General features: G+C 57.4%; 57 protein-coding genes (2 of these 57 running past the window's edge). 26 read left to right on the forward strand and 31 right to left on the reverse strand.

What is annotated here, in order from left to right; translation table 11 throughout:
- The 4 genes from H598_RS0116795 to H598_RS0116810 all read left to right on the forward strand — a co-directional run.
- Positions 1 to 13: the 3' portion of a hypothetical protein gene (locus tag H598_RS0116795; protein WP_156897078.1), read on the forward strand. It extends 1712 nt beyond the left edge of the window; the window shows 13 of its 1725 coding nt (coding positions 1713-1725); the start codon falls outside the window, past its left edge; its stop codon occupies positions 11 to 13.
- Positions 14 to 15: 2 nt separating this feature from the next.
- The gene (locus H598_RS0116800) at positions 16 to 1848 is read left to right on the forward strand and encodes a hypothetical protein (protein ID WP_028114035.1); all 1833 of its coding nucleotides are present in this window, start codon (positions 16 to 18) and stop codon (positions 1846 to 1848) included.
- Positions 1849 to 1908: 60 nt separating this feature from the next.
- Entirely contained in the window at positions 1909 to 2844 is a 936-nt protein-coding gene (locus H598_RS0116805; RefSeq protein ID WP_028114036.1) for a hypothetical protein, read from the forward strand.
- An 84-nt stretch (positions 2845 to 2928) separates the two neighbouring features.
- On the forward strand, positions 2929 to 3735 hold the full coding sequence (locus H598_RS0116810) for a lipid-binding SYLF domain-containing protein (RefSeq protein ID WP_028114037.1): 807 nt from the start codon (positions 2929 to 2931) through the stop codon (positions 3733 to 3735).
- A 38-nt stretch (positions 3736 to 3773) separates the two neighbouring features.
- Here the strand turns inward: H598_RS0116810 and H598_RS0116815 are convergent, their stop codons facing one another.
- From H598_RS0116815 to H598_RS0116830, 4 genes are all read right to left on the reverse strand, one after another.
- The gene (locus tag H598_RS0116815; protein WP_028114038.1) at positions 3774 to 4544 is read right to left on the reverse strand and encodes a nucleotidyltransferase family protein; all 771 of its coding nucleotides are present in this window, start codon (positions 4542 to 4544) and stop codon (positions 3774 to 3776) included.
- Between the two features lie 220 nt (positions 4545 to 4764).
- Positions 4765 to 5451: a ChrR family anti-sigma-E factor gene (locus tag H598_RS24770; protein ID WP_051252808.1), complete on the reverse strand. Its 687-nt coding sequence runs from the start codon at positions 5449 to 5451 to the stop codon at positions 4765 to 4767.
- Entirely contained in the window at positions 5444 to 6139 is a 696-nt protein-coding gene (locus H598_RS0116825; protein ID WP_211227316.1) for a sigma-70 family RNA polymerase sigma factor, read from the reverse strand. Before H598_RS0116825 ends, H598_RS24770 begins: the two co-directional genes overlap by 8 nt.
- A 58-nt stretch (positions 6140 to 6197) precedes the next feature.
- Entirely contained in the window at positions 6198 to 6764 is a 567-nt protein-coding gene (locus H598_RS0116830; RefSeq protein WP_028114040.1) for an LON peptidase substrate-binding domain-containing protein, read from the reverse strand.
- Between the two features lie 128 nt (positions 6765 to 6892).
- Between H598_RS0116830 and H598_RS0116835 the strand changes: the two genes are divergently transcribed.
- From H598_RS0116835 to H598_RS0116865, 7 genes are all read left to right on the forward strand, one after another.
- Positions 6893 to 7417, forward strand: a complete 525-nt coding sequence (locus tag H598_RS0116835) for a DUF2878 family protein (RefSeq protein WP_028114041.1) — start codon at positions 6893 to 6895, stop codon at positions 7415 to 7417.
- Positions 7414 to 7911, forward strand: a complete 498-nt coding sequence (locus tag H598_RS0116840; RefSeq protein ID WP_028114042.1) for a chalcone isomerase family protein — start codon at positions 7414 to 7416, stop codon at positions 7909 to 7911. The genes H598_RS0116835 and H598_RS0116840 overlap by 4 nt, the downstream gene beginning before the upstream one ends.
- The gene (locus H598_RS0116845) at positions 7908 to 8444 is read left to right on the forward strand and encodes a DUF3833 domain-containing protein (RefSeq protein ID WP_035416064.1); all 537 of its coding nucleotides are present in this window, start codon (positions 7908 to 7910) and stop codon (positions 8442 to 8444) included. Before H598_RS0116840 ends, H598_RS0116845 begins: the two co-directional genes overlap by 4 nt.
- Before the next feature lie 57 nt (positions 8445 to 8501).
- On the forward strand, positions 8502 to 9950 hold the full coding sequence (locus H598_RS0116850; protein ID WP_028114044.1) for a DUF4397 domain-containing protein: 1449 nt from the start codon (positions 8502 to 8504) through the stop codon (positions 9948 to 9950).
- A gap of 145 nt (positions 9951 to 10095) precedes the next feature.
- Complete coding sequence (locus tag H598_RS0116855) at positions 10096 to 11685, forward strand: M28 family metallopeptidase (protein WP_028114045.1); 1590 nt, start codon at positions 10096 to 10098, stop codon at positions 11683 to 11685.
- Positions 11686 to 11694: 9 nt separating this feature from the next.
- Positions 11695 to 12522 carry an ABC transporter permease gene (locus H598_RS0116860; RefSeq protein WP_028114046.1) on the forward strand — a complete coding sequence of 276 codons (828 nt, stop codon included), beginning with the start codon at positions 11695 to 11697 and terminating at the stop codon, positions 12520 to 12522.
- Positions 12522 to 13418, forward strand: coding sequence for an ABC transporter ATP-binding protein (locus H598_RS0116865; RefSeq protein ID WP_028114047.1), 897 nt, complete (start codon positions 12522 to 12524; stop codon positions 13416 to 13418). Before H598_RS0116860 ends, H598_RS0116865 begins: the two co-directional genes overlap by 1 nt.
- A 138-nt stretch (positions 13419 to 13556) precedes the next feature.
- Here the strand turns inward: H598_RS0116865 and H598_RS24775 are convergent, their stop codons facing one another.
- On the reverse strand, positions 13557 to 15719 hold the full coding sequence (locus tag H598_RS24775; RefSeq protein ID WP_051252811.1) for a TonB-dependent receptor: 2163 nt from the start codon (positions 15717 to 15719) through the stop codon (positions 13557 to 13559).
- Positions 15720 to 16433: 714 nt separating this feature from the next.
- Between H598_RS24775 and H598_RS25740 the strand changes: the two genes are divergently transcribed.
- Genes H598_RS25740 through H598_RS0116900 form a run of 6 tightly spaced genes read left to right on the forward strand, consistent with a single transcriptional unit; the run spans position 16434 to position 21658 of the window.
- The gene (locus H598_RS25740) at positions 16434 to 17237 is read left to right on the forward strand and encodes a DUF3450 domain-containing protein (protein WP_084144514.1); all 804 of its coding nucleotides are present in this window, start codon (positions 16434 to 16436) and stop codon (positions 17235 to 17237) included.
- Positions 17234 to 18658: a MotA/TolQ/ExbB proton channel family protein gene (locus H598_RS24785; RefSeq protein WP_051252813.1), complete on the forward strand. Its 1425-nt coding sequence runs from the start codon at positions 17234 to 17236 to the stop codon at positions 18656 to 18658. Before H598_RS25740 ends, H598_RS24785 begins: the two co-directional genes overlap by 4 nt.
- A complete protein-coding gene (locus tag H598_RS26800) occupies positions 18652 to 19251 on the forward strand; it encodes a MotA/TolQ/ExbB proton channel family protein (RefSeq protein ID WP_028114048.1) in 600 nt (199 codons plus the stop codon). Before H598_RS24785 ends, H598_RS26800 begins: the two co-directional genes overlap by 7 nt.
- Positions 19248 to 19667, forward strand: coding sequence for an ExbD/TolR family protein (locus tag H598_RS0116890; protein WP_028114049.1), 420 nt, complete (start codon positions 19248 to 19250; stop codon positions 19665 to 19667). The genes H598_RS26800 and H598_RS0116890 overlap by 4 nt, the downstream gene beginning before the upstream one ends.
- A complete protein-coding gene (locus tag H598_RS25745; RefSeq protein WP_051252815.1) occupies positions 19664 to 20299 on the forward strand; it encodes an energy transducer TonB in 636 nt (211 codons plus the stop codon). The genes H598_RS0116890 and H598_RS25745 overlap by 4 nt, the downstream gene beginning before the upstream one ends.
- A 42-nt stretch (positions 20300 to 20341) precedes the next feature.
- Positions 20342 to 21658, forward strand: coding sequence for a tetratricopeptide repeat protein (locus tag H598_RS0116900; protein WP_028114050.1), 1317 nt, complete (start codon positions 20342 to 20344; stop codon positions 21656 to 21658).
- Here the strand turns inward: H598_RS0116900 and H598_RS26150 are convergent.
- From H598_RS26150 to H598_RS0116920, 3 genes are read right to left on the reverse strand one after another with little or no spacing between them, the layout of a single operon-like run.
- The gene (locus H598_RS26150) at positions 21542 to 22240 is read right to left on the reverse strand and encodes a PepSY domain-containing protein (protein WP_084144516.1); all 699 of its coding nucleotides are present in this window, start codon (positions 22238 to 22240) and stop codon (positions 21542 to 21544) included. The genes H598_RS0116900 and H598_RS26150 overlap by 117 nt on opposite strands.
- Positions 22237 to 22767 carry an FMN-binding protein gene (locus H598_RS0116915; protein ID WP_028114052.1) on the reverse strand — a complete coding sequence of 177 codons (531 nt, stop codon included), beginning with the start codon at positions 22765 to 22767 and terminating at the stop codon, positions 22237 to 22239. Before H598_RS0116915 ends, H598_RS26150 begins: the two co-directional genes overlap by 4 nt.
- Before the next feature lie 7 nt (positions 22768 to 22774).
- Positions 22775 to 23971: a porin gene (locus H598_RS0116920; protein ID WP_028114053.1), complete on the reverse strand. Its 1197-nt coding sequence runs from the start codon at positions 23969 to 23971 to the stop codon at positions 22775 to 22777.
- Positions 23972 to 24455: 484 nt separating this feature from the next.
- On the opposite strand from H598_RS0116920, the gene H598_RS0116930 reads away from it, so the two are divergent.
- Positions 24456 to 24917 (forward strand): glycine zipper family protein, encoded by a 462-nt coding sequence (locus H598_RS0116930; RefSeq protein ID WP_028114054.1) that lies wholly within the window; start codon positions 24456 to 24458, stop codon positions 24915 to 24917.
- A gap of 10 nt (positions 24918 to 24927) precedes the next feature.
- Here the strand turns inward: H598_RS0116930 and H598_RS0116935 are convergent, their stop codons facing one another.
- Together H598_RS0116935 and H598_RS0116940 are read right to left on the reverse strand one after the other, a co-directional pair.
- Positions 24928 to 25323: an MAPEG family protein gene (locus tag H598_RS0116935; protein ID WP_028114055.1), complete on the reverse strand. Its 396-nt coding sequence runs from the start codon at positions 25321 to 25323 to the stop codon at positions 24928 to 24930.
- Positions 25324 to 25362: 39 nt separating this feature from the next.
- The gene (locus H598_RS0116940; protein WP_028114056.1) at positions 25363 to 26151 is read right to left on the reverse strand and encodes a ParA family protein; all 789 of its coding nucleotides are present in this window, start codon (positions 26149 to 26151) and stop codon (positions 25363 to 25365) included.
- Between the two features lie 193 nt (positions 26152 to 26344).
- Between H598_RS0116940 and H598_RS0116945 the strand changes: the two genes are divergently transcribed.
- Complete coding sequence (locus tag H598_RS0116945) at positions 26345 to 26791, forward strand: hypothetical protein (protein ID WP_028114057.1); 447 nt, start codon at positions 26345 to 26347, stop codon at positions 26789 to 26791.
- Between the two features lie 47 nt (positions 26792 to 26838).
- Here the strand turns inward: H598_RS0116945 and H598_RS0116950 are convergent, their stop codons facing one another.
- Positions 26839 to 27636 (reverse strand): SDR family NAD(P)-dependent oxidoreductase, encoded by a 798-nt coding sequence (locus tag H598_RS0116950; protein ID WP_028114058.1) that lies wholly within the window; start codon positions 27634 to 27636, stop codon positions 26839 to 26841.
- A gap of 108 nt (positions 27637 to 27744) precedes the next feature.
- Between H598_RS0116950 and H598_RS0116955 the strand changes: the two genes are divergently transcribed.
- Entirely contained in the window at positions 27745 to 28497 is a 753-nt protein-coding gene (locus H598_RS0116955) for a class I SAM-dependent methyltransferase (protein ID WP_035416070.1), read from the forward strand.
- Between the two features lie 87 nt (positions 28498 to 28584).
- Here H598_RS0116955 and H598_RS0116960 read toward each other — a convergent pair whose 3' ends face one another.
- Complete coding sequence (locus tag H598_RS0116960) at positions 28585 to 29124, reverse strand: thioredoxin family protein (protein ID WP_028114060.1); 540 nt, start codon at positions 29122 to 29124, stop codon at positions 28585 to 28587.
- Positions 29125 to 29393: 269 nt separating this feature from the next.
- On the opposite strand from H598_RS0116960, the gene H598_RS0116965 reads away from it, so the two are divergent.
- The 3 genes from H598_RS0116965 (at position 29394) to H598_RS0116975 (ending at position 30716) form a co-directional block, all read left to right on the forward strand.
- Positions 29394 to 29807 (forward strand): hypothetical protein, encoded by a 414-nt coding sequence (locus H598_RS0116965; RefSeq protein ID WP_028114061.1) that lies wholly within the window; start codon positions 29394 to 29396, stop codon positions 29805 to 29807.
- A 66-nt stretch (positions 29808 to 29873) separates the two neighbouring features.
- Entirely contained in the window at positions 29874 to 30413 is a 540-nt protein-coding gene (locus tag H598_RS0116970) for a class I SAM-dependent methyltransferase (protein WP_028114062.1), read from the forward strand.
- Positions 30414 to 30422: 9 nt separating this feature from the next.
- Positions 30423 to 30716, forward strand: coding sequence for a hypothetical protein (locus tag H598_RS0116975; protein ID WP_028114063.1), 294 nt, complete (start codon positions 30423 to 30425; stop codon positions 30714 to 30716).
- A gap of 38 nt (positions 30717 to 30754) precedes the next feature.
- Here H598_RS0116975 and H598_RS24795 read toward each other — a convergent pair whose 3' ends face one another.
- The 8 genes from H598_RS24795 to queA form a co-directional block, all read right to left on the reverse strand.
- Positions 30755 to 31639, reverse strand: coding sequence for a precorrin-2 dehydrogenase/sirohydrochlorin ferrochelatase family protein (locus H598_RS24795; protein ID WP_051252818.1), 885 nt, complete (start codon positions 31637 to 31639; stop codon positions 30755 to 30757).
- Positions 31639 to 32007 (reverse strand): rhodanese-like domain-containing protein, encoded by a 369-nt coding sequence (locus H598_RS0116985; protein WP_028114064.1) that lies wholly within the window; start codon positions 32005 to 32007, stop codon positions 31639 to 31641. Before H598_RS0116985 ends, H598_RS24795 begins: the two co-directional genes overlap by 1 nt.
- A 6-nt stretch (positions 32008 to 32013) precedes the next feature.
- Complete coding sequence (locus tag H598_RS0116990; RefSeq protein ID WP_028114065.1) at positions 32014 to 32322, reverse strand: putative signal transducing protein; 309 nt, start codon at positions 32320 to 32322, stop codon at positions 32014 to 32016.
- A gap of 241 nt (positions 32323 to 32563) precedes the next feature.
- The gene (gene secF / locus H598_RS0116995) at positions 32564 to 33508 is read right to left on the reverse strand and encodes a protein translocase subunit SecF (protein ID WP_028114066.1); all 945 of its coding nucleotides are present in this window, start codon (positions 33506 to 33508) and stop codon (positions 32564 to 32566) included.
- Positions 33509 to 33521: 13 nt separating this feature from the next.
- Complete coding sequence (secD, locus tag H598_RS0117000) at positions 33522 to 35363, reverse strand: protein translocase subunit SecD (protein ID WP_028114067.1); 1842 nt, start codon at positions 35361 to 35363, stop codon at positions 33522 to 33524.
- Positions 35364 to 35386: 23 nt separating this feature from the next.
- The gene (gene yajC / locus H598_RS0117005) at positions 35387 to 35716 is read right to left on the reverse strand and encodes a preprotein translocase subunit YajC (RefSeq protein WP_028114068.1); all 330 of its coding nucleotides are present in this window, start codon (positions 35714 to 35716) and stop codon (positions 35387 to 35389) included.
- A 27-nt stretch (positions 35717 to 35743) separates the two neighbouring features.
- Entirely contained in the window at positions 35744 to 36868 is a 1125-nt protein-coding gene (gene tgt, locus H598_RS0117010) for a tRNA guanosine(34) transglycosylase Tgt (RefSeq protein WP_028114069.1), read from the reverse strand.
- Positions 36869 to 37185: 317 nt separating this feature from the next.
- Positions 37186 to 38259 (reverse strand): tRNA preQ1(34) S-adenosylmethionine ribosyltransferase-isomerase QueA, encoded by a 1074-nt coding sequence (queA, locus tag H598_RS0117015; protein ID WP_028114070.1) that lies wholly within the window; start codon positions 38257 to 38259, stop codon positions 37186 to 37188.
- A gap of 356 nt (positions 38260 to 38615) precedes the next feature.
- Between queA and H598_RS0117020 the strand changes: the two genes are divergently transcribed.
- A complete protein-coding gene (locus H598_RS0117020) occupies positions 38616 to 39203 on the forward strand; it encodes an acyl carrier protein phosphodiesterase (RefSeq protein WP_028114071.1) in 588 nt (195 codons plus the stop codon).
- Here the strand turns inward: H598_RS0117020 and H598_RS0117025 are convergent.
- Entirely contained in the window at positions 39188 to 39724 is a 537-nt protein-coding gene (locus tag H598_RS0117025; protein ID WP_211227317.1) for a M48 metallopeptidase family protein, read from the reverse strand. The two genes, H598_RS0117020 and H598_RS0117025, sit on opposite strands and share 16 nt — an antisense overlap.
- Entirely contained in the window at positions 39715 to 40131 is a 417-nt protein-coding gene (locus H598_RS0117030) for an Lrp/AsnC family transcriptional regulator (protein WP_028114073.1), read from the reverse strand. Before H598_RS0117030 ends, H598_RS0117025 begins: the two co-directional genes overlap by 10 nt.
- Positions 40132 to 40273: 142 nt before the next feature.
- Here H598_RS0117030 and yjeH point away from each other — a divergent pair, with 142 nt between their 5' ends.
- Positions 40274 to 41509, forward strand: coding sequence for an L-methionine/branched-chain amino acid transporter (gene yjeH / locus H598_RS0117035; protein ID WP_028114074.1), 1236 nt, complete (start codon positions 40274 to 40276; stop codon positions 41507 to 41509).
- A 249-nt stretch (positions 41510 to 41758) separates the two neighbouring features.
- Here the strand turns inward: yjeH and H598_RS0117040 are convergent, their stop codons facing one another.
- The 5 genes from H598_RS0117040 to H598_RS0117060 form a co-directional block, all read right to left on the reverse strand.
- Positions 41759 to 43357 carry an isocitrate lyase gene (locus H598_RS0117040; RefSeq protein ID WP_028114075.1) on the reverse strand — a complete coding sequence of 533 codons (1599 nt, stop codon included), beginning with the start codon at positions 43355 to 43357 and terminating at the stop codon, positions 41759 to 41761.
- A gap of 28 nt (positions 43358 to 43385) precedes the next feature.
- The gene (aceB, locus tag H598_RS0117045; protein WP_028114076.1) at positions 43386 to 45008 is read right to left on the reverse strand and encodes a malate synthase A; all 1623 of its coding nucleotides are present in this window, start codon (positions 45006 to 45008) and stop codon (positions 43386 to 43388) included.
- Between the two features lie 634 nt (positions 45009 to 45642).
- Positions 45643 to 48765, reverse strand: coding sequence for an efflux RND transporter permease subunit (locus H598_RS0117050; RefSeq protein WP_028114077.1), 3123 nt, complete (start codon positions 48763 to 48765; stop codon positions 45643 to 45645).
- On the reverse strand, positions 48762 to 49910 hold the full coding sequence (locus tag H598_RS0117055; protein ID WP_028114078.1) for an efflux RND transporter periplasmic adaptor subunit: 1149 nt from the start codon (positions 49908 to 49910) through the stop codon (positions 48762 to 48764). Before H598_RS0117055 ends, H598_RS0117050 begins: the two co-directional genes overlap by 4 nt.
- Positions 49911 to 50027: 117 nt before the next feature.
- Positions 50028 to 51008: a calcium/sodium antiporter gene (locus H598_RS0117060; RefSeq protein ID WP_028114079.1), complete on the reverse strand. Its 981-nt coding sequence runs from the start codon at positions 51006 to 51008 to the stop codon at positions 50028 to 50030.
- A gap of 345 nt (positions 51009 to 51353) precedes the next feature.
- On the opposite strand from H598_RS0117060, the gene H598_RS24800 reads away from it, so the two are divergent.
- Positions 51354 to 53048, forward strand: coding sequence for a bifunctional metallophosphatase/5'-nucleotidase (locus H598_RS24800; protein ID WP_051252821.1), 1695 nt, complete (start codon positions 51354 to 51356; stop codon positions 53046 to 53048).
- A gap of 143 nt (positions 53049 to 53191) precedes the next feature.
- Here H598_RS24800 and phoU read toward each other — a convergent pair whose 3' ends face one another.
- The 4 genes in view from phoU to H598_RS0117085 are tightly spaced (at most 17 nt apart) and all read right to left on the reverse strand, a layout consistent with a single transcriptional unit that may run on beyond the window.
- Entirely contained in the window at positions 53192 to 53899 is a 708-nt protein-coding gene (phoU, locus tag H598_RS0117070; protein WP_028114080.1) for a phosphate signaling complex protein PhoU, read from the reverse strand.
- A gap of 12 nt (positions 53900 to 53911) precedes the next feature.
- Positions 53912 to 54730 carry a phosphate ABC transporter ATP-binding protein PstB gene (gene pstB / locus H598_RS0117075; RefSeq protein WP_028114081.1) on the reverse strand — a complete coding sequence of 273 codons (819 nt, stop codon included), beginning with the start codon at positions 54728 to 54730 and terminating at the stop codon, positions 53912 to 53914.
- A 15-nt stretch (positions 54731 to 54745) separates the two neighbouring features.
- Positions 54746 to 56395, reverse strand: coding sequence for a phosphate ABC transporter permease PstA (pstA, locus tag H598_RS0117080; protein WP_028114082.1), 1650 nt, complete (start codon positions 56393 to 56395; stop codon positions 54746 to 54748).
- 17 nt (positions 56396 to 56412) lie between these two features.
- A protein-coding gene (locus H598_RS0117085) for an ABC transporter permease subunit (RefSeq protein WP_028114083.1) crosses the window boundary here: on the reverse strand, positions 56413 to 57157 show its end. 1484 nt of this gene lie beyond the right edge of the window; 745 of the gene's 2229 nt are visible here — the last part of the coding sequence; its start codon lies beyond the right edge, outside the window; it ends in the stop codon at positions 56413 to 56415.

The following is a 57157-nucleotide window of genomic DNA, read 5'->3' on the forward strand; positions in this document are numbered from 1 at the left end:
TAAGGAATACTGATCATGACCTTCCCCTATCGCCTGAAATCCCTCTCCCTGGACTACGTAGGCGCGATTCAGATACAGGTTATCGAGTCGACCGAACCGCCGCAGGTGCGTTGGCAGGGTGAGCTACCGGGCAGCGAAGACTCCGACATAAAACTGTTGCAACCGCTGGATCAGCACCGATTCGTGGCCGTCACCGATCGGGGCAAGGTGTTTCTCGGGGATGATCGCCAGCGCACTGTCACTCCACTGGCGGATCTCAGCTGCCGCTACGACTCCGGCGCCTGGCTGGACACCGACACGGGGCGACTGTGGCTGGCGGCGGACTTTCGTCATAAACAGCTCAATGGTTACCGCCTGCTGGCGCTGGATTTGAACCAGGGCACTGTGGTGGCCAACTGGCCCATCGACGACAGCGAGCATGATCTCACCACCTTGACCCGTCGCCACGACGGCCAGTTTGCCTTTTATGGCCGCAACAGCAAGCCGGGTTACAAATTCCGCCAGCACTGGATCCACTGCCTCAATCCCGGCAATGGCGATCAGCAACGAGCCGTACTAGCCAGCAAACCCACCCCGGTGGACGTCACCGTTCGCCCCTGGCTCTATCTGGACCGGACTCGAGGGCTGGCGCTGATGCCCGGGGCCGATCGACTGATTCAAGTGGATGAAGACCGGTTCGCGTTTGAGCTGCAGTTGCTGGATTTGAACCAGGGCGAAGTGCTGTGGACCCGGGAAGTCCGTCATCTGCACCTGGATCAGGTGGAGAGTGACCATTACCATCCGGAGTTGCGACAGTCCTTATCTCGCATCGCCTCTGGCCAATATGCCCATACCGACAACGACGCCTGGCAGACACTGCTCAGTTGCCTGACCGGTGCCTGGTTTGACCCGACTCAGCCGGAGATCTGGCTGGGCTGGCAGGACGGGACGGTACAGAAAATCGGTCTCGACGGTGAACGCCGCTCCCCCCTTTACCGGGTGGGAATTGAGGATTCGCAGGGCAACTGCCACTCGCCGATGCCGTTCGATCATGAACCACTCGCCCCCAGCGGCCGCCAACAAGACCGGTTAACCCTGAGCTACGGTTTCGAGTGCGATGAACACCTAGAAGCCCGCCTTCCAAAAACCATGGAGGCCGCACCTCTCGACCAACGAGACCCACAATGGCTGCCCTGCCAACGCCGCGCCGGCTTACCACTGAGGATTCCAGCATCACTGCAGGCCCAACCGGGCCCCAGTGGCTGCGTTCATATTACCAGTGGCGATCTCCATTGCGCCGAAGGGCGCCAACAGGCCCTGGAGCAATTGCTGGCGCTGCTGCCCGCGTTGCAACAGCAGCTAGGTGGCCACCAGGAGAGCCAGTCAGGATGGCTGGGGCGACTGGTGGGCAGGCTAAACCCCAAACCCGACGCCACCGTACGCCCCCTTTACCTGGCCTTCAGCGATGGCCTGGGCCGCACCGAGAGTGAAAAACAGTTTTTCCATGAGGCAGTGCACCACCAGGCTTGTGCGCCCCTGATCGCCCAGCTGATTGACAGCGTCAGCCGCTGGCCCTGTGCCGCAACCCTGGAAGGCCATGGCGGTGAGCCGCTGCTTGCCCATGCCGCCTACAGCCTGTGCCTGAACAAGGCGTACCTGCCGCAATTGGCCGCCTATTTTTGTGCCATGGGTGGAGGTGAAGCGGTGTCCCCGTTTCACATCAATCACACCCTGGCGGCAATTCGCGAACACCATGCCGACACGCCGGAGCTGGCCACCTTCCTGGCCGCGGTACCCTGGCCCTACAACGACAACACCTTTACCAAACCCGAACGCGACCCCTATGACGACTGGGGTGAGGACGACTGAGTCCCCTTAGCACAACGGGGCGCCGGTGGCGGCGCCCTCGTAACCACACCAGAGAACCCCATGATTACCCTGATAAAAGACCTGTTCTATAAAAACCAGTTCTCCCGCGACGATGCGCCCCTGGATCGGGATCGCTACCTGTTGGGAGTGATGCTGCTGGTCACCGTACCGCTGCTGCTGACCCTGAACGCCCCCCTGCATAGCCAGCAACTTTGGAGTGGCCTTGGCGGCGGCGCCATTGAGGCGGTGGTGGTCTCCTGGGCCGGCCTGTTTGGCGGCATCTGGCTGGATCCCTTGTTTATGATCGCCAGCCTCATGCTGGCCAATCGTGCCTTCGGCAAATGGTGGGCGCTGCCCATGGGGCTGCTGACCTTCCAAGCCACCATCGGCCTGAGCCTGATGCTGCGAATGTTCTCCTTTCCCAGCCAGCCACCCAGCTTCCTGATCACCGGCCAGGGGGTATTGATGGCGGTTTGGGCCCTGCTGCAACTGCCCATCCTGTGGCGCAAGCCCGCGCTCAGCCGCCAAAACCCCGGACACCCGCTGCTCAAGCACAACCCGGATTGCCACAAGGAACAACTCTCCCCCATCCACTACTTGTGGCGCTGCCTGCAGTTGGGACTGGCCAGCAGCCTGATCATCGCCCTACTGATGGCGGTGGCAATGACCGCTGACTATGAGTTGGCCGACACCGCCCAGATGCTCGCTCGAGGGGCGACCGTTATCGCCTATGTGCTGTCGTTTGTGCTGTTGATGCAACGGCTGCGCAATCTCGGCTGGCAACCCAAGTTCTGGCTGCTGAAGGCATTGCCGCTGTTTGTCGCCTTCAGCGCACTGCAGGGGCTGTGCTATGCCTACGAGTACTTTGGCAATCCTTGGTTGTTCTTGGTCGTTCAGTGGTTGACGCCGTTGGCGATGGTGGCGGTCGCCGTCTTCAGCCTGCACCTGATGCTGCAGCCTGCCGCCAAGGCGTTGCCAAAATCGGCCCGCAGCTGAGCACTGCAACCGCAAGCGGCACCCTGCACCTCTTTTTCACCGGGCGCTGGTATACTGGCGCCAGCAATGTTTGAGGAGAGCACCATGAAACACCCGCAGATGCTGGCTCTGGCTGGCATATTGGCCCTCAGCGCACCGGCCCAGGCAGGCTGGGACGAACTGAAAGCCAAAGCCAAAGAGTTGGGCGAGCAAGCCGCCGACGTTAGCAAGGAAGCCTGGGAGACCACCGCCGATGCCAGCAAAGAGGCCTGGGATGCCACCTCGGAGTGGAGCAGCGACACCTGGGATGCCTCCTCAGAGTGGGCCGATGGCGCCCTGGATCACGCCGGCGAGTGGAGTGACGACGCCCTCGAAAAAGGCAAGGTCTGGGCCAAGCAGGGAGAGGCGAAACTGGAGCAGATGCTGGAACCGGACAGCCCGCAACAAGCCAGGGATGCATTGAACACCATGTCAGAAGTCACCCTGGTTCGGCTGTTCAGTGAACATCCCGAGGTCAAACCGCTGTTTGATGAAGCCTACGGCTATGCGGTGTTCGATTCGAGGAAGTTTTCGCTGATGCTGCACACCAACGGTGGCTCCGGGGTTGCGGTCAACCGCCACAGCCATAAGCGTACCTACATGAATATGTTTGGGGCTGGCCTGGCTCTGGGGCTGGGGGGCAAATTCTATCAACAGGTGATGCTGTTCGAAGACCAGACCCACTTCGATAAATTTGTTCACGATGGCTGGGAAGCCAGCAGTGAGGCCGGCCTGGTGGCCTGGGATGAATCCGCCGAAGTCAGTGCCAAGTACAACGGCGGCATGGCCATCTTCGTGCTGAATGACAAGGGCATCCTGCTCGATGCCAATGTCACCGGTAGCCGCTACTGGCAGGATTCAGACCTGAATTAAAGACAAAAAAAGGGCGGAGAAGACTCCGCCCTGATTCCCTATCCGTAATTGACCCTGGCCGGGGTGTCGTGTGCCTCCCAGGCCCGCTGATACAACTCGCTGGATTGCTGTTTAAGCCTGCTGATTCGCGCCAGCTCAATCTCTGCCAAGTCCCGCTGCTGCTGGGCAGCATTTCGCTCAATCTCCTGAATCTGAGTATAAATATCGTGCTCGGCACCGCTTTTAATGGCGGCAATGTCCGCCAGGTGAATCTGAACCTCGGCCACCAGCTTAGATTGCGGCAGGCGCACCAGGACGTTCATGTCGCGATAGCCGTTGGCCTTGGGGGTCTGAAACCGGTTTTTAACCTTCACCACCTGTCCGTGTTGATTCAGGTGGTGATAGGCTCGCACCACCCCTTCCACATTTGACGCCACTAAGGTGGTGCGCGCCAGATCCGTGAGTAAACGAACGTCACCATCCAGTTTCCCCTCCAGCTTTGCCAGCGCGCGCTCTCGACTCTTCACATCGGGGACACTGGCTTGGGTGGAGGATAGGTAGGCTACGCGATGAGTCAGCATGGCCAGTTCGTTTTGGGCCATCTGCGCGTGTTGATACAGGTTTTCGAAATCTGTGGTCGGCTGAATTACCGAAGCATACTCCTGGCTATTGATGGCCATCAGTTCCGGCAGGCCTTTCTGGGCCTTACTTGCGCGCTCCAGTCCGGGGAGCTCGGTCAGAGATTGATTGAGAGACAGCGGCGTTGCGGCCTGAACCGGGGCTTGCCCGACCATCAGCATCATTAACGCCGTTTTTAAAAACTTACCCATTCTGACTCCTATTCCAGAGAAACGAGTCCACCGACAGGTGGGTGGACACTACTAGCATCTGGGCCAGCTGGGGCTTTTTCAACCTCGACGAGGTCACAAAAAAACCGCCAGCCTTAAAAACTCAGAGTCTTCAACGGCTGGCGGAGTTCCTACACCTTACTGAAATCCTTCGATTAGTCAGCTTAGATTCAGTATTGCGTCAGAGTGTGACCCGATAACACTAGCCTCCGGGCTTAAAGAACAGCTGACTGAACGGATTCAGCGCTCGGGCCAATCCCGAAGTAAAATGCAGCGGCGCATCAATGGCCGCCAGACACAAGCAGCCATTCTCCGAATAGGGCGCATGCTCCACTTGATCATCACACTGAATCAGATCGCCGGGATGAAAATCGCCCCGGTCATCCGAGAAAGTCCCGTCGAGCACCAGGGTCCACTCCAGCCCTTTGTGGGCATGAGTGGCAATGCTGCCGCCGGGTTCCATGTAGATAAAGTTCAGTTGATAAGGCAACTGATGTCCCTGGATGGTGGCGCTCCAAAGTCGGCTCACCACTCGACTCCAAGGTCCGGCCCGCGCCACCAGCGTCGACAATGCCGGCGGAACCGAGACCGTGCGCCCCTGAAACTCCAGCTGGGTCGGCGAGCGGGTCTCGACATCAGGCTGCGCCGACGCCGGCTCTTCACTGTCCAGCTGTGCCAGTATCTGGTCCAGATCGGCGTCGTCAAACGCCTCGACATCGGATGCCGGCATCAACGAGTGGCTCGCCTGGCGCTGTTGGCACTGCTGCGCCAGCTGGCTGCATTGCGAACAGGCCCCCAGATGGACCGACACCATAATGGCCTGTATATCATCCAGGTCGCCCTGAATGAATTGCTCAATCTGAGCCAAGGTTGGATGACGTTCAGTCATAGCCCAAAGCTCCTTTGTTAAGGCGTAACGCCAATTTTTCCATCGCCAGCCGCAGCCGGCTCTTCACCGTGCCTACTGGCAGTTGCAGATGCTGGGCCGCCGCCTGGTGACTCATCTCTTTCAAGTACACCAGCGACACCACCTGACGCTGATTTTCCGGAAGGTTGGCCAGTAACTGATGCAAGCGCTTTTTCTCCGTCGCCAACTGCAGCAGACGATCACTGTCATGGGACTGGGGCGCCGGCTCGCTGTACAGGTCGTCGGAGCTCACCAGCACCGGCCTGGACAGCTTCTGTCTGCCGAGGTCGAAACAGCGATTGCGAGCGATGGTGTAGATCCAGGTGGACACATTGCCCTTGTCCACGTCGAACCGGTGCGCCTTTTGCCACACCGCCAGCATGGTGTCCTGAGCCACCTCCCTCGCCAGCTGATCGTCACCGACCTTCTTGAAACAAAACGCGTGCACTCGATTTGCGAAATGCTTAAACAGCATCGCATAAGCGCGTTTGTCTCTGTCGTTGGCAACCTGAATCATCGCCTTGGACAGGGCTTGGGGGGAGGGATCATTATTCGGCGATTTCACCATACCAGTCTCAGGTTGGTTGGTTGAAGCCGAGGGCGCGACGCCTTGCATTGAGCGCTCCTTGTGGTTGCGCACTCGCCTCACAAACGGTTGATTATGAATCATACCAGCTTCCTTTCTCACCATAGGTCAACGAGCAGATACACGCAATACGAGTGGCGCCTTAAGATGGATCACTGCGATCGATAATGGAGTGAATCAGCGCCACCGCCATCTCCGACGACGGCCGAGTCAGAATGTGAGCTTTGGCCTCGGCATCAATGGGCAATAACTCCAACCACCTCAACAGGCACCATTGCAACGGCCGCCGTTCGGCAGCGGGATACAATGCACCAATCTCCGGGTATTCAGAAAGCAATCGAAGCAGGGCTGACTTGATGCCGTCATCCTCGTTCGCGCCCCCGTCAACCCAGATGGGTACCGGTTCACACTGGGCCCAGCGCAACCCGTCGGCATCGGTTCGCATCTGACTCAGCCGTACCAATTCGATCCCCTCCACGGTGATCCCCAGCAACCCGTCCTGCAGCTGGTCAAAATCGACGATGTTGACCAGAGTCGCCAGATTAAGCACGTTACCGCCGGCTTCCCCCTCCACCAGCATGCCCATGGCAAAGCCATCGGGTCGGCCAGCCCGCTCACGCACCATGCGCAAGTATCGGGCCTCAAAAATTCGCAGGCTCAACCGTCCCTCGGGGAACACGTGAGCATTAAGGGGGAAGACTGGAATCATTTTCTCGTGGTCGCGGCAACATAGGATAGCGTTCACTACGTCTGGCGCCGGCAAGTGGTTCACCGAATTCCCTGATCCTGAGGCCAAAAGCTTCGTATAACCCAGTATCTTTGGCCCCAGGAGTCACCATGCAGCCCTTAACACTCCCCAATGGCTGGCGCAGCCAGACCCGCCGCTTGTTGGTCGACAGCGTGATTTTTCAGTTGTTTTGGTTGGCAAGCATGTGGGCACCAGCCGCGAGCTGGCAACTGCCCGCCTTGCTGATCTGGGCCTGGCTGTCCCCCTTGGGGCGACACCAATGGCTCTCGGTTCTACTGCTGGCCAGCCTGGGTATTGTCGTCGATGGGCTGTGGCTGAGCAGCGGCTGGTTAGTTCTGTTCGAGCCTGGCCCCTTGCTGGCTGGCGTGCCTCTGTGGTTGGCGCTGCTGTGGCTGGCCTGTTGCCGTTACCTGTTGATATTGGTATCGAGCGTTCACTGGCCTCTGTGGGCTCTGAGCCTGCTCGGCGCCCTGGGAGGGCCAGCCAGTTACGCCGCAGCCACCAGCTTTGGCCATGCCAGCATTCACTGGTCGCAACTGGCCGTCAGCCTGCCGTTTATTCTGTGGTGGGCGCTGCTACCACTGTTGATTCACCGCCTGGGAGAAACGCCATGACCCGTTATGCCCTCATCCCCCTGACACTGTGGCTGGGGTTGCAATCCGCCTCAGCCCTGGACCGCATCGGCCAAAGCACGTTCTCGGTGCTGTTTTGGGACATCTACACCGCCCAACTGTTTAACCAGGAGGGGCGCTACCTGGGCCTCACTGGCCCGCTGCGGCTGTCGCTGACCTACCACAGGCAGATCGATGCCATTGAACTGCTCGAGGCCACCGAATCCCAGTGGCAACGCATGGGCTATCAGGATGCCGCCAGCCAACGCTGGCTGCAGCAGATGGGCCCCTGCTTTCCCGACGTCGATGTTGGTCATACCCTCAGCTTCTATCTGGCCGAGGACAGCAGTGCCAGCCTGGACTGGAACGGACAACGACGTTGTAACTTTGACAGCAGCGAAGGCAACCGCCAGTTTCTGGCGATCTGGTTGTCTCGGGACAGCGCCGACCCGGGCTTTACCCGGCAACTAACCGGGGCGCAAGGAGGCCGGCCATGATTCGCGTGCTACTGATTACGCTACTGCTGGTGGGCTGCAGTCATGACCTCGAAACCTACCGGGATTGGCAACCGCCAATGAGCCTGGAAACGTTCTTTGACGGCGAAGTGATGGCGTACGGCATGGTCACCGACCGTTCCGGCGAGGTGGTGCGCCGCTTTCGTGTTCGCATTGACGGCCGCTGGAGCGGCACACAAGGCACCCTGGATGAGTATTTCTTTTATGCCGACGGCGAGACTCAATTCCGGCAATGGCGTATCGAACGTCTCGACGATGGCAGTTATCGAGGCCAGGCCGACGACATCATCGGCGTCGCTCACGGGCGAGTCAGCGGCGCGGTATTGCACTGGGTCTATGACATGGAACTGAGCACCGATAGTGGCGACTGGCAAGTCAGCTTCGATGACACCATGGTGATGATAGATACCAACCGCATGTTAAATCGGGCAAAAATTAAGAAATTCGGCATTACTGTAGCCGAGGTGTTTTTGTCTTTTGAGAAAAAAACAGCAGCTCAAGCCGCTAATTTCTGATCTGCGGCCACGGCAGCGGCGTACTGATTCGGGCTTATCGAAAACTGGAGCATAACCATGAAAGCCCTACTTAAAGCCACCCTGGTGGCAAGCAGCTGTCTGTTAATTGTTGCCTGTGACGATGATGATGACGATCCCGTGGTCATAACCCCTCCCGAACTCACCATGAGTTATGTTCGGGTGATCCATGCGTCTCCGGATGCCCCGAAAGTCAACGTGCTAGTCGACGGGAATGCGGTACTTTCCGATGTCGATTACCAGCAAGCCTCCACCCTGTTGCCTCTGCCCTCAGGCAGCCACAACATCAAGGTCGAGGGTATCCTGGCCGACGGCAGCACCGCCACGGTATTCGACCAAACCCTCACCCTGGATCCCAACATCGAGTACAACGTCACCGCGACTGGATTAGTGGCCAGCCTGCTGGCGGGCTCTGGTCCCACTCCCTTTGCCCCGGTGATTGTTCCCCGCAACCTGCTCAGTGAAGACCTGACCATGTTGCGGCTGCAGGTGCTGCACAGCGCGCCCGCCGTCGGCCGGGTTGGCGTCCACGTCACCGGCGCCGACGACCCACTCTCAGCCGCCACCGAGTTAACCGAACTGAGTTTTGGCGAGTTCACCCCGGACCCGGTGATGGTGGAGCCCGGCACCTACCGAGTTCGCCTGACCGACCCCGATGATCCCAGCGTGGTGGCCTACGACAGTGGTGCCCTGGCGCTCACCGATGCCGCCGACCTGTTTATTGCCGCCGTCGCCAACACCCAGGCTGGCGCAGCACCGGTGAACCTGCTGGTGGCCGACAACAGCGCCGATGAAGCTGGAAACGATGCCGCCATCATTCAGGACAGTCAGTTAATGGCCGGGCTGCGAGCCACCCACGGCATTGCTGCGGTCGGCGGTGTCGACATCTGGGTCAATGGCCAGGCTCCGGATGCCGCGTCTCCCCTGTACAACCTGACGTTCGCTAACACCACCCCGGCTCAGGGCTTCCTGAGCCTGGATGCCGACAGCTACCAGATACAGGTTGCCGCCAACGCCACCTCCACCGTGCTCATCGACATTCCCGAACTGACTCTGGCGGCCGGCACCGCCTACAGTGCCATTGCGGTCATCGACGCCATGGGGATGCCGACGCTGTGGGCAGTAGAGGAAGACCTACGAGCCATCGCCACCGAAGCGCGGCTGCGGGTGTTTCACGCCAGCGCCTCGGCGGGCAAGGTGGACATCTATCTCAGCGCCGACATGATGGCCGACGACGGTGACATCAAACTGGCCGGGGTGCCCTACCTGGTGGAGTCCGGCATCCTTGGCATTCCCCCGGGCAACTACTACCTGTTGATTACACCGGAGAATACCCCTGAGGTCATCGCCGTCGGACCGGCAATGCTGGAGCTGCAGGCTGGCATGCGTTACACCGCCATCGCAGTGGACGATCCGAACAACACCACTGGGCTGGCAACCCCAGGGATCGACATCGGGGTGATTACCTTGGATGGTCTGGCACCCTAACCCGTAACTCTGACGCCCATCCTGGGGGAGGCCGGTGGTCTCCCCCTTTTCTTTGTGCCCCGCCGCCCTTGAAGCTGTTCAGAATTACACCTGTTATGCTAGTGTTTGCTGTTCGCCAAACAGAGAATAATCATAAGGAAACAGGATGTTCGCTTTCCAAAGGCTCACAGCCGGGTTGTGCCTGCTGGCCAGCTCGATGACCGTTGTTGCCACCGACAGCGGTGACTTTAACGACACCAACCTGCATCAGCACATCAAGACTCTGGCGTCAGACCAGTACGGCGGCCGCGGTCCTTTGAGCCCGGGTGAACGCCTCAGCATCGACTACATCGCCGGTCAGTTCAAACAACTCGGCCTTGAGCCCGGCTATCAGGGCCAATACCTGCAACCCGTGCCCCTGGCTCAGGTCACTGCCGATCAGGCCATGACCCTGACCGTCGGTGAACAGCAGTTTAAAGTGGGCAGCGACTTCACCGCCCGCACCCATCAGATGCGCAGCCAAATCGACCTGAAACAATCCGAACTGGTGTTTGTCGGCTACGGCATCAATGCGCCCGAATACCAATGGAACGACTATCAAGGCCTGGACGTCAAAGGCAAGACGGTGGTGATGCTGGTCAATGACCCGGGCTTTGCCACTCAGGATCCGACCCTGTTTAAAGGCAACGCCATGACCTACTATGGCCGCTGGACCTACAAATACGAAGAGGCAGCCCGCCAGGGGGCCGCCGCCGCGCTGATCATTCACCAGACCGATGCCGCCGGCTACGCCTGGGGCGTGGTGGAAAACTCCAACACCGGCAGCAAATACACCCTGGTGGACAAGCAGGGCAATGCCGATCAGTTACCGGTGATGGGCTGGCTGCATCAGGACGCCGCCAAGCGACTGTTTGCCGCAGCTAAGCTGGATCTCGATGCCCTCAGTCGCCAAGCGGCCGAGCCCGGCTTTAAAGCGGTGACGATGAACCAGAAGGCCAGCCTGAGCTTTGCCAATCGCAGCACCCAGGCCACCTCCCACAACGTGCTGGCCATCCTTCCCGGCAGCGAGCGCCCCGACGAAGTGGTGATGATTCACGCCCACTGGGATCACCTCGGCACCAACGAAAGCGATGGTCACATCTACAATGGAGCCATCGACAACGCCACCGGTGTCGCCGGCGTTCTGGAACTGGCACGGGTACTAAAAGCCCGGCACGCCATCGCCCCGTTTAAGCGCACCCTGATGTTCACCAGCTTCACCGCCGAGGAAACTGGCATGATTGGCGCCCAGCAATTTGCTGAGCATCCTCCCATTCCCACCAAACAGATGGTGGCCTTTCTCAACATCGATGGCATGAACGTCGGCGACCAGTTAAGCTACATCCTTCGTTATGGGGATGGGGTTTCCGAACTGGAAGCCTACCTTGAAAAAGAAGCTGCCAAACAAGGGCGTACCGTTAAGCCCGACCCTCGTCCTCAGGCCGGATTGCTGTATCGCAGTGATCATTTCGCCATGGCCAAGCAGGGGGTTCCCGGCCTGCTATTCATGAGCCTGGGCGATAACGATCCGGACTACATTCCTCACCGTTACCACAAGCCGGAGGACGATTACGATCCTCGCTGGTCGCTGGCGGGAATGAAACAAGACCTGGCGCTAATGGCCAACCTGGCCGCCGAGCTGGCCAATAACTCGGACTGGCCCAAGTGGCTGGAAGAGTCTGAATTTAAAACACGTCGAGCCCAAGACGGGCGTTAAGGAGATCGGGTGAGCAGTCACTCTCTGTCAATGAGGCACGTCGGCCTGACCGCCGGCTTTGAACTCAAACGGTTATTTCAAACCAAACGGGGGCTGCTGTGGTTGCTGGCCTTCGCTCTGGTGTGGGGACTGCTACTGCGTTACCCCATACTGCAAGCCAGCGACCTGCTGAGAAACCCGCAGATGCAGGAGTTTGTCACCGCCCTGCTCGGCGACGGTGGCATCGCCGTCCTGTTTGACTGGCCTCACCCGGAACTGGCGGTGTACTGGGGACTGGCACTGCTACTGTACCCCATGACCGCCATCGGCCTGTGTGCCGATCAGATGGCCTCGGATCTGCAGCGCGGCACCCTGAGATTTCTGACCCTGCGCAGCAGCCGCGATAGCCTGTTGCTGGGCCGTTTTCTGGGACTGATGCTAATACAGATGGCGATGGTCATCAGTTCGGTCGTTGCCACCCTCGGTCTGGCGCTCTACAACGGCGATACCCAGCTGATGTCTCTGCTGAGCCATGCCCTGTTGATCAGCCTTAACCTGATGCTGGTGCTGCTGCCGTTTACTGCCACCATGGCTCTGCTGTCGCTGATCGCCAAGTCCGGACGACAGGCCGTGGTACTGGCCAGCCTGTTCTGGCTGTTCACGCCGCTGCTGATCGGCCTGCTTGCCATGATCTACGCCCCGTTGGAGGCGCTGCGCTTCCTGGTTCCCGGTGGCCAACTCGGCGATCTCATCGGCACCTCACCAGGCCAGGCTCTGTCGCTGGCCTGGCTGCCCGTCGCCCAAGCCCTGCTGATGCTGGTGCTGGCCCAGATGACCCTGAAAAGGACCGCCTTGTAATGTTGATTCACGCACAGCAACTCAGTAAAAGCTACGGCAGCAAGCTGGCCCTGGACCGCGTCGACCTGAGTCTCGATGGCAGCGACAGCATCGCCCTGGTGGGCCCCAATGGCGCCGGAAAAACCACGCTGATGTCGTTGATTTGTGGTTATCTTCAGCCCAGCAGCGGTTCGCTGACGGTACTGGGGCACGCTCCGGGCAGCAGTGAACTGCTGGGGCAACTCAGCGCCTTGCCTCAGGATGCTCAACTGGATCCCGGCTTCAGCATCGGCATTCAGTTGCGCCACTTCGGTGCCCTGCAGGGAATGAGTAAAACCGAGGCGGATAAAGAGGCACGGCGGGTATTGGAGCTGGTGCAACTGGCCGATACCTTTGCCAGTCGCCCCCAGGATCTCAGCCACGGCATGCGCAAGCGGGTCACCATTGCCCAGGCGCTGATGGGCCAACCCAGGCTGGTGTTACTGGATGAGCCTACCGCTGGCTTGGATCCGGCCAACGCCCGCGCCGTCCGGGATCTGGTCAACAGCTTGCGAGGGCAATGTCATTTTCTGATCAGTTCTCACAACCTGGAAGAGCTGCAGAAGATGTGTGACACGGTGCTGCACATCGAACAGGGCCGCATCAGCCAGACTCTGGAGGTTCATGGCAGTCAAAAAGACGCCATCTTGACCCTGACCCTGACCCCGCAGTCTGGCACGGAGGCCGACCATTGGCTCAGACAGTTGCCGGGCGTCCGCGAAGTGACTCACAAGGGGCAACAGGAGTTTCTGCTTCGCTACGACGACAGCGCCCACCCCCAGTTCGACATCGAACTGCTGCAAGCGTTGCACCGACAGCAGCTGGAGTACCGGCAACTGAGCCGGGGCCTGAGCCTGGAAGACCGGTTGTTTAACTGAACCGAGACGCTCGACTGCAACAACAACGAGGCCCCTAAACAGGGGCCTCGTCATTTTCTGTCGGCTCAACTCCTGGCTCGAGCGCACGTCGATGCTCGGCCGTTGAGACAACGACTCGGCGTCAATCCAGTCTCGCCGCTACAGCTCAAACCGCCCCCCCAGATACCAGGTCTGGCCAAAGGCCGGCCATACCGTGGACGACGAAGAGCCAGTGGCGACGTAGTGATAGTAGGTTTCATCAAACAGGTTGTTAACGCCGCCGTACAAGGTCAGGCCATTGGCCATGGCATAACGTACACTCAGATCGGTGGTTTCATAACTGTCCACCAGTTCATCCTCGGGCTTGTCGGCTTCATCAAAGTAGTTGGAGTATCCGCCGGTGTACTTGTATTTCACGCCGGCGCTCAGGCGCGGTGTGAAATCATAGTCTACCGTTACCACCACCTTGTGTTCGGGCACTTTCTGCAGACCGCTGTCGCTCCAGTCAATCTGCTTGCCTTCCTCAATCAACGCCTTACCCTGACTGTTGTATTCGGTTTTGCCTTTGGACCAGGTGTAACTCTGGGACAAGCGGAACTGACCCAGGACCTGCTCGGCAGAAAAATCCACGCCGTACCGGCGGGTCTTCAACAGGTTCAGCGTCTTCTTGTCTTTCTTGTAACTCTTGTCTGCAATAGGGCTTTCAATTTTTACCCGGTTGAGCTCGTTATCAGTCTCGGTCAGGTACGCGGTCATCGACAGGAAGGTGCTCAGAAAATAGTCCCGCATCCCGATTTCATAGGTATCGTAAATCTCATCGTCGGCTTCGGTGGCCACAAAGACGTGATTTTTAGTGTCCACATAGACATCGTCGGTCATCTGGATGCCATCTGGGGTGGTGAAACCACGCTCATATCGGGCAAACAGCCGCCCTGTGTCCGAGTACAACCACGCCGACGACAGTTCATAAGCTTGATTTCGACGCTCATTTTTATGCCTTACCGAAGTGCCGGCACACTTGGAACTGGCGCATTCAGGCTTAGCGGTAATCCAGTCGGTCGCATCAAAACGAATGCCCTGAGTAAATTCAAAGTTGCCAACTCGATTCTTGTTATGAACGAAGATTGCCTGAATCTCCTTTTCATAATCAAAGACGTTATAGGTATTTTGCTTGTACTTAGGCTGGGTCAGGGTTGCCTCCTGGTTGAGAAGATCTAACCCCACCAGCAGGTTATGATGATCAGCATAGCCCCAGTTTAGCTTCAGTTTGGCGCCCTTGGTCTGGTAATCCATGTCTTTGTCTTCGTAGTGGGAGTTTCGGTAATACCCCTTCTGAGACACCAGATCGGTCATCAACGACAGTGAGTCACTGAAATTAATGCTATGGGATAACTTCAAGCCATCGGACTTGCGATCGCTCTGGTTATAGCGACGCTTCACTTCATAGATGTACTCTCCGGTTTCCTCGTCATAGCCGACAGTCACCCGGGTTTCATCGGGAACGTAGTTACGGCCGTACTTTTTCAAATTGTCGGCACTGACATTGAAGACGTACTGTCCATCCTCTTCATAGTGGCTGTACTTCATTGACAGCATCTGATTGTCGGTCAATTGATAAGCAGCACCAAGGCCGTAATATTCGTTCTTCTTGTAGGTATCTTTAAAATAGAGATCGGAGTTTTCAGCGGAATAGTTGGCCTGCAAGACCAAATCATCGGTTGCCTGAACACCAAAATTCCCTGACCAACGACGTTGGTTTTCAGAGCCATATTCATAGCTCACCGAGTTTTGAGGTTTCTTCATCCCTTTCAGGTTGGTGGTAATATTGATCACTCCGCCGGCAGTACCGCTGCCGTACAATACCGCACCGCCCCCTTCAATAATCTCAATTTTTTCAATCTGGTCGACAGGAACAATGTTGTAGTCGGTTTTATAAGGGTGCTGAGTCAAAATACCGATTGGCGCACCGTCGACCATGATTTGAATATTTCTACCGGCGGTTCGGCTGCCCTGGCCTCGAATGTCAATCTCACCATAGCCCGTCTTAGAGACATTGATTCCGGGTACATCATCCAACACCTCAGACAAACTTTCGTAGCCCTTGTTCTCCATGTCTTCACGAGAGATCACTCGAATGTTCTTGGTGGTACTGATTGCTTCAATTTCAACGTAATCTGCGGTCACCGTACTTTCGTCCAATGCCACTTCATCCGTTGTCGAAACTTGACTCTGCTCAGTTTGAGGCTCGGCATACACCTGGATGCCGCTGGAACAGATCAGGCCGATAAAAGTACCGGCAACCGTTATTTCCTTGAATTTCATATATGAAATACTTCCTGGAATCACTCTAAAGTTAGGGCTACGTCGGCGTGTTTCCTCGGCGAAACACGCCGCGGTTCCAGGCACTACCCTGCTAATACCCCCCCCCGTTCTAGTGAGCAGCATTACCACAGCAACAGTGCCAGAAACCGTAACAGAACACGGTTTGCTCCATCGATCATGGCAACAGACACAGCAAACTCGACGCCACTATACACGCAAACGCGAATGATAAACACTACCAAACGCGTATCATTCTCATTTGTCGAGCAATGTCAAAAAATGACCTCGACTCCATGTAAAAAGATTTACCCTAATAAGCCCAAGCGGCTATCAAATCCTCCAATATTAATACGCAAAACCGCATATACACCCTTTCGCATTTTGCGTTAATCCAAGCGCAACCTTTGCCTCTCATATAGCGCCAGAGGAAAGAAAGCATGGGCAGAAACAGTCAAATTAAGCGCACTTTCTCACTCACTCAAAAGGCAGCGACTGGTAACAAAAATGTAACCACGGCGTAAATTGAAGGTTCTTTGCCGATATTCAGTCAGGATGGATGCAGATTCAAATTTGTGAGAATGAAAACGATAATGATTCACAAATTGGTTGACAGGTTCAAGGTTCAAAGTTCAAGATCGCCTGAATTATTGGCTTAGGAATTCAGCAACGTCAGTTGTTCGTAGACACCTAACATCGATTAAAGACAGACTCCCAATGCATTTATATCCTCTAAATAAACGGCACCAACCCTGCCTGCCTCAGGCAAAAAGGCGCCCGCTGCTTACTCTGATTTTCAGTTTGCTGGTTTGTGGCCACGGTCATGCTGATCCAGCCACACTGGATAAAACCGTTAAAAACGATATCGCAGTTGGTCATCAGACCCAACGTAGGGAAAGCGAATGGGATCAACAGCGCAAACGGCTCGAACTGCAGTTGCAACAGCTCACTGAGCAACACGACACTCTGAAAAAAGACGTCGACAGCCTGCTGTGGAGTAATGCCCAAAAGTCCGATACGGCGGCAAGCCTAAAGCAAGACATCGCCAGTGCAAGTCGACTGACTTCGGGGCTGGATCCTGTTATCGACGAACAGGCTCAAAAAGCGGCACAAGCGGTTCAAACCAGCCTGCCTTTTTTGCAGCAGGAGCGACAGCAACGACTGCAACAATTCAACCACTGGCTGGACGCGCCATCGACTGAGCAAGCAGAGAAGCTGGAACGATTGCTGGAACTGTTCACCATAGAAACGCAATTCGGCCACACCAGTGAATCCTGGCAGGAGACCATCGAACTCAATGGTCATCCCCTCACCGTCCAACTGCTGAAGGTCGGCCGACTTGCCCTGTATTATCAGACTCTCGATGAGGCGCAATGTGGTGTTTTTAATCCGAAAACGCTCAGTTTCGATCCCTTACCCAGCGACTGTGTCGCCCCAATAAAAAAAGCCATTTCCCTGGCCAACCATGGACGCAGTGCCGAACTGGTGAGCCTGCCAATCGGAAGGATTACCCTGCCATGAAACGCCTCTTAATCATCATGTTAGTGAGCCTTTCCTGCATCAACTCCGCTTGGAGTGCCGATCTACGCCAGGCTCAGGCCAATGCCGAAACGGCTTTGACCCAACGCAAAGCTCAGGATAGCGAATCCCAACAACGCATTACCGATCAACGCAACGACCTGCAGCAACGCATTCAGCGCCTTCGAGGTGAAATTAACGCTCTGAAACTGAAGAAAAAACAGGAGTCTGTTCGCAGCAAAAATCTGGACGCCGAACTGCAGCAATTAACCGGCCAGCGAGACACGTTGGAAAAACAGGTTGGCCGCATCGTTGCCATCGTCCGTACTGCCGCCAAAAACCTGCGCCAACTGGCTCTGGCATCGCCTTTTTCAGCAATGACCCCCCAACGCATTCAACACCTCGATCTGTTGGCTGACGGCACCCAATTCCCGGACATTAATGATCTCAACAGTCTGTTTCGCTACTTCAATGACGAAATCACCCTCAGCGGCGAAGTGGGCCTGCACCTGGTCAACGTCACCGGTCGGGATGGCACCATCACTGAACGGCAGGTACTGACAGCCGGGCCCTTTATGTCACTGGTGCTGTCCGGCCAACACGGCGAGCCCATTCTCTATGACGCCAACACCCTAACGTTCAGAGAGATGCCCTCTTCACCGGGGTTCATGTTGCAGTGGGCCCTTGACCGCTATTTGGAGGGAAAAAGTGACGTTCTGCCGCTGGACCTCAGCGCCGGGGCTGCTTTGGATCAGTTGCGCCGTACGCCCTCATTGTCTGAACGCATCCTGCAAGGGGGCCCCCTGGTCTGGCCCATCGTCTTCATCGGCTTGCTGGGCTTAATCATCGCGGTGGAGCGCGCCTGGTTTTTGAAGCGGGTGCATGACAATACCGACAGCACCATGAACAAAGTCAATGCACTGGCCGGTGAGGGCCAATGGCAACAATGTGACCAGATGGTCGCAAAACGAAAAACATCGCCGGTCTACAACGTGTTGCGCACCGGGCTGGCCGCTCGAAGCGAGCCGCGAGATGTCCTAGAGAGCATTCTTCAGGAAGCGATTCTTAAAGAACTCCCCAGACTGGAGCGGTTCCTGCCCTTCCTGGCCATGCTCGGCGCCGTTGCACCTTTGCTGGGTTTGTTAGGCACGGTGACCGGCATGATCGATACCTTTGAAGTGATCCACATTGCCGGTACCGGCGACCCGAGAATGATGTCTGGCGGCATCTCCACCGCTCTGATCACCACTATGCTGGGATTGGCCATTGCCATCCCCATCATGCTGCTGCATTCGGTCCTAAATCGGCAGGTTGAGCACATCATCGGTGACATGGAAGAGAAAGCCGTCGCACTGACTAACATCATTCAGCGTGAAGACCTCAGCCTGCGCACTCCCGCTCTCTCGGCAGAACCGGCATGTTAACGGAAGTACTTGTCGGACTGTACGACTACGTCAGCACTGGCGGCACAGTGATGATCCCCATCATGCTGTGCTCCATGCTGCTGTGGTGCCTCAGCCTGGAGCGACTGTTCGCCTTCTACAGGCTGGAGCAGGACGACCTGAGCCTGGACTCCGCCATATCGATGATACGCCGAGGGGACTGCGGTCCGAACCAGGCCGGTGTTCGCCGTGACTTGGTGCGATTCCTAGCCCCCCATACTCCGGCGACGGCAGCAGAATTTCAGGGGTTGTTGCAACAATACCGACTTCAAACTCAGCCTAAATTGGATAAAAGAATTGGCTTGATTGCCACTCTGGCCGCCATTGCCCCACTGCTGGGGCTGCTGGGCACCGTTAATGGCATGATCGCTACCTTTGATGTCATTGCACTGTTTGGAACCGGCAACGCCAAAGCCATGGCTGGCGGTATCTCCGAATCCCTTATTACCACCCAGAGCGGACTCACCGTGGCCATTCCGGGGATGTTTCTCGGGGTCATCCTCAACCGCCGTGCCCGACGCCTGAGCCAGACGCTCAACGAAACCATCAGTCTCTTACAAAGGAGCAGCCAGTGATACAGATCAGAGACTCATTAAGACGGCGAAAGGCCAGCCCGGAAGTGAACATCTCACCTCTGATTGATCTGGTGTTTTTGCTGCTGATCTTCTTTATGGTCACCACCAGTTTTGTGAAAGAAACCGGCATCGACATCAATCGTCCCAATGCCGAAACAGCCGTCGTTTCCAAGCAGCAGGCTATTCTGGTCGGCATCGCCGACAACGGCGAAGTGCATTTTGACGGCAAGGCCATCGACATTCGAAGCGTTCGACTGCTGGTCGCCCGAGCCGTCGCCGACAAACCCGATGCCGATGTGGTTGTCGTCGCAGACAAAGCCGCTCCTACCGGTATCTTGGTTCGAGTGATGGATCAGTGCCGTCTGGCGGGTGCCGAGCGGGTCAGCGTCGCCACTCAAAATAAGGGTGAGCGATGATCTTGCATCACAAGTGGCTGCCGCTGGGCTTGGCTGCACTGCTGGCCATGATAATCAATTTGCTGATATTTTCTCTTTTGCCTGGGCTTCGTACGCCGCCAAGAAGCAGTGACCAACTCATTCTGGCTCGCCCCATTTCCATGGTAAAACTGGAGCCCATGAAACCGGCAACGCCACCACCACCCGAGCAACCGAAACCGCAACAGGCTCCGCCTAAACCCAGGCTGGCACTGCCCATTGATACCACACCAATACAGACCAGCTCACTGAGCCTGAAGGCTGATCCAGGGCTGCCAGAGCTGGATACCCGCATCTTCAAGCCCACTCCGGGCGACCTGGTATTCGGCGAAGCTCAGTTGGATAAGCCGTTAATTCCTACTCACAATCAGTCCCCCATCTACCCGTTTCAAGCCAAACGAATGGGACTGACCGGCAAAGTCAAAGTGAAGTTTGTGGTGGAAAAAGATGGCACCGTCGGTGAGATGGAAGTGGTCAGCGCGACGCCGCCCAATGTCTTTGATAAAGCGACCCTCGATGCGGTCAGTCGCTGGACCTTCAGGCCCGGAGAGATCACCGGTGAAGCGGTGCGCGTCAACGTTACTCAAGTCATTAACTTCAATTTGAATAAATAACCCCCTATGCCAATGCTCATTTCACTCCGTTCTCTCTGGCCTTTGGCAGTACTGCTCGTCACCGTGCCCGGCTACGCTCAGGCCAGCACCTGCAATGCCCAACCCAGCCCCTACATCAACCAGGCGCTGACCCGGGCCTCACTGTTTCTGGAACAGGAGAAACCGCAACAAGCATTGCGGGTTCTGTCCACCACGTCAGAAAAAGCGGCCGACGCCAGTCACCACCTATTGGAATTCCACCTTGGTGTTCAACTGGCGCAGCATGACCAGCCGCAACAGGCTCTGATCCACTTTCGCCACGCCTCTCAATTGTGCGATTCCCACGCCGGCAGTTGGCAAAACCTCGGTCGGCTAGCGTTCGAAACCGGACACTTTGATGAAGCCGCCACGGCCCTGGAACAGGCCTTCCGGCTCAGTGGTGAACAGCGATCGGATCTGCGCTATTTTCAGGCCTTGGCCCGATACAAACAGCAGCATTGGCAAGACAGCCTGACACTGAGCCTGGAGCTATTGTCGAGATTTCCGGCACAAAGAAAGCTGGACTGGATAGAACTTGCCGCCGCCGCCGCCGATGCGGCAGACAGACGCCCTCAAGTTATCGATACCCTGTTCCCTTTGGTCCCAGCCATGGGAGGCTCACCCCGCTTTCGCCGCTCGCTGGCCAGCCTGCTGGTTCAAGAGCAACGTTTTTCCGAGGCGATGATCCAGCTAAAAGATCTGGATCATATGGGAGTCATTGATCCCTCCGAACTGCGAATTCTGGCCGACATCTGCCGCATGGAGGAGTTACCCCTGGATGCCGCCGGCTATTACCATCGACTGGCAGCACAGGAGCACTCGGCAGAACTCACGGAAAAAGAGGCTGAAAGCTGGATTGCCGGATTCCAACTTCAGCGCGCCAGAGTGGTACTGGAGCGCGAAGTGGCGCACTGGGACACTCCCAGGTTGTGGTTGCTGACCGGCCAGTTGCGCTTTGATGACGGCGAGTTAGAACCGGCATTAACGGCCTTTCGGCGGGTGCTGACACACACACCTGATCACCGATATGCCTTGACCATGACCGGCTACATTCTGTTTCTTCAGGACAAACTGGACGCCGCTTTACCCTGGCTGGACAAGGCCGCTGACGATCGCCCGGGCAATCAGGCCGGCGCGCTGAGCGACTACATTAAAGAGTTGCTTGAGTATCGACAGCGCCACCAGCAACTTACCGCTGCGCCGGCTCAGAGTCAGGTTCGGCCGTCAACGCCGCCGTCCCCAGATAACAAAGCCAGTACAGGCAATGGCGATGGCCATCAGCGCCACCAGGCTCATCAACCACTCACCCACGGGGCCGAAGATGCGACCAGTATGCAGTGACAACAACAGACGCTCGACACTGATACCAACGCCCTTGCCGGCCAGCTCAGCCGGCAACTCAGCCCCCTGTGGCAACAACCCCTTGCTGACCAGCTGCGCGTCACTGCGTTGCGGTGCCTGTTCCATCCACCAGTCCAGGGCCCAGGCCTGCCCCTGCTGATCCAGCAGCAACGGCCTGCCCTGGTCATCCAACCCCAGAGACTGTATACCAGCGCCGTGCGGCAACCGTTCCACCAACTCACCTTCCCGGGTCAACAGATACAGCGCTTGCCCATCCGCCGCCAGCATGACCTCCGGTGTGGCGATGGCGGCAACCAGGCCGCCCTGCAACTCTGCCACCTTACCCATGGGCGTTATCAGCGCCTGCTCAACCTGATACAGCGGCAGGGACTCAATTGCGGTCACTTTGGGTTCAGGCACACCGGCGATGCGATACCACAAGGGGGCGGTCAATGAGGGTTGATCCAGGCCAATGCGATGGCTGTGCTGCAGCAGCAAGCCGGTGGTCGCCAGCAGCAGGATCCAGACGCACACCAAAATGCCAATTTTGCTGTGCCAGCGGGTCAAAGTTCGGGTCTTCATTGAGTTACATGGTCAGCCAGGTATAACGCCATCTTAGCGGTTCGGTTCATGGCATGCACGGATAAGGTCGCGCCACTGATGCCATCGATGCTCTGTGACAGGCGCTGATCCTGCAACGAGGCTCCCGAATATTGGCGGGTAAAAGCCTCTCTGTGGATCTCCCAGCCCCGGTGCTCCCTGAATACCAGTACCTTGGCTTGTACTATGACACCAGATTCAACCACATAGCCAAAGGTTATGGGTTTGTCCTTGCCGATGGATTCGAGCACCCAGGCAGAGCGGCCCTGCCGTTGCCAGTAGCGCACCCGAAGCTTGGCGTACTTCTCCCCCATCAACTCGTTCAATTCCGATTTCAGGGGCCCTTTCAACCACAGAGTGCGCGTTTCCGGCTCGGCACCGTCAAACGCCTGAGACAGGAATGCCTCCTGACTCAGGTACTCGGTGGAGGCCAGTGCCCCCCCACTCATCATTGCCAGCAGCAATGTCCAAAAAGCAAACAGGGGGCCTCGGCCCCCTTTTTTCAACATCAGCATCTTAGAAAGAGTAGCCTACACCCAGATTGAAACCATTCTGGTTTTTGTCGTTGTCGTTGTCCTGCCACTGGTAGTCGGCCTTGAATACCACCTGAGGGTGGATCCAGTAGTTGACACCGATATCGGTCTGAGCCTTGGCGCTGTCAGCACTGTCACCGGCTTGGTTGTCCCAGGTGCTGTAACGGGCAAACACACCCAGCTCTTCGGTGACCTTGAAGCTTGGCTCCAGGTACCAACCGTTTTGCTCATCGGCACCGATGGACTTAGGACCATCACCGTCGAGCATCCACATGCCGTACAGGCCACGCAGACGGAATGCCTCGTACTGCCAGTCCACGTGAGCTTCCAGCATGGTGGCACTGCCAGCATCGGCATCCAGAGACTGGGTTATGTCAGCCTGGTACTGGAACGAGCCGCCCACGGTCAGACCAGGGATACCAGCGTAAGAGACCGCAATGGTCGCCGCCAGATCTTCGGCGTTGGCCTTGGCCACTTTCTGACGACCGGAACGGATGGAGTATTTCGCGTCGGCATTGGTTTCCAGGCCACTGTGTACAAAGCCTTGCAAGGTAACGCCGTTATCCAGGCGACCAATCAGACCGGTACCCGCTTCCCACCAGGTGGTCGGCAGAATGTACTTTTCGACGTTATTACGCTCGACACCATAGAAGGTATCCGGTTCGTGGGTTTCGTTCAGCAGACCCACAGGCAACAGGAACAGACCGGAGCGTGACGTCAGGTTAGAAGACAGATCCCAGTCGATGTAGGCCTGCTCCAGTTCCACTTCACCGGGCTTACCGTCGCCAGACAGGGAGTGCTCCAGTTCCACTTCAGAGAAGAAACGGATGGTATCGGTAAACTCGTAACCGAACATCAACACGAAACGGTGGAAATCAATCTCACTTTTGTCGCTGGCCCCGCCTTCACCATTAAGGTTGTTGTAGTGCAGCTCGCCGTAGCCACCGATGGTGACCTTATCCAGCGCGCTGGAGCCCGAATCGCTCTCAACCGCTTCTACGGCGGCTTCAACCGCTTGCTGATTGTCTTTAACTTGACGGCTCAGCGCTTCGATGGCTGCGGCTTGCTGCTTAATCAGCTCCTGCTGTGCCTTCAGTTGTTGTTCAACGCTGTCGGCGGCAAAGGCGCCATTTGCAGTCAGTGCCAGCGCAATGCCGGCTACCAGTGGCTTGAGTTTCATGTGCATCATCTTCCCCGGAGGTAAATTGGCCAAAACGGCTCTTCTCTGAATTTTCTGAAATGATAGCCATTTTCATTACCATTACCAGTATTTTTCACATTTTTTTTACCTCTCAAACCACCAACTGCACCGATGCCACCCTCAAATAGCACACAATTCACCGTGTTTTGATCACACTCTGCGTTAGGCAGAGTAAAAACAACAAAATATCAGTCATATGAAAAGAGTCATTCAAACTGCATATTCGGATATGCAAAGGTGATCCAAATCTCATTCAGACCAAAATGCTAATGCCTCCCTCAGTAAGAAACTCAAGGTTAACCCCATGATTAAGCACGATTAAAATAACCCCCCCCCCCCAGAGTGAACAGCGGCATTACCCAAGACGCCTCAGAGGCTGAGAAACAACATTCATAAAATTCAGCCAGGATTCAGGCCGCTGCTATCATCATTGACAGGGTAAATTCTTTGTTAGGAGTGTTGCATGTTGCGCACCACGTTGGCCTTGATGTTGGCCACCCTCTCCCTGGGCGTTATGGCTCAGGACTACATCATCTACCCGGCAGCCGGTCAGGACGCCGGGCAACAGAAGCAGGACAAAATGGAGTGCCAGGCCTGGGCTACGGAGAATACCGGGGTAGACCCGGTGCAACTGGCCAGCCAACCGGCGCCCGCCAGTCAACAAACCGGTGGTGAGCGCGCCCGCGGTGCCCTGGGCGGTGCCGCCGCCGGGGCGGCCATTGGCGCCATTGCCGGCGATGCCGGTGACGGTGCCGCCATAGGCGCCGGAGTGGGCGTATTGCGAGGCGGGGCCAAGCAGCGGCACGCCGCTGCCGCCAATCAACAGGCACAAGCCAATGCCCAAGCCGAGAAAGACAGCCAGATGGCGATGTACGGCCGAGCATTCAAAGCCTGCATGGAAGGACGTCAATACACGCTGCAGTAACGAGCTGGGTTCAGGCCAATCCCATGGCCTGAACCGCCACATACACGCAGATGGCCAGGCCGGCGGTAACCGTCAGGGAGCGAGCCATGGCCCAATCGGCCAGGTAACACAGCGGATGCAGGAGCCGGGTCAGCAGAAACCCCAATGCCGCCGGCGATAACACCGACTCCGCCACCCCGGCAAAATGGGCCACGGCAAACACCGCACTGTACAGGGCCAGTGCCTCCCAGGCATTGGCCTGAGCCGCCCAGACTCGGGCGCCAGCACCGGTCAATTCACGAGCCTGCAACCTGGGGTGATGGTTATCCAGATGCCCCAACTGCCGCAACTTCATGACCCCACCTGCGGCAGCCAACCCATAAGGCAGCAGCGCCAGTATCAGCCACACCCACAATGACGTTGCCATCGCAGCCCTCCCTCATTCACCATCGCTTGTTAAGCCGACTCAGGCCGGAACATGGCGGGCTTCCAGCTCTTCATACAGGCTGACGAACTGTCCGGTCAGTTTGTGCCCTGGGGCCAGATGGATCAGTGGCAATTGTTGATGGTGGGATTCTTTCATCTTTACCGAACTGCCCAGATAGGTCGAAAACAGTGGCACGGTATCCTGGGCCGCCAACTCAGCCACCAGCGTCTGAGGCAACCTGGCTTGAGGGTTAAACTGATTCACCACGATGCCTTCCGCTTCAAGCTTGCCGTTGTGATCCGCCTTTAGCTCCAACAGGTTGTCCATCAGTCTGGAGATGGCCTGCGCGGAAAACCCATCACAATCAAACGGAATCAGCACTTTATCTGCTGCTATCAGGGCCGACTTGGAGTAAAAGTTGAAATTGGGCGGGGTATCGATGTAGATGCGGTCAAACTCGTTATCCAGAGTCTTTAACGCGTCCCGAAGTTTGTAGATTTTATACCGCATCTCCAACTCCCGCTCCAGAGTCGCCAACGCCGGGCTGGCGGGCAACAGGCTCAGGTTGTCAAACGGCGTCTTGTGAACAAACTGCTCCGGTGCCGGCATGGAGCCAAACCAGCCGACGGTTTGCTTAAGCAGATCCGCCACCGTCTTACCCTGCGGCAGGTTGGCCTCGTCCACTCCCAGGTAATGGCTGCTGTTGCCCTGAACATCCAGATCCACCAGCAGCGTTCGATAGCCTCTGGCCGCACTGATGGCAGCCAGGTTAACGCTGATGCTGGATTTGCCGACTCCGCCCTTCTGGTTAAACACCACCCGTTTCATTGACTCTTCCTTAAGCGTTCAATTTTCAGTCAATCTTACGGTACCCTTGCATCAAAGTCAGCCCTTGCGACGGTTATCTTTCGCCGCCCCTGGCCATCGACCCCCCGTAGCCAAAAGCAACCCGGGCTCACGGCCACCCACCCAGAAAACCGCTACACTGAGCAACAGATTTTGTCAGTACGCGATAACGACGATGAGCAAATTTCGAGAGTTTTCCAAACGACGCTGGGAAAGCGCCGATCTGGCCACCGATCTGGAAGAATTTATGGCTCGGGATGTCAGCATCCACAGCCTGTTCCGAGGCGCCACCAACTTATCTCAGGTCACCAACCTACTCAGCCAACTGGTGCTGGCCGAAGAGCCGGAGTTGCTCAGAGAGCAACCGTTGAACACCGGCACCCTGCTGCAGATTCTCAGTCTCGGGCTGCGCCACATGGTGATCAAGAGCCTGTCTGATGGCCCATTGAGTCAGACACAACACTTAATCTGCCTGCTGGCCCGCCACGTCGCTCAGGCTCAGTCACAACAACCAGAGCACCCCAGCTACCAGGCCATCAGTGAACAGATACTGGCCCTGTACCAACAATGGGATGAGGCGATGCGGCAGCAGAGAGCCTCTCAACGAAATATGATGCGCTAACAAAAATGCACAAAAAAACGCGGCCAGGCCGCGTTTTTTATTGCTGCTTACAGCGCCCGAATGATGCCGCCTTCCACTCTCAATGCCTGGCCGTTCATGGCACGGTTGCTGGTCAGATACACGGTGGCATTGGCCACCTCCTCCACCTGGACAAACCGCTGCAACAGGCTGGTGGGCTCGTGATCAGTGAAATAGTTAGCGGTCAATTCCGCCACCGGTTTCCCCTCTGACTGCGACAGGGTATCAAAGTAATTTTCTACCCCTTCGGTCCAGGTTGGGCCGGGCAGGACCGAGTTTACGGTGACGTCCTGGCCCTTAGTCAGTTCGGCCAACGCCCGTGACAGCGAGATCAAGGCGGTCTTGGTCACCGAGTAGTGCACCATCTGTCCAAGAGGCTTGATGCCACACTCGGAAGCGATGTTGACGATGCGCCCATAGCCCCGTTGCTGCATCTGCGGCAACAGCGCCCGCGCCAGGCGCACCGCGCTCATGACGTTAACGTTGAAATAGTGCATCCACTCGGCATCGTCGATGGCCTCAAACGCCTTAACTTCGAACACGCCGGTGTTGTTAATCAGGATATCGACCCCGCCCAGTTCCTGCACTTGAGCCAGCAACTGCTCGGCCTGTGCCGCGTCCGCCAGATCCGCCGCCACCGCAAACACCCGGCCTTCGCATTGCAACTCGTCCGCCAGACGATCGGCCACCTGCTGACTGCGTTGCTGGTCACGGCCATGGATCAACACCTGAGCCCCCTCCTTCAGATAGGCTTTGGCGATGGCATGACCAATTCCTGCGGTTGAACCCGTTACCAGGACTCGCTTATTCTCTAACTGCAGCTGCATTGTTACCTCGAATACCAGGGAAGATGCCACAAGTGTAGTTGCTGCAAATACCATCAAAAAATTATCTTTGATAATATTTTTAATTACATATATTTATGGATTATCGCTATGGACAGCGTGTTTGATCTGTTTTCCGGCCACAGCCAAGAATACGCCCGCTTTCGCCCGGACTACCCTGAATCGCTGTTTGAGCACATCAGTGGTCTCTGCCAGCAACAGCAGCGGGCTCTGGATATCGCCACCGGTTCAGGACAGGCGGCTCGGGCACTGGCTGATCACTTTCAGCAGGTGTTGGCCGTCGACGTCAGCCTGGCTCAACTCCGGCACGCCAATTCGCACCCCAGGGTGCGGTACCTGGCCGGCCGGGGCGAGCAGATTCCAGTTGCTGACGCCAGCCTGGACCTGATTACCGTTGCCCAGGCCCTGCACTGGCTCAATCTGCCGCGGTTTAACCAGCAGGTGCACCGCACCCTGAAACCCGGCGGGGTGTTAGCGGTGTGGTGCTATGGTAACTGCCACGTTACCCCGGCCGTGGATGAGGTGGTCGCCCACCTGTACCAATCGATTCTGGGTCGCTACTGGTCTGCACAGCGACGTTGGGTCGAAAACGGCTATCGGCATCTGAAATTACCGCTGCTCCCACAGGCCACCAGGCATCTGCAGATTGAAAAATCCTGGACCCTGGCCCAATTTTGCGGCTACCTGCAAACCTGGTCGGCACTGCAGCGGTACTTGAAGACCCATACAGAATCCGATCTGAAACCGGTCTGGCAGGCCCTCGCGGTTGCCTGGGGCGATGCCCGCAGCACCAAGGTGGTGCGCTGGCCACTGACCCTGAGGGTCACAACAAACCCAGGTTAAACTCTGGGCTGGGCTTGTTCTCATTGCTGACCACAATCAAAAACGGCCGCCTGAGGCGACCGTCTTAAATTCGTTGTTGTGATTCGATTAGCGCAGCAACTGCGCCAGTTCGGTTTCCAGCCCTTGCGGTGTCTGGCCTTCGATGCGGCCAATCTCTTTGCCGCCCTGACGCACAATGAAGGTCGGGAACGCAATCACCTGAATCCCCTCCATCAACGGCGTCTCTCCGGCGCTGCCTTTCTTATCGACACCAACGTAATCGGCGGTGATATTGGGGTTATCGAGGATCTTCAAAATCTTCATCATCCGCGGCACCTGTTGCTGGCTGACCTTATCCCAGGTTCCCAGTACCGCCAGAATTTCCACCTTGTCCTCCCGTTTTACCAGTGGACTCAGGGCTTCGGTATTGACCTTATAGGCCAGGTATTCCCGCCCCATGGGGATCATTTCAAAGATCAACTGCTGGCTGGTGAGCTTCCCCACCAATACGGCATCTTCCATGGGCACAGCGCCATGTGGATTGTTGCCTTTGAGCCCATCCATGCTCGCATTGCCATTACCCATGCCTGGCATCGCAGATACACCACTGCTCATTACCAGAGCGCCCAGAATCAATCGTTTCATCATTGCAGATACCTTCTAAACGCCAACAGTCTGCTGCCCCTAGCGGGACAACCCATATGCTACCTATCGTAGAACATTAGGTACGTCAATGGCGCTTTGGTTCTCGATTTAATGCAACTAATTTTCATTTAGTGCAGTGGATCACAAAGCCGCCGCCGCCGCGGAAACAAACCCTTCTCAGAATCCTCGCCAACACCGGGCCGAGAGGCGGATCATCCCCATCCTCGAATCACTGTGGTACCCTTTGGCAAATTTTTTCAGCGGACACCTCCATGGCCAAACACTCCTCCCTCAGTGAAAAGCAGTTCTGGATTCAGCGACTCAGTAAATCCAGCCTGAGAGCCTTGCATGTGTTAGGCATCATTGGAGCCAGTGGCGGTTTTTTCTACAACGTCGATAAATCCCTGTGGCTGCCCTGGTGGATACTGGCCATGAGTACCGGCTTGATCCTGATGGTGTGGGAGGTGGTGCGCTCGCCACTGTGGCTGGTGCAGATGAAGGGGGTGCTGACCCTGCTGAAGGTGGTCTTGGTGGCGCTGTGCTATCCCCTGCCCCAGTATAAGGTGGCGCTGTTTTGTACCGTGGCCTTGATCTCGGTGATCACCTCCCACGGTCCCGCGGGCTTGCGCCACTACTCAATCTGGCACCGGCGTCGCATCGATGGTCCTAAAGAGGTCAAGGGCTGATTCCCGCTGCCTTGCTCACCCGCAAGCCGTTATACTGGGCGCTCCTCCCTTATCAAGGACGCCCACATGCACAGCAACCTCTCCCCCGCGGCCTTTCTGATCGAACACCAGGCCCTGTTTGATTCGCTGCCGCCAGGCCCGGTTCTGGATCTGGCTTGCGGACACGGACGCAACGCCCTCTATCTGGCTCGCAAAGGCATTCCGGTCTGGTGTGCCGACCGCAATCCAGAGGCCCTGGCTGCCATTGCCGCCATCGCCGAAGCCGAACGCCTGCCCATCGTCTGCTGGCAACTGGATCTGGAACAGCCCGACAGCGCCCCTCTGGCCGGCCGCCAGTTTGCCGCCATCGTGGTCTGTCACTACCTGCACCGGCCGCTAATGCCGGCACTGCAGGCAGCTCTGCTACCTCAAGGAATTATTTTCTATGAAACTTTTCTCAGCCAACAGGCTCAAATAGGCAAACCCAGTAACCCTGACTTCCTGCTTAAGCCCGGTGAACTGAAACAACACTTTGCATCTTTGCAGCCCCTGCATTACGTTGAAGGGGAGCATCAACAACCGCATCGCTTCAGCGCGCAGTTGATCGCCAGAAATCATGCCCACTAAGGAGACGCCGTGCTGCAGTGGTACCCAGACAGTTATCGCATCGGGATCGCACCGATACTGACCCTGTTGATGGTGTTTTTTGCCATCGGCGTTCGCGTGCTGATACCCGAAGGTAATACGGCGTTTCAATGGCCCCTGAACATCGCCATGGGCTTGATCGCCCTATTGCACCTGTATCTGATTATTGACGATCGGGTCATGAAACGGGGAGATGCGTTGATCTACGGCCTGGTGCACATCTGCATGGCCTTCACGGTATGGATTTTTGCCCTGATGGTCGTGACCGGCAACGACCTGTTTTAGAACACCGCTAATGGAAAAGCCCCGGTCTAAAAGGCGAGCTACGCCAACCAGCCACTGCCCACCTCGATAACCCGGGCACCACTGAGCTGGCGCTGCCAATCCTGATAGCGCTCTGCGGATGCCACCACCAGCACATTCTGATCCGGCGCCAATGCCGTGGGCAGGCAGGCACGGCGCTGAGCATCGCGGCGGCACAGCTCGTCGAGGCGCTTCGGCAAGTCACCGTCAAACCACAGCGCATCGCACTCCTGCATCAACATCGCCGCCTTCAGCGGCAACAGATCCGGATCCACCTCGGCGGACAGCAGCAGCGCCCAGCCGGCTTCGGCCTGCTGCTCCATTGCCTGCTCGAGTCGCGCATCGGTCTGATCATCGAAACCCAGGCCATTACGGCTTAAGAAGCGCTCCCACACTCGGCGCCGCTGGGCCAATGGAATCCGATAGCGGGCCTCGGCCATAAACTTGGCCAGCGGTGATAAGGACGATGGCAACATCGACTCCAGTCGCCGCCGTAGCTCTTTCACCAGTACCGGCGCGCCCCCTTCACTGCCGATGGCCACCACCACCGGGCTGCGATCGACAATGGCCGGGGTGATTACCGTACAGGCGCCCGGATCGTCCACCACATTTACCCAAGCCCCCTGCTGTTTTGCCAGCACACTGATGCGGCGGTTCAGGCCCTCGTCGTCGGTGGCGGCGATCACCCCGTCAAAACCGGGGATCAGGTCATCATCGAAGTGTCGGGATACCCAGTGAAACCCCTCCTGCTGCGTCTGCAACTCGGCACACAACTGCGGCGACACCAGGGTAATGGTCATCTCGCTGCGTCGCCACAACGCCAGTTTACGGGCAGCCACTTCGCCCCCGCCGACGATCAACAAGCGCTTGGCCTTAGTATCAAAGAACAGGGGGAAATAACGCATCAGCTCTCCATCGGCAACTGCCGGTTCATCCAGTCACGACGACCGCCAATCAGCGAATACACCTGGGTATAGCCCATCAGGTTCAGATTCACTGCCGCCAGTACCGAGCGATAACCGCCGCCACAATAGAGTACCAGGACCTGATCTTTGTCCGGGTACAGGGACTCAATGTCTCGCTCCATCACACCGCGGCCCAGATAACTGGCATTGGGCAGGCGGTCGCGCTGCCACTCGTCCTGCTCGCGCACGTCTATCAGCTGATGAGGATGGCCGTTGGCCTGCCAGTTAAGAAGGGTATCGATGGAGAGTTCTTTCACTTGCGGCCGAAGGGAGTCGACCAGGGCATCAAAGCCAGGATTGTGTTTCATAGCAACCTATTTCTGGGGCAAGCCCCCGCAACGCCAACAGGTTTCGAAATGACCATCATTCTGCTCGTCGCAACTGGGACACTGCCAGGGCGCCTGACTCTGATGATATTGTTCCAACACCGCATTGGCTTTATCAAAATGACGACGTTGCACCAACAAACCGACTTCCTGGCTGTCTATGGGAAGCTCACCGGTGCCTCCGGCCAGGGCTTCCCCCAGCAGGCGTACCATTACTCCCTGTTGCTCCAGCGCCCCTTTCAAGGCATGGGCTTCCAGGGCATTACTGGCCCGGTACAACTCTACGAAGCTATCCATAATCCATTCCTCGTATAAACTCGGCCCCATACACAGTCCGATTTTCCGTTACCAAAATCGGCATCGCGACCGAACAGGGTGCCTCACCTTAAGGATATTTCAATCCTTAAGGATGCACCTGAAATCCGGCCACTTGGGCACTCCCTGATATTCGCTGCGCTTCGACATCATCTACAAATTGCTAACAAAAAGCCACCCCGAAGGGTGGCTTTCAACAAAATTACCGTTAACTGGCTGAGAGTTACGGCAGCAGGCTTTCCTGGTCGGCGCCCTCTTTCTCAATCACTACCGGCATCATATGCTCCCGGGTCAAGCCCAGCTTGATGGAGGCATAACTGGCCACATAGATGGAGGAGAAGGTACCAAAACCAATACCCAGCAGCATCGCCGTTGCGAAGCCATGAATCATCGAGCCACCCTGAATAAACAGGGCGATGACCACAAACAGGGTGGTGCCCGTGGTGATAATGGTCCGGCTCATGGTCTGAGTCACCGAGGTGTTGACCACGTGCTCCGGGCTGCCTTTACGCATCTTGCGGAAATTCTCCCGCACCCGGTCAAACACCACGATGGTATCGTTGAGCGAGTAGCCCACCACCGCCAATACCGCCGCCAGTACCGTCAGGTCAAACTCCAGGAAGAACACGGAGAATACCCCCAGCGTCACCACCACGTCGTGCACCAACGCCGCCACGGCACCCAGTGCCAGACGCCACTCAAATCGGAACGCGACGTAGGCCAGGATACAGATGATGGCGGTCAGAACGGCCAGGCCACCCTGCTCGGCCAACTCTTTACCCACCTGGGGGCCAACAAACTCAACTCGCTTGATGACCGCATCACTTTCCAGGCTGCGGGCCGCCTCTTCGATACGGACCACCATCTCGTTGCCTTTACCGGCCTTGGGTGGCACGCGAATCAGCAGGTCGGTGGCAGCGCCAAAGTGCTGCACGATAACGCCTTCAATGCCCTGAGCTTCCACCGCTCTGCGCAGTTCGGCGGTGTCTTTCGGCTGTTGGTAGACGATCTCCACCACGGTACCACCGGTGAAGTCCAGGCCCCAGTTGATGCCCCGGGTCGCCAGAGAAACCACCGAGGCGATCATCAGCAGCACCGAGATGGCGCTGATCACCCGGGCATGGCGCAGGAAATCGATCGTTTTATTTAGGGATAACAGTTCAAACATCGGTTTCCACTCCTTAAATCGACAGCTTCTTGAGACGTTTACCGCCCCACAAAGCGTTCACCACAGCACGAGTACCGACAATGGCGGTAAACATGGAGGTGGCAATACCGATCATCAGGGTGACGGCAAAGCCCTTCACCGGCCCTGTGCCCACGGCAAACAGAATCAGCGCCGTCAGCAGGGTGGTGATGTTGGCATCGGCAATGGTTGAGAAGGCGTTGGCGTAGCCTTCATGAATCGCCTGCTGGACACTGCGTCCGGCCTTCAGCTCTTCACGAATACGCTCGAAGATCAGCACATTGCCGTCCACCGCCATCCCCACGGTCAATACGATACCGGCAATGCCCGGCATGGTCAGGGTCGCGCCGGGAATCATCGACATAACACCGACCATCAACACCATGTTTGCCACCAGGGCGCCCACGGAGATCAGACCAAACTTACGGTAGTACACCGCCATAAAGAAGATCACCGCCACCAGGCCGGAGATCATCGCCGCCAGGCCGTTGTCGATGTTTTCCTGACCCATGGAGGGGCCAATGGTGCTTTCCTGAACAATGGTGATCGGCGCAATCAGGGCACCGGCACGCAGCAGCAGCGCCAGCTTTTGCGCTTCCTGAGGCGTATCCAGGCCGGTGATGCGGAAGCTGCGACCCAGGCGCGCCTGAATGGTCGCGGTGTTGATCACCTCTTCGTGCTTCTCGAATTCAGGCGAACCATCTGGCTTGCGCTTACCGGTGGACTTGTACTCGATGAAGACGGTGGCCATGGCCTTACCGATCTTGTCACGGGTCCAGTCCGCCATCTTGTTGCCACCGGTGGCATCCAGGTTGATGCTCACCTGAGGCTGACTGGTTTCACTGAAGCCGGACTGGGCGCCAGTGATGTGGTCACCGGTGAGAATCACCCGCTTATCCAGCAGTACCGGACGGCCATCAGCACTTTCAAACAGTTGAGAACCTGCAGGAATCTGGCCGCGAAGGGCAGCACCGAGATCGGCCCCTTCAGACACCATACGGAACTCCAGGGTTGCCGTGGCACCCAGAATCTCTTTGGCACGAGCGGTATCCTGTACCCCGGGCAACTCCACCACGATGCGGTTGGTGCCCTGTTGCTGAACCACTGGCTCAGCCACCCCCAGCTCATTCACCCGGTTACGAAGAATGGTGATGTTCTGCTGCAGCGCGTACTTCTGCACTTCCGCCAGGTAGGCTTCGCCCATGCTGACGTGCAGCGTCATGTCACTGTCATCAAACACCAGGTTGGGATTGCGCTGCTTTAGAAAATCCTCGGCCTTAACCAGGGTCTCCTGGTCGCGAAAGCGAATCTCAATGCTCTTGGCGCCGGCACGAATACCGGCGTAGCGCAGACGCTGCTCGCGCAGATCGGAACGGAAATCGGTAACCAGCTGAGTTTCCTGCTTACGAATCGCTTCGCTCATGTCCACTTCCATCAGGAAATGCACACCACCGCGCAGGTCCAAGCCCAGCTTCATCGGGCTGCCGCCCAGCGCCGCCAACCAGTCCGGCGTTGCCGCCGCCAGGTTCAATGCCACAAAGTAGTCGCTGCCTAACTCGTTGGCCACCAGAGCCTTGGCTTTGAGCTGATCCGGTGCGCTGTTAAAACGCAGCAGGATCTGGCCATTTTCCAATTCCGCCCGCTTGATGGTCAGGCCGTCGTCCTCGATCACCTGCTGCAAACGCGTCAGGGTCGTAGGGGTCACCTCGGCGTTGCGGCCGGCGGAGATCTGCAGGGCAGGGTCTTCACCAAACGCATTCGGCAAGGCATAGAGCGCACCAATGGCTAGGATAAACACCACCATCAGGCTCTTCCATAAAGGATATTTATTCAGCACCGCTGTGCCCTCTTAATACGATCTTACAGAGATTTCAGGGAGCCTTTAGGCAATACCGCTGAGACATAGCTCTTCTGGATAGTCACTGTGGTGTCTTCATTCAGAGCCAGTACCACAAAATCGTCATCTTCTTTGATCTTGGCGATCTTGCCCACCAGGCCACCGTTGGTCAGCACCTCATCACCCTTGCTCAGGGAGCTCATCAGTGACTTGTGGTCCTTTACGCGCTTGGCTTGAGGACGGTAGATCATGAAGTAGAAGATCAGACCGAACACCGCCAGCATGATCAACATCTCTACACCGCCACCCTGGGGGGCCGCACCGGTTTCAGCGTATGCCTTTGCAATAAACATATCGGTTCTCTTTTAGTTATCAGTTAATCAATCAATTACAGGCGGCACAGGGCGGCCTTGCTTGGAATAGAACGTCTCGACAAAGTCGTCTAATTTACCTTGCTCGATGGCGCCTCGCAAACCTTCCATCACTTTCTGGTAATAACGCAGATTGTGAATGGTATTGAGGCGCGCACCCAGAATTTCGTTACAACGATCAAGATGGTGCAAGTAGGAACGGCTGTAGTTCTTACAGGTGTAACAATCGCACTCGCTGTCCAGCGGGTTGGTATCGTCACGGTGCTTGGCGTTGCGAATCTTCACCACCCCTTCGGCGGTAAACAGATGGCCGTTACGGGCATTGCGGGTCGGCATCACGCAATCGAACATATCGATGCCGCGACGCACCCCTTCCACCAGATCTTCCGGCTTACCCACGCCCATCAGGTAACGGGGCTTATCTTCCGGAATCTTCGGACAGATGTGCTCCAGAATGCGGTGCATGTCTTCCTTGGGTTCGCCCACGGCCAGACCGCCGACGGCGTAACCGTCAAAGCCGATGTTCATCAGCCCTTCCAGAGACTCATCACGCAAATGCTCGTACACGCCACCCTGGATGATGCCGAACAGCGAGTTCGGGTTCTCCAGTTTATCGAAGGCATCTCGGGAACGCTGAGCCCAGCGCATCGACATCCGCATCGACTTTCCGGCTTCCTCTTCCGTAGCCGGATAGGGGGTGCACTCATCGAAAATCATCACGATGTCAGACCCCAGGTGATACTGGATCTCCATCGACTTTTCCGGATCCAGGAAAATCTTGTCGCCGTTGATGGGGTGACGGAAATGCACACCGGCTTCGGTGATCTTGCGGATGTGACCCAAAGAGAACACCTGGAAACCACCGGAATCGGTCAAAATCGGTTTTTGCCAATTCATGAAGTCGTGCAGGTCACCGTGCTTCTGCATGATTTCGGTGCCCGGACGCAACCACAGGTGGAAGGTGTTGCCGAGACAGATTTCGGCGCCGGTGGCTTCAACCTCTTCCGGGGTCATCCCCTTGACGGTGCCATAGGTGCCCACCGGCATAAACGCCGGAGTTTCTACGGTGCCCCGTTCAAAGGTCAGTCGGCCGCGACGGGCGCGTCCTTGGGTGGTGATCAGATCAAATTTCATTTCTACCTCTTGCCAGATAAACAGTCTGACTGAATAAAAGCCCTGGGGCATTGAATACACAATGTGGATTAAGGTGCCGGTTTTCAAGGGAGGACGGTGATTTGCGGAGAAAAAGATCCAATTTGGCACCCGGATTGAAACCACGGGAAACAGCGCGCCAATATTTCAACAAAATCCCCTCAACAATCCCCGATTAAACCGGTTAACTGTAACCGGTTCGTTCTTGATAGTGAGGCCGGTCAGCGAACTGACCAATCCGCGTCGACCCCAGCATCGACACGGTTATTGCGAGTGAGTCTAGCCGATCTGCCGGAAAATTAATCCAGGCAATCCTCCTGGCTGTGAAGCTTCTCATCACGATTGATGAACATTGCATCGCCATAGCTGAAAAAACGATACCGATTATCAACCGCATGCCGATAAGCCGCCATCACCTTGTCCTGACCGGCGAACGCCGACACCAGCATGATCAAGGTGGATTCGGGCAGGTGAAAATTGGTGACCATGGCATCCACCAGCTGAAAGCGGTAACCGGGATAGATGAAGATGTTGGTGTCGCTGGCAAACGGACGCAACTCGCCGGTTTTAACCAGCGATGCCTGAGCCGCCGACTCCAATGACCGCACCGAGGTGGTGCCCACCGCCACTACCCGGCCACCGTCGGCCTTGGTTTTGACGATGGCATCCACCACGTCCTGAGGCACTTCGGCCCACTCGGAATGCATATGGTGGTCTTCGATCTTGTCGACCCGTACCGGCTGAAAGGTGCCCGCTCCCACATGCAGGGTCACGTAGGCAAAACGCACCCCTTTGGCCTTGAGCTTGTCCAGCAGGCGATCATCGAAGTGCAGACCGGCCGTCGGCGCCGCCACCGCACCGGGGCGACTGTTGTACACGGTCTGGTAACGCTCGCGATCGGCCTCATCGTCCGGGCGATCGATGTAGGGAGGCAACGGCATGTGACCGATGGCATCGAGAATGCTGAGCACCGGCGTACTGCCTTGAAACTCCAGCTCAAACAGCGCATCGTGACGGGCCACCATGATCGCTTTGACGCCCTGCTCAAACAGCAGTTCGGTTCCCACCTTCGGGGACTTGGAGGAGCGCACGTGGGCCAATACCCGATGGGCGTCCATTACCCGCTCAACCAGAACCTCGATCTTGCCGCCACTGGCCTTCTTACCGAAGACCCGCGCCGGGATCACTCGAGTGTTGTTAAACACCAGCAGATCACCGTCGTGGAGTTGATCCAACAGATCCGGGAACTGTCCATCCACCAGATGGCCGCTGTTGCCATCCAGATGCAACAGCCTCGAGGCGCTGCGCTCGGCCATGGGAAAGCGGGCGATCAGCTCATCGGGAAGGTCAAATTGAAAATCAGCAACCTGCATTGGTATCAGTCTCATTCATTCGCCGTGAGGCGGGGGGGCAGTAGTCTAAACCCATTCAGACCCGGGATCTAGCCTGCGGCACCGGGATGACGCGGTCTTTTTTGTCCACAACTCATCCAATCCGTGTTCAGCAATTCAACAGCCACGCCCCTTTTCAAAACTTTACCGTGTTACCACACTCGTTGACGTCCCGGTCACTACACTGGCACTCCCGAGCTGCTGGAGACCCCGATGATGGCTAAGGTGAAGCCACTGCGCTGACCCATCCCGACTTTGACCGGGCCGACTCTGGTCGGCCTTGCCCCGCCCTACTCCCGCCGCTAAGGTAAAACCATGACTCAGGCATACGGACCCTCATGAACTTTCTAGCCCACTTGCATCTGGCGGACCTGACTCGAACCAGCCTCGCCGGCGCCCTGGCCGGAGACTTTGTCAAAGGTCGTTTCGATGACCAGCCCGAGGCGCTGAAACAGGGAATCTGGCTGCACCGTCAGATAGACAGCTACATCGATGGCCACCCTCAGCTGCTGCAGCTGAAATCACGCTTTCCCGGCCACTACCGCCGCACCTCGGGGATTCTGCTGGACATGGCCTTCGATCACCACCTGGCTCGCCATTGGCAACAGTACCACCCACTGCCATTACCCCAATTCTGTCAGCATAGCTACCGAGTCCTGCTGAGCGACCCACAACTGCCCCCTCAATGCCGCGCCCTGGCCACTCACATGTCCCAGGGTGACTGGCTTGGCAATTACGCTCATCACGCGGGGCTGACCCGGGCCATCACCGGCATCGCTCAGCGCCTGTCCAGGCCACAGCTGTTGCTGGGAGGCGAACAGGTGCTGACGCAACTGGAGCCGGAGATTCTCGACACCTTCTCCAGCCTCTACCCGCAGATCATCGACTTCGCCACGGATGCCTCCGATGGTTATTCACGGCGCTGACTCGATTCGAACGGATCGCCGTGCACCTCTTTTTCGGTCAGCCACAGGCGGGTATCAAACTCCAGTTGATGGTAATCGGGCAGCATATGCAGGCACAGCTGATAGAAGCCTTTGTCGTGTTGCTTATGCTTAAGGTGCGCCAGTTCATGAACGCAGATCATTCGCAGTAGCGGTTCCGGGGCGCGCTTAAACAGCGCCGCAATGCGAATCTCATTATGCGTTTTGACCTTAGCCCCCTGGCGGCGCTGCACATAGCTGTGAGTGCCCAGGGCGTTGTGAATGACATGCAGACGGGTGTCGTACTGCACTTTATTCACTACCCCGGCTTTTTTCATGTGTTGCTGTTTCAGCTGCAGCAGGTACTCACGCAGTGCGCCATCGTTGCCCACCTGATGCAGGCTGGGGTAGCGACGCCGAAGCCGTTCGCCCAGTTGCCTCTGGTCCAGTAGTCGAGAGACCTGCTGCACAATCTCCGCCGGATAGTGGTTCAGGTAGGGCAGCGAGCGTTCGATTACAGCCATTCGTTCATCACCACATGAGTGGTGATTTTCACCACCGTCGGCAGGGCATCCAGCTCGGCGCGAATCTCGTGCAATCGCTGCATCGAGTCCATCTTGACGAACACCAACAGGTCGATATGGCCGCTGATGCCATGACAGGTGATCACCTCGGGGATCTGACGGATGTTATCGGCAATGTCTTTGCAGCTTTTGTCTTGATGAATAATCTCGAAGTAGGCGCTGATGCCTGACAGCATCGACTGCTGCAGTTGCGCCCGGTAACCACGAATCACGCCGCTTTGCTCCAGCTTTTTAATTCGCTCCGACACCGACGACCGGGCCAGGTTAACCTTGTCGGCGATGGCCGCCACCGGTTGGCGGGCATTGAGTTTTAACTCCGCCAGAATGGCCTGGTCAAAGCGATCCAGTGACGATCCCATGCTGCTACTCCTAAGGCATCTCTGCCGACGATTCGTCGGCGAACTCCGATAATCTGACTGTTAATTCCGACACCTAAGGCGACAGATTGCAAGTACAATTTCTATATTCCATGCCTATTGAAGACCCATTATGACGCATTTAAAAGGAAGCATCGGTCGCTGGCAGGGTGTCGGCTTGATCACCACTTCGCTGCTGGGCACCAGCGTATTTATTCTGCCCCAGGTGACCGTCGACATCGCCGCCTCAGGCGCACTGTGGGCCTGGGTGCTGCTGGTTTTGGTGATCCTGCCGGTGGCCTTGGTCTTTGCCGAGCTGGGCAAACGCTTCGCCAATGCCGGCGGCCCGTCCCACTTCGTACATCGGGCCTTTGGCCGCCGACTGGGCACCACCGTTGGGGTGCTGTTCCTGTTTGCCGCGCCGGTTGGCACCCCGGCGGCCATCATGATGACGTTCGAGTTTATCCAGCCCCTGCTGAACCTCGACGGCGGCGCCCTGTTGGCCGCCCAGCTGGCCATGCTGGGCCTGTTGTACCTGATCAACATCGGCGGCATTCAGCTGTCCAGCGTGCTGCAACTGGGTCTGACCCTGGCGATTCTGGCGGTGGTCATCGCCCTTGCCATCGGCGCGCCGCTGCCCCAGGCCAGCCATCTGCAACCCAGGGTAAACACCGACGTCTGGAGCGCCTTTGGCATCGCCCTGTGGGCCTATCTAGGCGTCGAGGTGGTCAGCCACCTGTCTGAGGAGTTTAAACGGCCTCGGCAGGACTTTGTCCCCGCCATGGTCATCGCCACCCTGTTGGTGGCCGCCGTGTACCTGGTGTGCACCCTGATGGTGCTAGAACGCCCTCATGACAGCACATTGGCCATGGTCAGCCTGTTCAATGACCGCTTCGGCCAGGGCGGCGAATGGGTCATTGGCCTGCTTGGCACCGCCGCCGGTTTTGCCACCGTCAACACCTATCTGGCCTCCATGTCCCGACTGGCATGGCGACTGGCTCAGGACGGGCAACTACCTGCGGGGTTTGGCCGCCTGAATCGCCACCGGGTTCCCACCTTTGCCCTGGCAATGCTGCTGGCCGTCGTGGCGCTGTCGCTGTCGCTGGCCCACGGTTTTGGCTGGCAATTTGAGGTACTGCTGGAATGGGTTAACGGGGTGTTTGTGATGATCTACCTGTGCTCAATGCTGGCGGCGCTCAAACTGCTGAATGGTCGCTTTCGACTCAAGGCGCTGTTGGGGGTTGGCGGCTGTTTGCTGTTTGCCTGGTCGCTGGGCTGGGGCATGCTGTATGGCGTTGCCATCTTTACGACCGTGTGGCTACTGAGACGACGATCCGCTGCCGACTGCCATTCTCAGGCACTCTCTTGAAGCACTGAGGAGAAAAAAAGAGGGGTGGCCGCAAGATCCACCCCGAAGCACAAGCAACGTAGCTAAATTGGAAGGATGCCCCCATAGCCCGGGGGCCTGGCCCCCACAGGAGCCAGATGGCCAACGGTCGGGGACTGCCTTGACCGTTGCCCGCGGCGCCGACTGCATGGCAGCGCCGCAGGATAGAGCAGCGAAAGCGATACCACAGGCTTTCGCATTGCCCCGTCACCGAAGGCGACGGGGACACCATTAGCCGAACTGGTTCATGGTGTTGTCTTTGCCGGAGGCCTTCAGGGCCGCCTCACCGGAGAAGTACTCCTTGTGATCATCACCGATATCGGAACCGGCCATGTTCTGGTGTTTAACACAGGCAATGCCCTGACGAATCTCCTGACGCTGTACGTTCTTGACGTAGCCCAGCATGCCCTGCTCACCGAAGTATTCCTTGGCCAGGTTGTCGGTAGACAAGGCCGCAGTGTGGTAGGTCGGCAGAGTGATCAAGTGATGGAAAATGCCCGCTTCCCGGGCCGCATCGGCCTGGAAGGTGCGAATCTTTTCATCGGCCCTGGTCGCCAGCTCGCTGCTGTCATACTCGGCACTCATCAGATTGGCGCGGTCATAGGCTGACACGTCTTCCCCGGCTTCCTGCATGGCATCAAACACCTGCTGACGGAAATTCAGGGTCCAGTTGAACGACGGGCTGTTGTTGTATACCAGCTTGGCGTTGGGAACGACGTCACGGATGCGGTTCACCATGGCGGCAATCTGACCCACGTGTGGCTTCTCGGTTTCAATCCACAACAGGTCGGCACCGTTTTGCAGCGAAGTGATGCAATCCAGAACCACCCGGTCTTCACCGGTGCCTTTGCGGAACTGGAACAGGTTACTGGCCAGGCGCTTAGGCTTAAGCAGCTTGCCGTTGGCCTTCACCACCACGTCACCATTCTGAATGTCTTCGGCGCTGTTAACGTAGTCGCCATCCAGGAAGCTGTTGTACTGATCCCCCAGATCCCCGGGCTCGTTGGTAATGGCGATCTGCTTGGTCAGGCCGGCACCCAGTGAGTCGGTACGGGCCACAATCACGCCATCATCCACACCCAGTTCCAGGAAGGCATAGCGAACGGCGCGAATCTTGGCCAGGAAGTCTTCATGAGGCACGGTAACCTTGCCGTCCTGGTGACCACACTGTTTCTCATCCGACACCTGGTTTTCAATCTGGATGCAACAGGCACCGGCTTCGATCATCCGCTTGGCCAGCAGGTAGGTGGCTTCGGCATTACCAAAGCCGGCGTCGATGTCGGCCACAATCGGCACAATGTGGGTCTGGTGGTTGTCGATCTGAGACTGAATCTCGGTGGCCTTGCTGTCATCGCCAGCGGCCTTGGCCTCATCCAGGCTGCGGAACAAGCCACCCAGTTCACGGGCATCGGCCTGACGCAGGAAGGTGTACAGCTCCTCGATCAATCCCGCCACCGAGGTCTTCTCATGCATCGATTGGTCCGGCAGCGGGCCAAAGTCGGAACGCAGAGCGGCAACCATCCAACCTGACAGGTACAGGTAACGGCGATCGGTGCTGTTAAAATGCTTCTTAATGGAGATCATCTTCTGCTGACCGATGAAACCGTGCCAGCAGCCCAGAGACTGGGTGTACTGGCTCGGATCATTGTCGTAGCGCTCCATATCGGCACGCATGATGCCGGCGGTGTATTTGGCAATGTCCAGGCCGGTCTTAAATTTATTCTGGGCCTTCATACGGGCGGCGTATTCCGGGCTGATGGCGTTCCATGCATTGCCCTGTGATTCGATCAGCGTCGCCGCGGTATCGATATCAGATTGATAAGTGGACATATTCATACTCCTTGAAATTCAGTGCTTCTTAAGAAATCGTATCTTGCGTCAAAATCTGATAGCCCGGCAGCGTCAGGAAGTCGGCCAGCTCATTCGAGGTGGTCAGCTCCTCAAACAGCGTGGAGGCTTGCTCAAAGGCGCCGTTATCAAACCGCTCCTCCCCCAGCTCCTGTCGAACCACTTTCAACTCCTGCTCCAGCATGGCGCGGAACAGAGCCGGGGTGATCAACTGACCGTTGTCCAGGCTCTTACCGTGTTTAATCCATTGCCAGATGGAGGCTCGAGAGATCTCGGCGGTGGCGGCATCTTCCATCAATCCGTAGATGGGCACACAGCCGTTGCCGGTGATCCAAGCTTCGATGTACTGCACCGCAATGCGAATGTTGGCTCGCATGCCGGCCTCGGTGGCCTGCCCCTCACAGGGTTGCAGCAACTCTTTGGCGGTGATGGGCGCATCCACATCACGACTGATGTGCAACTGGTTGTCCATCTCCGGTCCGATAAACTCGTTAAATACCCCCATGGCGGTATCCGCCAAGCCGGGGTGGGCCACCCAGGTGCCGTCGTGACCGTTACGGGCTTCCAGCTCTTTATCCTGAGTCACCTTGTCCAGCACCTTCTGCTGCAGCTGCGGATCCTTAGCCGGAATGAAGGCCGCCATGCCCCCCATCGCCAGGGCGCCCCGCTTGTGACAGGTTTTAATCAGCAACCGGGAGTACGCCGACAGGAACGGCTTCTCCATGGTCACCTGCTGGCGATCCGGCAATACCCGATCAGGGTGGTTACGCAGGGTTTTAATGTAGCTGAAGATGTAATCCCAACGGCCGCAGTTCAACGCCACGATGTTATTGCGCAATTCATAGAGGATCTCGTCCATCTCGAATACCGCCGGCAGGGTCTCAATCAGGCAGGTCACCTTGATGGTGCCTGGCTGAAGACAGAACTTCTCCTCGGTGAAGGCAAACACCTGGGCCCACCAGCGAGCCTCCAGGTGACTCTGCAGCTTGGGAATGTAGAAATAGGGACCCGACCCCTTTTTCAACAAGGTCCGGTAGTTGTGGTAGAAGTACAGGGCAAAGTCCACCAACGCCCCCGGCAACGGTTCGCCATCAAACAGGATATGATTTTCCTTCAGGTGCAGGCCGCGCACCCGGGCGATCAACACCGCCGGATCCTCGTTGAGCTGATAGTGCTTGCCGTTGCCCGGATTGGTAAACTCAATGGTGCCCTCTACCGCATCCTTGAGGTTCTGCTGCCCTTCGACCACCTTTTCCCAGCTCGGAGCCAGGGAATCTTCGAAGTCGGCCATGAACACCTTCACCCGGGCATTGAGGGCATTGATGATCATCTTGCGGTCCACCGGACCGGTGATCTCAACTCGGCGATCCTTCAGATCATCGGGAATACCCAGAATTTTCCAGTCGCCCTCACGAATGTCTTTAGTCTCAGGCAGGAAGTCGGGCAACTGGCCAGCATCGACGATGGCCTGCCGCGCCTCTCGGCCCGCCATCAGCTGATTGATCGCCGGTGCAAACCGACTGCCGAGTTCTGCCACAAATGCCAGAGCCTCTTCAGACAAAATCGCTTTGTATTCCGGCTTTTGAGGGCCGATAACCTGAATCCCTTGCGCTAACTCTGTAACCTGGCTCATATGACGCACCTCCAGTGCAACTTTCATTTGTAACTATAAAACCACTTAACCTTGCCAACAGTTTAGACGATCATTGGTTAAGTTTTGCCCTCATCGACCTGTATTAAACCTGCACCAGCCCCATTTAAAGATCAATAGCCAATTGATGGTTTTTTTGCATACCAATTTTAAAGCATTGAAAATAAAGACTTTTGGGTTAGAACAAACACTTTAAACGCCAGTTTTAATTATTTGATTGAATTTAGACTAAGGTCGTATTCTACCAAGGTCTAAATTTGTTGTTGCTTTACAACATTTGAAATATATCGGCGTACAAAAATGCCAATAATTGATTTTTAATGATGAATTAATAGGGAATGATTGATTTATTCAAAAAAATTAACTATCGGCATTATTGCAACTAAGCCATTGAAAATAAAAGAAAATAAGCAATCGCAATGGCCGGCACCCCAACATTGAAGCTCGGTAGTGTCAATTTGAATGGATGAGACTTTCATCAAAAAATCTGAATGCGTGTGACGTAAGATAACGTCTAAACCGCCCCCTCTCCCGACCGCCAAGCTCGGCCTGGCCACAAAAAAGCCGCAGACCCGGGTCTGCGGCTTTGTGAACCGATTCTAATGCAACTGGGGCATTAACCGGCCTTGGTGACCCTGCCTTTGACCTTTTCTCTCATGGTTTGCAACAGGTAATAGAACACCGGTACTAACAGGGTTCCGACCACCCCGGCCATCAACATGCCACCAAACACCGCATAACCTAGGCTATTGCGACTCTCGGCACCGGCACCGGTGGCCACCACCAGGGGCAATACCCCCAGAATAAAGGAGAAGGCCGTCATCAATACCGCCCTAAACCGCATCCTGGCCGCGGTGACAGCGGACTCGACAATGCCGACGCCCCCCTCTCGCTGCTGTTTGGCAAACTCAACAATCAGAATGGCGTTTTTCGACGCCAACCCAATCAGCAACACCAAACCAATCTGGGTATAGAGGTTAACCTCGGCCCCCGCCAGCCACACATAAGTAAAGGCCCCCAGGATCGCCACCGGCACCGCCAGCATCACCGCCAACGGAATGGTCCAGCTTTCGTACTGTGCCACCAGGAACAGGTAGGTGAACACCAGCGCCAGGCTGAAGATCAACGGCGCCAGGTTGCCCGCTTTGATCTCCTGGTAGGTCTGGCCGGTCCAACTGAAACTGTAGCCGGCAGGCAGATTGCCGGCGGCCACCCGCTCCATGGCCGCCACCGCTTCACCGGAACTGTAACCCGGAGCCGGAATGCCGTTGATGATGGTTGAGCCAAACAAGTTATAGCGGTTCACCACCTCAGGTCCCAGAATCGGCTCCACTTTAACCAGGGTCGACAACGGCACCATGTCACCGGCGGCGGTACGGACGTAGAAACGGCTGATGTCACGATCGGAGTTTCGATACTCCTCCTCGGCCTGCAGCATGACCCGGAACACCTTACCGAAGCGGTTGAAGTCGTTCACGTAGTTCCCGCCGAGCTGAGTCTGCAGGGTTGAAAATATTTCGCTGAGGGGGATCCCCAACACCTTGGCCTTGTTGCGATCCACGTCCACAAACAACTGTGGCGTATCGGCACGGAAATTACTGAAGGCAACCGCGATCTCCGGCTGGCCATTGGCCTCGATGATCAGTCCTCGCATCACCTGCGCCAATTCGGCGGCACTGCGGCCCTGGTTGTCCTGCAGTACAAACTCAAAACCACCGACGTTGCCCACGCCCGGCAGCGGCGGCAAGGCAAACACCATCGCCTGCAACAACGGATTGGCGGCATACACCCCCTGCAGGGTACCCATGATCGCCTTATCGCTGAGCTCGGGTGTGGTTCGCTCCGACCAGTCATCCAGGGTCACCACCAACAATCCGCCGTTGGACGACACCGAGCCACTGAGTACCGAAAACCCGGAAGCATGGATGACATTGCTGACCCCAGGCACTTGCAGGGTCTGTTCCACCAGCTCCGCCATCGCGGCCTCGGTACGGTTCAGCGAGGCACCATTGGGCAGTTGTATGTCCACCATAAAGGATTTCTTGTCCTCCGCGGGCACAAACCCGCTGGGCAAGACTTTACCCAACAGGCCGGTGGCCCCCAGGGCCAGGACAAACACCACCATCGCCATGGCACTGCGGCGGATCAGCGCCGAGACCCAGCCACTGTAACCATGAGTCAGGCGATCGAAGAAACGGTTAAACACCCCGAATGGGCCCTGTACCTTAGGCTGAGGCACCCGCAGTACCGAGGCACAAATGGCCGGCGACAGAGTCAGGGCGTTCACCGAAGAGATCAGTACCGCCACGCAGATGGTGACCGAGAACTGAGCGTACATCTGACCGGTGATACCGGGCATCACCGCCGTGGGCGCAAATACCGCCAACAGCACCAGGGTGGTAGCCACCACCGGACCGGTGACCTCCTCCATCGCCTTGATGGTGGCCGCCTTGGCGTCCAGCCCCTCCTCTTCCATGATGCGACTGACGTTCTCCACCACCACAATGGCATCATCCACCACGATACCGATGGCCAGAATCAAGGCAAACAGCGAGATGGTATTGATGGTCATCCCCCCCACCAGCAGGAACACAAAGGTACCGATCAGGGAGACGGGAATGGCGATGCCGGGCACCAAGGTCGCACGAAAATCCTGAAGGAACAGATACACCACCGCAATCACCAGGGCGATGGAGATAAACAGCGTCTGCACCACCTCCTTGATGGAGACGGTCACAAACTCGGTGGTGTCATACAGGATCTTGTATTCCATGTCCTGAGGGAAGGATTGCGACAGCAGCGCCATCTGTTCGCGCACCGAGGTGGCCACCTCCAACGCATTGGCATCCGGGCTTTGGTACACGGCGATAATGGCACTGGGTTTATTGTTGAGCTTTCCCTGGGCGTCGTAGGTCTGAGAGCCCAGCTCCACCCGGGCAATGTCACCGATCACCACCTTGGAGCCGTCTTCGTTGGAGCGCAACACCACCTGCTCGAACTCTTCCACCTCGACCAGGCGCCCTTTGGTTTGCAGGCTCAGCTGAAACTGTTGGTCGCGGGAGATGGGCGCCGCGCCGATTCGCCCGGCCGGAACCTGAATGTTCTGTTCCTGCAGGGCGTTACTGACGTCATTGGCGGTGATCGCCAGACTGGCCATCTTGCTGGGATCCAGCCAGATTCTCATGGCGTAATCCAGGCCACCGATGATCTGTACATCGGAGACCCCGCCCTGACGCGCCAGCACATCCTTGATGTTGAGGGTGGCGTAGTTGGTCAGAAACAGCGAGTCCAGGGTTTCCTGGGGGGCAACCAGGTTCACCAGCATCAGGAAGTTCGGGCTCTGCTTCTTAACCTTGACCCCCTGTTTGGTTACTTGCTCCGGCAGCCGCGGCAACGCCTGCTGGACCCGGTTTTGAACATTGACCTGGGCATCATCGGCATCGGTGCCCACCTCAAACGTCACCGTCAGCGAGTAACTGCCGTCATTGGCTGATTTGGAGGACATGTAGATCATGTCCTCGACCCCATTCACCTCGGCTTCGATCACCTGGGCAATGGTGTCTTTGACCACCTCGGCACTGGCACCGGCAAAGCTGGTGGTGACATTAATCTGCGGCGGCGAGACCTCCGGAAATTCGGCGATGGGCAGTAGCGGAATCGACAGCAATCCCGACAGCGTCAGGACGATGGAGATAACGAAGGCAAATTTGGGCCTGAAGACAAAAAAGCGACTGATCATTTCGCCTCCTGCCCTTCAGCCTCGAAGGGTTGTACCGTGGCCTCAGTGGCGGTCACTTCGACGCCGGGGCGAATCTTCTGCAACCCTTCGGTCACCACCCGGTCGCCCGGATTCAGGCCGGCTTTGACTTCCCACTTGATGCCAAATTGTTGCCCCAATGACACCAACCGCTTCTCTGCCTTATTGTCGGCACCGATCACAAACACATAACGGCCCTGCTGATCCTGCTGCACCGCCGCCTGTGGCACCAGCAGTGCCTGCTCGGTTTCCGGCGCTTCGATGACCACGGTGACAAACATCCCCGGCAACACGAAGTCATCCGGATTCGGGAACTGGGCCCGCATTTCGACGGTGCCGGTAGCAGCATCCACCCGGTTGGCCACGTAATCCACCACCCCCCGCTCGGCATACTGATCGCCATTGGGCAGACGAATGTGCAGCACCAGCTCCTCCAGCCGCGGCAGCGCATCCGGGTTGGTTCGAATCACCTTATAGGCATTGGAAAGTTCACGGGAGGAGACCTGGAATGTCACCCAGAACGGATTGACTCGCACCAGGGTCGCCAGGGTTTGCTGTGGGTCAACCAGATCACCCTGAGACACCAAGGCGGTGGAGATCTTACCATCGATCGGGGCCGTCACCTTGGTGTAAGACAGTTGCAACTCGGCGGCTTCCAGGGCCGACTTGGCCTGCACCACCTGGGCTTCGGTCTGCAGTTTGTCGGAAGTCAGGGCATCCATGTCCTTTGCGGAGATCATGCCATCGGGGAACAGTTGCTTACCCCGTTCCCAGTTGAGGATGGCGACGTCGCGGGCGGCTTCGGCCTGGGTCAGTTGCGCCAGTTGTTGGCCGCGCTCGGCCAGATAGGGAGAGGGGTCAATCTCAAACAGCAACTGTCCCTGCTTGACCTCGTCTCCCTCGACGAAGTGACGTTTCAACATCGGGCCAGAGACCTGAGCCTGAATGGTCACATCCTCACTGGCCTGAGTGCGCCCGACGTACTCGGCCCCGTAGGTGACCGGCTCCTCGGCAATGGTGGTTACTCCGACACTGGGTGCCTGTGGCGCCGGCTGTCCGGTAGGGGCCTTATTGCACCCGCCCAGCACCACCAGTGCCACCAAGCCAAACCACTGTATCCCTCTCATCGCGCTGCTCCTTGCCCGCCAGGCATAATCCAGATTGTCTGAACTTCGAGCATACCATAAGCATCACGACGACCAAGTTTAAGTCACTTAGAAATCGATATTTTTTAACCGATTCTATTAAAGTGCGGCCCCAACATCCCTGGCCAGTACCCCCATGTAACTGGCAAAGCCCAGCAGCAGGGTCACCCCGGCCATCCGGTGCATGGGCACCGCCGCCGCCCGGCCACCACTGAGTCGGGCCAGATAGAAAAACACCCCGGTCACCAGCGTCAACGCGGTCATCACCGGCAGATCTCGAGCCAGCACCTCCGCTGGCAACGTCACCCCATCCCCAATCAGCCCGGGAAAAGCCAGTACGCCCAGCAGGTTAAAGATGTTTGAGCCGATCACCGTCGCCAGCGTCATGTCGTACAAGCCACGGCGCACGCCGGCGATGGCCGCCGCCAACTCGGGCAGACTGGTGCCAAAGGCGATCACCGTCAGACCAATCACCAGCTCACTGATGCCAAACGCCCGCGCCAGCTCGACACTGCCCCAGACCATCACCTGGGAACTGGCCAGCAGCAGCACCAGCATCAACAGGGTTTCGATCATGGCCCGGTGCTTGCCGATGGCCAGGAACTCGACATCCACCTCATCGTCGCTGTTGTGGCTTCGACCCAGGTAGATACCGTAAGCCACCATGCCCGCCAGCAACGCCAGCCCCTGAGGCCAACCCAGGTAGCCATTCCACAGCAACAGGTAGGCAAACAGCACCACCGCCGCCAGTATGGGAAACTCACGTTTTAGGAATTGACGACTGACCATCAATGGCGTGATCAAGGCACAGATTCCCAGCACTAAACCGGTATTGATGATGTTGGAGCCGATGGCATTGCCCACCGACAGCCCTTCGGCGCCATTGAGTGCCGCCACCGCACTGACCAACAGCTCCGGCGCCGAGGTACCAAAGGCGACAATGGTCATGCCAATAAAGACGATGGACAGCCCCATGTGTTTGGCCAGGGTCGCCGCGGCGCCAATCAGGCGATCGGCACTCACGGTCAGCACAGCAAAGCCACCGATTACGGCCATCAGGGGTAACAACAGAGAAGACACAATAAAGACACTCCGAGGGCAACGCACACGAACACCTCGCCCCCTGCCCTCGCCGGAGTTGAGCTGTTCGAGTCTCATCAATCCGTAATGCCACCTGATAGTGGATTACGCCGACAGTGCCAAGCCGACAGGCTGAGGATGTTGACACTGCCCCCTGCTTTAGCGCAGAGCGACTACTCCCCCGAAATCTGGAGCGGAATTATAGCCAGCGTCATCGGCAAACACCAGCCCTGTCCGGTGCCATCGATAACAAAAAATTCCCCTTGCCGGCCTCGCTCCTGAGCGGATTCGGAGTATAATTACTCGGTTCACGACCCGCGCCTTCCGGCGCCGCCTAGGAGTACCATGTCCAGCCACCGCCCCCTGCGCCTGACCCTCGCCCACATCAACGACACCCACTCCCAGTTTGATCCGACCACCCTGGCCCTGACGTTGCCAACCCTGGGTCAGGTACACGCCCCTTGTGGCGGTTATCCCCGACTGTCGAGTGCGCTGAATCAAGCCAGGGCGGATGCCCGCCAGACCGGTCGCCAGTTACTGGCGCTGCACGCCGGTGACTGCTTTCAGGGTTCGCTGTATTTTTCTCACTACAAGGGTCGACTGAATGCCATCCTTAACAACCAGTTGGATCTGGATGCCATGGTACTGGGCAATCACGAGTTCGACCTCGGCAACCCGATGCTGTCGACCTTTATCCAAGGTTTGCAGTTTCCGGTATTGGCGGCCAACATGGATCTCAGCCAGGAACGCACCGACAAAACGTCACCGATGCGTGGCCTCAGCAACCTGTTGGATTACGATCCAGGGCAACAGCGGGGCCGTTACCTGGTTAAACACCTGGATGGCGAACCGGTGGCCCTGTTCGGGCTGACACTGGATAACATGCATGAGCTGGCCTGTGCCGACAACGACACCCAGTTTCATCCTTGCCTGGACGTCGCCCGCGCCACCATCGACGCCATCGAACATGCGGGCATCAATAAGATCATCATTCTCAGCCATCTGGGCTACGATCGGGATCTGCAGCTGGCCGAGCAACTGGATGGCGTCGCCGCCATCATCGGCGGCCACACCCACGTACTGCAAGGTGACTTTCAGAACCTGGGGCTCGGCGGCCGGGATCACTACGCCGTGGTCATCAACAATACCGCCGTGGTTCAGGCTGGCAGCAACGCCTTGTTTCTTGGGCAGTTGCAGCTGGATCTGGACGCAGACGGCACCCTCAGACGCGTCGATGGTGGCAATGCCCTGCTGGTGGGGCAGACCCTCAGCACCGACGCCGAGGGCCGTCACCCTTTGCCACCAGCACAAACAGAGCAAGCCCTCGCCTACCTGAGCCAACAAACCAACGTCACCCTGGCCGACAACGACCCAGCCCTTCAAACTCTGTTGCAGCAACACTACAAGCCAGCCCTGCTGGAATTTGAACAACAGATCATTGCCCGGACTCAGCAGCCCCTGCGCCACCTTCGAATTCCGGATGATCAAGGGGGCAGCCAGGTGGCACCGCTGCTGGCCAGAGCCATGCGCTGGCAGGCCAGGCAGTTGGGACACCAGGTGGACTTCGGCCTGCACAACGCCGGCGGCACCCGCGCCTCCGTCAATCAAGGGCCGATCAGCGCCGGCTGGGTCGCCGGCACCCTGGCGCCCTTTGCCATTGGCATCGTCAAATACCAGGTGAGCGGCGATGCCTTAAGAGCCACCCTGGAGTCGGCCATCAACAATGCCCTCAATAACGGTGTGGTCGGCACTGGTACCGGCAGCTACCCCTACGTCTGGGGGCTAAGATTCCGCTACGATGCCGAGGCCGACATGGGCCAGCGCATTGTGCAGCTGCAGTGCCGCCATCAGGGACACTGGGTCGATGTCGACGCCCAGCGGCAATACACCGGCGTCTCTACCGGTTATACCGCTGCCGGCAAAGAAGGTTACTACCCACTGGCCCACCTGCCCGAGCCGCCACTGGAGCTGCAGATCACCATTGCCGAAGCGGTGATCAACCACTGGCGTCATCTGGGCCAACTGGAGCCAGCACTGTAAGTCCGCAGAGGTCGGCGAAGAGTGACTTCCCGCCACGCGGCGCTGTTCCCTCTCAGCCAATGGCTAGCAAACTGATGAGCTAAAAGCCGCTTTGAAGGCACAAAAAAACCGGGCCAGGCCCGGTTTTTCATCCGCATCACACCTTAACGCAGCAGATCTTCCATGTCGTCGGTGTCCATATGGCGCACGTCTTTGCCTTTGACAAAATAGATGACGTACTCACAGATGTTCTGGCAACGATCGCCGATGCGCTCCAAAGCCCGGGCCGCCCACAACACATCGAGAATGCCGGGGATCGAGCGGGGATCTTCCATCATGAAGGTCATCAGCTGGCGAATCACCGCTTCGTACTCGCCGTCGACCTTAACGTCTTCCTTGTGAATGCGGAACGCCGCATCCACATCCATGCGAGCAAAGGCATCCAGGGTTTCGTGCAGCATTCGCGCCGCATGCCGGCCCATGGCTTCCATGGACACCAGCGTACCTTTACGGCTGCCGCCCTTGGTCTCCAGCACCGTGCGCCCCACCCGCACACAGGCATCACCGATGCGCTCCAGGTCGGCGGTGGTCTTGGAGATGGCCAGTACCAGACGCAGGTCCGACGCCGCCGGCTGACGCTTGGCGATGATGCGAGTACACTCCTCATCGATGGCGACTTCCATGGCATTGATCTTGCGGTCCGTGGCCATCACCTTCTTAGCCAGATCCTGATCCCCGGTTTGCAGGGAGTGCAGCGCGTCATTGAGCTGCTGCTCCAGCAAGCCGCCCATGGCCATCACTTGGCTGCGGACATCCTCCAGCTCCAGATTGAACTGGCCGGAGATGTGTTTTCCCAAGTTATTGTTATCCATTGCCTACAATCCTTATCCGTAACGACCGGTGATGTAATCTTCGGTCTTCTTCTTCGCTGGAGTGGTAAACAGGGTATTGGTGTCGGCGTACTCGATCAATTCCCCCATGTACATAAACGCAGTCTGATCCGAGACCCGCGCCGCCTGCTGCATGTTGTGAGTCACGATCACCACGGTAAACTGATCTTTGAGGGTATGAATCAGCTCCTCAATGGTCAGGGTGGAGATGGGGTCCAGGGCCGAGGTCGGCTCATCCAGCAACAGCACTTCCGGCTGAATGGCGATGGCGCGGGCAATCACCAGTCGTTGCTGCTGCCCCCCTGACAGCCCAAAAGCGTTGTCATGGAGTCGGTCTTTGACCTCGTCCCACAGGGCGGCGCCCTTCAGCGAACGCTCCACCGCTTCATCCAGATCCCGGCGGTTGTTGATGCCCTGCAGACGCAGGCCATAAACCACGTTTTCATAGATGGATTTGGGAAACGGGTTGGGACGCTGGAACACCATGCCCACATTGCGACGCAGCGACGCCACATCCACATGCTTACCGTAGATGTCATCATTGTTCAGCAGGATCTGGCCGTCGACCCGGCAGCTGTCCACCAAGTCGTTCATGCGGTTCAAGCAACGCAGCAGGGTGGATTTACCACAGCCTGACGGGCCAATAAAGGCGGTAACCTGGTTTCGCGGAATCTTCATGGTGATGCCCGACAGCGCCTGTTTGTCGCCGTAATACAGGTTCAGGTTGTCGATGTCGAAGGCAGTCATCTCAGGCGACAGCTGTTTCAGATCCAGCGGCGCCGAGGATTTGTTCAAGGCTTCAATTGCAATCATGGTCATTCTCTCGGCTTAGTGTTCCAGGGAACGGAATTTTTCACGCAGGTGATTTCGCACCCCGATGGCAGTCAGGTTCAGTGCCACAATGACACTGACCAGCAGGAACGAGGTGGCGTACACCAGCGGCCGCGCCGCTTCCACGTTCGGGCTCTGGAAACCCACATCGTAGATGTGAAAGCCCAGATGCATAAATTTACGATCAAGGTGGACATATGGCCAGTTGCCATCCACCGGCAGGGTCGAGGCCAGTTTGACCACCCCCACCAACATCAGCGGTGCCACTTCACCGGCGGCGCGAGCCACCGCCAGAATCAAACCGGTCATGATCGCCGGGCTGGCCATGGGAAGAACAATCCGCCACAGAGTCTCGGCCTTGGTGGCACCCAGCGCCAATGAGCCGTGGCGAACACTGCTGGGGATTCGGGACAGGCCCTCCTCGGTCGACACAATCACCACCGGCAACGTCAGAATTGCCAGAGTCAGTGCCGACCAGATCACCCCGGGCGTGCCAAAGGTCGGGTTCGGCAACGCTTCCGGATAGAACAGCTCATCCAGCGAACCGCCCACCATGTAAACGAAGAACCCCAGACCAAACACGCCGTAGACAATCGAGGGTACCCCGGCGAGGTTGATCACCGCGATACGAATCAGCCGGGTCAGGCCGTTCTTGGCTGCGTACTCATGCAAATACACCGCGGCGACGACACCAAATGGCGTCACAATCACCGCCATCAGCAGCACCATGAACACGGTGCCAAAGATGGCCGGGAACACCCCGCCTTCGGTGTTGGCTTCCCGAGGGTCATCACTGATGAACTTGCCGATGGCGTGAAACCAGTGACCCACCTTGCCCATCAGACCCAGCTGATTCGGATAGGCCACATCCAGCACGCTGTCCATCGGCAGAGTCACCCGCTCTCCGCGCATGTCCCGCACCACGATGGCGTCCTCGGCCGCCTGGTCACGCAGATCAAACAGCCGCTTCTCCAGCACCAGGTAGTCCTGATTCAAGGCGGTACGCTTGGCATCGAGTTCCGCCAGCGCCTGTGCCGTCAACTGATGGTTCAGCTCCAGTTTGCGCTCATCCAGGCGCAAGCGCTCCAGTTGGTAGTTGATGCGACCGATGTCGACCTTCTGCAACTCTTCTGCCTGCTCATGCAGCTCGGCGGTCTTTTCAATGGCCAGGGCCAGTTGGGGCTTCAGCGCCTCACCGTCGTAGCGTTTGCCATCAAAGATCAGCTCGACCGGATAGCCGTAGAAGTTGCCATTCTTGTTACGTTCGAACACGGCGATGTCGTCTGGCAGCGTCTGCGACTGAATGGTCGGCTCGATGATCCAGCGAAAATCCAGTGGCACATACTCACGGTTGCCGGTCTTCACCAGGTAGCGAGTGATGAACTCCCCCTCGACTTCGAGTTCAATACCCGACTGCTGCAACCGCTCTACGGGCACCTGTTCTCTGTCGTAGATCTCGCCGATGACCCGCTCGACCTGACCATTGTTCACCTGAAGATCGAACTGATACACCGGTGAAGGCCAGAAATACACCAGCCCCTTCCAGGCGATCATCAACAACAACCCCAGCACCGCAATCAAGCTTAGGCTCACGGCACCCGCCGTCATCCAAATCCAGGGAGAGCCCGATTTAAACCACTTACCCATTGTCTTATTCCCTTCCATTACAGGGTGCTGTACTTATCACGCAACCGCTGACGGACAAACTCGGCCAACGTGTTGAACATAAAGGTGAAAATGAAGAGCACGAAGGCCGTCAGGAACAGTACCCGATAATGCGAGCTGCCGATGGCCGATTCCGGCATCTCAACGGCGATGTTGGCGGACAGGGTGCGCATCCCCTCAAACAGGTTCCACTCCATCAGCGGGGTATTGCCCGTGGCCATCAGCACGATCATGGTTTCCCCCACGGCGCGGCCCACTCCCATCATCACCGCCGAGAAGATGCCCGGACTGGCCGTCAACATCACCACTCGGGTCAGGGTCTGCCAGGTGGTGGCCCCCAGTGCCAGCGAACCATTCACCAGATGCCTGGGCACTGAGAACACCGCGTCTTCGGCAATGGAGAAGATGGTCGGAATCACCGCAAACCCCATGGCAATGCCCACAACCAGGGCATTTCGTTGGTCAAAAGTGATGCCCAGCTCATTGGTCACGAAGCGACGGGCATCGCCGTCCATCAACAGGGTCTCTACCACCGGACTCAGCGACATCGCGCCCCAGCCCACCAGCACCAGCAACGGCACCAGCATCAGTTCGCGTAGCTCACCCCAGCGGGAGCTTTGAATGTTACGTGGCAGCGAGTGCCAAATCAGCGCCGCCAGCAACACCGACAGCGGCAACGACAGCATCAACATAAAGATGCCCGGCAGGTTGTCCTCCACCAACGGCGCCAGCCACAAGCCCGCC

The organism is Ferrimonas kyonanensis DSM 18153, from assembly GCF_000425405.1.
In the GTDB taxonomy this organism is placed as follows: Bacteria; Pseudomonadota; Gammaproteobacteria; order Enterobacterales; family Shewanellaceae; genus Ferrimonas; species Ferrimonas kyonanensis.

Coding starts and splice junctions, on each gene's coding strand:
- H598_RS0116800 (WP_028114035.1), top strand. CDS start 16: ATGACCTTCCCCTATCGCCTGAAATCCCTCTCCCTGGACTACGTAGGC.
- H598_RS0116805 (WP_028114036.1), top strand. CDS start 1,909: ATGATTACCCTGATAAAAGACCTGTTCTATAAAAACCAGTTCTCCCGC.
- H598_RS0116810 (WP_028114037.1), top strand. CDS start 2,929: ATGAAACACCCGCAGATGCTGGCTCTGGCTGGCATATTGGCCCTCAGC.
- H598_RS0116815 (WP_028114038.1), bottom strand. CDS start 4,544: ATGGGTAAGTTTTTAAAAACGGCGTTAATGATGCTGATGGTCGGGCAA.
- H598_RS24770 (WP_051252808.1), bottom strand. CDS start 5,451: ATGACTGAACGTCATCCAACCTTGGCTCAGATTGAGCAATTCATTCAG.
- H598_RS0116825 (WP_211227316.1), bottom strand. CDS start 6,139: ATGATTCATAATCAACCGTTTGTGAGGCGAGTGCGCAACCACAAGGAG.
- H598_RS0116830 (WP_028114040.1), bottom strand. CDS start 6,764: ATGATTCCAGTCTTCCCCCTTAATGCTCACGTGTTCCCCGAGGGACGG.
- H598_RS0116835 (WP_028114041.1), top strand. CDS start 6,893: ATGCAGCCCTTAACACTCCCCAATGGCTGGCGCAGCCAGACCCGCCGC.
- H598_RS0116840 (WP_028114042.1), top strand. CDS start 7,414: ATGACCCGTTATGCCCTCATCCCCCTGACACTGTGGCTGGGGTTGCAA.
- H598_RS0116845 (WP_035416064.1), top strand. CDS start 7,908: ATGATTCGCGTGCTACTGATTACGCTACTGCTGGTGGGCTGCAGTCAT.
- H598_RS0116850 (WP_028114044.1), top strand. CDS start 8,502: ATGAAAGCCCTACTTAAAGCCACCCTGGTGGCAAGCAGCTGTCTGTTA.
- H598_RS0116855 (WP_028114045.1), top strand. CDS start 10,096: ATGTTCGCTTTCCAAAGGCTCACAGCCGGGTTGTGCCTGCTGGCCAGC.
- H598_RS0116865 (WP_028114047.1), top strand. CDS start 12,522: ATGTTGATTCACGCACAGCAACTCAGTAAAAGCTACGGCAGCAAGCTG.
- H598_RS24775 (WP_051252811.1), bottom strand. CDS start 15,719: ATGAAATTCAAGGAAATAACGGTTGCCGGTACTTTTATCGGCCTGATC.
- H598_RS25740 (WP_084144514.1), top strand. CDS start 16,434: ATGCATTTATATCCTCTAAATAAACGGCACCAACCCTGCCTGCCTCAG.
- H598_RS24785 (WP_051252813.1), top strand. CDS start 17,234: ATGAAACGCCTCTTAATCATCATGTTAGTGAGCCTTTCCTGCATCAAC.
- H598_RS26800 (WP_028114048.1), top strand. CDS start 18,652: ATGTTAACGGAAGTACTTGTCGGACTGTACGACTACGTCAGCACTGGC.
- H598_RS25745 (WP_051252815.1), top strand. CDS start 19,664: ATGATCTTGCATCACAAGTGGCTGCCGCTGGGCTTGGCTGCACTGCTG.
- H598_RS26150 (WP_084144516.1), bottom strand. CDS start 22,240: ATGAAGACCCGAACTTTGACCCGCTGGCACAGCAAAATTGGCATTTTG.
- H598_RS0116915 (WP_028114052.1), bottom strand. CDS start 22,767: ATGTTGAAAAAAGGGGGCCGAGGCCCCCTGTTTGCTTTTTGGACATTG.
- H598_RS0116920 (WP_028114053.1), bottom strand. CDS start 23,971: ATGAAACTCAAGCCACTGGTAGCCGGCATTGCGCTGGCACTGACTGCA.
- H598_RS0116930 (WP_028114054.1), top strand. CDS start 24,456: ATGTTGCGCACCACGTTGGCCTTGATGTTGGCCACCCTCTCCCTGGGC.
- H598_RS0116935 (WP_028114055.1), bottom strand. CDS start 25,323: ATGGCAACGTCATTGTGGGTGTGGCTGATACTGGCGCTGCTGCCTTAT.
- H598_RS0116940 (WP_028114056.1), bottom strand. CDS start 26,151: ATGAAACGGGTGGTGTTTAACCAGAAGGGCGGAGTCGGCAAATCCAGC.
- H598_RS0116945 (WP_028114057.1), top strand. CDS start 26,345: ATGAGCAAATTTCGAGAGTTTTCCAAACGACGCTGGGAAAGCGCCGAT.
- H598_RS0116950 (WP_028114058.1), bottom strand. CDS start 27,636: ATGCAGCTGCAGTTAGAGAATAAGCGAGTCCTGGTAACGGGTTCAACC.
- H598_RS0116955 (WP_035416070.1), top strand. CDS start 27,745: ATGGACAGCGTGTTTGATCTGTTTTCCGGCCACAGCCAAGAATACGCC.
- H598_RS0116960 (WP_028114060.1), bottom strand. CDS start 29,124: ATGATGAAACGATTGATTCTGGGCGCTCTGGTAATGAGCAGTGGTGTA.
- H598_RS0116965 (WP_028114061.1), top strand. CDS start 29,394: ATGGCCAAACACTCCTCCCTCAGTGAAAAGCAGTTCTGGATTCAGCGA.
- H598_RS0116970 (WP_028114062.1), top strand. CDS start 29,874: ATGCACAGCAACCTCTCCCCCGCGGCCTTTCTGATCGAACACCAGGCC.
- H598_RS24795 (WP_051252818.1), bottom strand. CDS start 31,639: ATGCGTTATTTCCCCCTGTTCTTTGATACTAAGGCCAAGCGCTTGTTG.
- H598_RS0116985 (WP_028114064.1), bottom strand. CDS start 32,007: ATGAAACACAATCCTGGCTTTGATGCCCTGGTCGACTCCCTTCGGCCG.
- H598_RS0116990 (WP_028114065.1), bottom strand. CDS start 32,322: ATGGATAGCTTCGTAGAGTTGTACCGGGCCAGTAATGCCCTGGAAGCC.
- secF (WP_028114066.1), bottom strand. CDS start 33,508: ATGTTTGAACTGTTATCCCTAAATAAAACGATCGATTTCCTGCGCCAT.
- yajC (WP_028114068.1), bottom strand. CDS start 35,716: ATGTTTATTGCAAAGGCATACGCTGAAACCGGTGCGGCCCCCCAGGGT.
- tgt (WP_028114069.1), bottom strand. CDS start 36,868: ATGAAATTTGATCTGATCACCACCCAAGGACGCGCCCGTCGCGGCCGA.
- queA (WP_028114070.1), bottom strand. CDS start 38,259: ATGCAGGTTGCTGATTTTCAATTTGACCTTCCCGATGAGCTGATCGCC.
- H598_RS0117020 (WP_028114071.1), top strand. CDS start 38,616: ATGAACTTTCTAGCCCACTTGCATCTGGCGGACCTGACTCGAACCAGC.
- H598_RS0117025 (WP_211227317.1), bottom strand. CDS start 39,724: ATGGCTGTAATCGAACGCTCGCTGCCCTACCTGAACCACTATCCGGCG.
- yjeH (WP_028114074.1), top strand. CDS start 40,274: ATGACGCATTTAAAAGGAAGCATCGGTCGCTGGCAGGGTGTCGGCTTG.
- H598_RS0117040 (WP_028114075.1), bottom strand. CDS start 43,357: ATGTCCACTTATCAATCTGATATCGATACCGCGGCGACGCTGATCGAA.
- aceB (WP_028114076.1), bottom strand. CDS start 45,008: ATGAGCCAGGTTACAGAGTTAGCGCAAGGGATTCAGGTTATCGGCCCT.
- H598_RS0117050 (WP_028114077.1), bottom strand. CDS start 48,765: ATGATCAGTCGCTTTTTTGTCTTCAGGCCCAAATTTGCCTTCGTTATC.
- H598_RS0117055 (WP_028114078.1), bottom strand. CDS start 49,910: ATGAGAGGGATACAGTGGTTTGGCTTGGTGGCACTGGTGGTGCTGGGC.
- H598_RS24800 (WP_051252821.1), top strand. CDS start 51,354: ATGTCCAGCCACCGCCCCCTGCGCCTGACCCTCGCCCACATCAACGAC.
- phoU (WP_028114080.1), bottom strand. CDS start 53,899: ATGGATAACAATAACTTGGGAAAACACATCTCCGGCCAGTTCAATCTG.
- pstB (WP_028114081.1), bottom strand. CDS start 54,730: ATGATTGCAATTGAAGCCTTGAACAAATCCTCGGCGCCGCTGGATCTG.
- pstA (WP_028114082.1), bottom strand. CDS start 56,395: ATGGGTAAGTGGTTTAAATCGGGCTCTCCCTGGATTTGGATGACGGCG.